Raw genomic sequence first — 57,671 nt, 5'->3', positions numbered from 1 at the left:
ACGAAATCAAACTCAGTAGCCTATGACACACTTCTACAAGAGCTATACCCTACGACCAACTACTACAATGCGTCAAGTTTAGCAGTGGGCATGGCAAGTGGGTACCTATCTAGGTCGCAGATTTTCTTCGATTTTGGTGCTATCCCAAATGATGTAGTAATTAACAGTGCATTTCTCAATTTATACCAAGCTGCTAGTTCTAGCGGGACACGGATTTACGACGTACATCCCTTGACATCAGCCTGGCAAGAGTCTATTCCTACATGGAACGCTCCAACACCATTTAACCCGTTCAAAAAAACGTCATTAACTGTGGGGTCTGCTGCTGGTACTATCTCGTTTGATGTCAAGCAGCTTGTGCAGGAGATGGTAAATGGCACTTACGCCAACTTCGGATTTTTAATTAAAGACTCCGACGAAACGACAAACAGTACCAGCAAAGGCTTTAACTCACTTGACTACACGAGCAACCAACCCACACTCACCATCGACTACTCCATCCCGACAACAGGCAAAAAACAGGTGGAGTATGTGGGTAATAACTGGAGTCATAATGGAGGAGGTACGGGTGTTTCGTTAGTATTACCCGCGGGCACAACTGCTGGAGATTTGTTGATAGCATCCGTCAACCTTGCTTCTAGTGCGACCATTACTCCACCAAGCGGTTGGGTTACGGCGGTTGATACCGTGGTCGTCGGTCGCAGGTATGCTGTTTATTACAAGAATATGCAGCCGGGTGAAACTTCTTATTCGTTCACTTCAACTGCTAATACAGAATGGAACGCTCGCATTCTTGCTTACCGAAACGTTAAGGGAGTCCAAACAGTCAAAACAAACTCTTATTCATCCGAGGCTGCTTCCTTTAGCCCGGGAAACACTTACGCTACAACAGACAACACTATGTTCGTACTAGTGACACAAGTTAGCGGGAATTATTCTTTTAATACGCCGCTAAATTACAACGCAGCTTTTAATTACATTAGCGTGTCTGATCCTATAGCTATTTCCAATGGGTATATGCACAAAAAAAGATCGCAAGCCACGGAAGATATGTACACTAGGTTAGTCGCTCAAAACGCATATGGAATCAGTAGTGCTCTTGTACTTGATCCATTCAGCAACAACCCACCTACGCTGACGCTCACGTCACCTGCCAATAATCAGACATTATCGGAAGGCAGCACTTGCAAGTTGGAAGGCACCGTCTCCGATGTAGACGCTGGTCAGTCATTGTCTGTCAAATACTCCATAGCTGGAGGACCGACGCAGAGCATAACTGTTGGAACATCTGACGGGTCAAATCCGAAGCCATTTTCGAAGACGCTCACCTACTCGCAAGGTCGTTTCTGGGATGGCTCGACAGACGTCTCAGGACTTCTACCAGCCGAGGCGTCATCGATTCAGATTTGGGCCAATGATGGAACGGATGATTCTGCAAAGCAGACACGGAACTTCACAGTAGTGCAAGAGGATGGCAAAATTTATGTTCCGGTCAACGTAGTCAGCCAGTCTTATCTCGTGTCCAAGATGGCGAGTCCTGTCCGGTTGAGTAATGGGTGGTTGGTGGGTGTTGTACGTGGCAACTCAGACAATCTGCTCTACGTCTATGTTTCCAAGGATAACGGTAAAGCTTGGGTCTTTCTAACCAAAAGCAGCATTCCCTCAAACAACTCGTTTTCTGTTGTTTCTAAGGGTACTTTTATCTACATCTTTGGAACAGACTCATCTTACTCTGTTATTTCAGTATCTTGGTTCAATGTTGCTATATACTCAAATGCCACCTATAGTAACAATTTGAACCTCGACAGCGGAAATATTTCGTGGGGTAGTGGACTCACCGCTAGCATTTCACCGGATGGAACAAAGTTGTGGTGGGGTGTCAGTTCTAAAAACAGCGCCTACCAGAACAGCTTTAACATCCGTGCTGGTTCCATACCGATCAATGCGGATGGTACTTTAGGTACGCCAAACGCAGCCCAACAGCTTACTTCATCAAACACCTCGGGTCAGGATTACCTAGACCCTAGCATTTTCATTCGTAGTGGTAGTGTACACATTCTATCAAGTTACCAAAGTGCTATTTTTGAAAGATATTGGAATGGGGTCAATTGGTTTACTTCTACTGTTTTTACAAGTGGAAACAACCTCTATCCTCAAAGTAAACCACAAATTATCGGAGATGCTAATAATAAGCTGTACGCGGTTTGGCATGGAACTGATGTAGCTGACTCATCAAACAATTATGTGCGATTTAATGTCGCTACTGGTTCAATCTGGGGCACAGCAAAAAAGCTCGCTAAAGGTACAAACGCCAGCATTACCAGCGATAAAAACGGAAAGGTTATCATCACCTACGAAGACGGCGGATACATCAAGCGGATCGAGTCTAGTAACGAGTTTAGTTCCTTCGCAGGCCCGTTTGTGGACGGTGTAGGCACCAATCCAGCAACGTTCTATGACCCAACATTCCAGAGGGACTTTTCGATTCCGCCGACGATCTACCAGGCAGCAGGCAAGGTCAAGTACCGCGGCGTACTCAACCTCAACAAACGCCCTGTCGTCACACTGGACACACCGGATAATCAGGCCTTGACCGAAAACTCGACACTCAAGGTATCCGGTCAGGCTGTAGACGAGGACACGGGAAACATCGTCTCTATTTTTTACAAAATCAATAGCGGACCTACGCAGGCGTCTGCATCCGACATATCGGATGGTAGCACGCCTATTTTGTTTGACAAGAGGCTAACCTATCGAAACAAACGTATTTACCTTGATGCTACTGACATTGTAGGTGTCGATCTTCCGGAGAACACTGACCACATCCTCACTGTCTGGGTAGAGGACAACAAGCAGGGTAAGAGCTTGGAGGTCGTGCGTAAGTTTAGAGTCGTATGGAATCGACCACCGGTAATCAATGGCGAAGACAAAGATCTCGGTATCTTCATGAAGCCTCCAAGCGTGAACTATTCAGCCACTGATCCAGAGGCCAACACTTTCACTTTTAGCGAGTATCTGAACGGGAAACAAATCAGGTCGTTTGCGGGTGTAGCCGGGCAGCAATACACAGTTGAAATTAGCCATGACGCTTGGATTCGATTGGATTTGGACGCGCAGCATCAAATCAAGATCGTTGCCACGGACAGCGCAGGAATCTCATCCGAACGGATTTACACATTCACCCGAACAGAGACTCATATCGAATTTATGCTAGAGTACGGAAATCCAGATATTAAAGCAGACTTCACATTGGACGGTATGCCATTACGTGTATTAATGACACTTGAAAGATACTTACCAGAAGGCTCTTCCATTGAAAGTGTGAAAGTCTGCAACAACTACTTAGACAATGTGCCGACATGGGAAGACTGCACTAATGCCGTCAAGGTCAACCGAGGCTATTTGTTCACTAATAAAAACAAAACAGCTCCCGAATGGGCTATTAATCTATGGGTGACCATCAACAAAGGAACAGCTAGGGAACGTGTACTTGTAAATGGTTATGGGGGTGCGTTCGATTAATGAAGATGCAAAATAAAGAGGCTATCTCAGTGATTAGAGAACAGCAACAAACAGATCCAGTTATGACAATGGGACAGGAGCTCTCCTCACTCAAAATTAGCAATATCCAAAAGGATGCGTTAATCCAGACAATGGGCGAGCAGCTAGCCCAAGTTAAGCTTGAGCTCATCCAATTAAAAGGAGGTGCTAAGTGATGGCATTTTGGGAGTTGGCATTTAGCATGAAGTGGGTCACAGTAGAAAAGCTGCGGCTAGCAGTAAAAACAACATCCAATCCTTTCGGAGAAATCTCGCCAAAGGAATTCAAGCAAATTACCAACCAAGATTTTTAAGCTACTACTATTTCATACACAGAGAATTGGAGTCAGCCCCGTACCTAGCGGGGCTATTTTTGTCCCCAAAAGGGGCGAGGAGGTACGAACCTATGAAACCCCTACACAACCTAGACACCATCGCAACCCCAGCAAACGCTTGGGCGACCACAGCAGGTGCCATCGTGTCGCCCGCCTTTTACTATCTATACGGCACCAATCGCCAAGACATCCTAATCGTCCTCTTCTTCATGATCGCCCTCGACTGGATCACAGGCATCTCCGCCGCCAAAAAAGACCAATCCTACTCCTCCGACTACGGCCTGTCCCGAATCCCACGCACCTTATTCCTCATGGCCCTACCAGCCGTAGCCAATCTCCTAGACCGCGTCATGGGTACCCCAGGCTTCTTATTCTACGGCGTCACCTTCGGCCTCATCTACCACACCTGGACAAGCCTGACCGCCAATGCCCACCGCGCAGGCTGGCCGATGCCCAAATCTATCGAGAGATTAGTCAGCGCCGAAATCAAGGCAAAGGCTGAGCGAGCCAAACGAAAGGAGTCCTAGTAAACGATGAAAATCACCGAGATGATTCTGTCCAACGTAAATTCCCGCCCCAAAAAGAAGATCGTCCCAAAAGGAGTCGTCATCCACTGGACGGCCAACGAACGCAGCGGTGCAAATGCCGCCGCAAACCGAAATTACTTCAACAAACCAACGACAGTCGCGAGCGCCCACTACATCGTGGATGACAAACAAATCATTCGCTGCCTGCCTGAGGACGAGATGGGCTACCACGTCGGGGCGCAGACTTATTCACAGGCCGCCTTGACCAGACTGAGCAACTACCCGAACAACTGCACGATTGGGATTGAAATGTGCGTCAACGCAGATGGAAGCTTTGCGAAAATGTACGAGCAAACAGTGGCACTGACCGCGGATATCTTGAAACGGCATGGCTTGGGAGTCGAGCACCTGTGGCGTCATTACGACATTACGGGGAAAAACTGCCCGGCCTTTTTTGTCGTCAATACGACCGCTCAAACCTATACGGGAATGCCAGCCAAGGACGCATGGGCAAAGTTTCAACAGGATGTCCACAGGTTTCTCACAGCTTATCCACAAAAACCACAGCCTGGTGTGGATAAGTGTGCAGTTGAACTGATACTGACTTCCACAGGCAAGCTAATCGATGATGTTTCCTATGTACCCATCCGTCTGATTGCGGAGGCAGTGGGTGGAGCAGTGGAATGGGAGCCTTCCACGCAAAAAGTGACCGTGAACGGACAGGAAGTCTCCTATGTAAACGACCAGGGAACTACTTTTGCGAAAACAAGGGAGCTTGCCGCCTTACTTGGCTTGCAAGTGGAGTGGGACGAGCCGAGAAAAGCAGTCGTATTGAAGAAATAAAAGAAAAGCCGCAGATCCTGTCTGCGACTTTTCCTATATATACTTTTACTCAATCCTAATCTGAATGATATCCGCTGCACTCAAGACAGCACTTGGCTTCGTCTCCTGCTCATTTAGGCGAATTTGCCCGTCCTTGATTTTGCGGACAATCTGGCTGCGACTCCAGCCTTCTATTTGTACTGAAAGCAGCTTGTCGAGTCGGAAGCGAGCCTCTGCACTCTCAATCCGAATCGTCACTTCCTGAACGCCCTTTTCCTGGTATTCATGAAAGGGGAGGGTAGGGAGTGGCGAGATTTCTTCACTGAACTCCGTATCTGGCACCTCTCGATGATCTGTAAAGGCTTTGTAGATGGAGAGCTTTTCATTCCACGTATGATTTTTTTCGCATTTATAAATAGCGAAGCGATAGATGTTTTTGCCGTTAGCGTTGTGGCGGCGGATGTTGGTATCGAAAAAGAGAACGATTCGCCCACAATTGCTGCAATATCGCCGCACTGGCTGATTTTCATGATTTTCACGTAATACCCACGTATGCTCGATGGTATGCATGGTCCTTCACCTCGTGTGAAAAGTGAAAGGAACGCACCTGCTATTTGGATGTCCTGTAGGGCAGGCCTGTTTTTGGACACAAAAAAACGGAGATTCCCCATAGCGAACCTCCGTTAGGATATACACCTACAGATTTCGTTACGTTCCTTTGTAATGGGAAAAAAGGGCAGACTTCACCTGTGCGAAAAACAGTTTGTTTTCCGAAGGCAAGCTATCCAGTTTTTTAGGCCATTACAAAGTAGTTGTTGGCATACGTAGTTACCGTACCTTTCCATCCAAATAGACGTGGCACCAATATACCATATAATGGATTAGTTTCCAAGGGGGATTGTGTTGTTGACCACAGGAGGGCGAGTGGTTTTGACGCGTAAAGGAGCGGAGCCGTAGATTTGCTTCATCCAGGTTCGCGCTTCCGCAAAGTCACTCTCCCGATAGAGATGAAAAGCGGGATGGTGTGTATCCACAAATAGGGACAAACCCAAAGCCTGCGCCCGGATGCAGAAATGACGATCCTCGCCCCAGAAGCTCAGGTTCGAAATTTGCCTAAAGCTGACGCCAGCCTGCAGCGCTTTTCTGCGGATGAGTGTGCAAGCCCCTAAACCACCTACCTCATATACGCCAGGGACACGGAGTTGTCCGTAGAAAGCGTACTTTCGCAAGTATTGTTCTTCTAAGGAAATTTGTTCATGGCGTGCGCATTCGAATTGGGTGTATTCATCTTTGAGCCACACCTGAGGGACGGGGACGGTATCTGGTGTCCAGCTCGTCCAGAAGATTTCAGATATGACCTGTTTGTCAGAGGCGAGCAAAACTTCCAAAGTAGCTGGTTGGAGAAGCAAATCTGAATCGATGAGGAAGAGGGCATCGTAATCATGGTGTTTGGCACGGGCGATCATTTCGTTCTTGAATCCAGCGACCTTCCACACGAGTGCGTCGCTCCAGTAATGGGTCTTATCATCGCATGTGTAAGGATGGAGGCTGCCAGCAGCGGGGATAATGTCGACCTGTCCCAAGTGTTTGCCTGCAAAGTTTTGAAGGATTTTGCTCGAAAGCGGATCGTTATTGTCATCTACGAACAAATAGTGCAACGTCAAGTTTGAGCTCAACAGCTTTTCTAACGAAAACAAAAACATTCGGAGAACATCTGGTTTCTGACAAACTGGACTTCCGATTAGCACCCTCGTTTTCACGCTCATAGCACCACCTCTCGCTTTTGTGCGAAGTGCGAAGCATGTATGGAGCTCGCTGTGTAATCGTAGACAAGGGATTCATGTGCCTTGCCCATGCGCTCCATGCATTGTCCCAAAAAGTGAAAAGCGTAAAAGCTCCCCATTCCTTGCTCACTGAAATGCTCCCACTGATTGTCCCCGATCTCCAAGCAATACTCGAAAACTTTTACCGCCTCGGCATACAGACCGTGCTCCATCAGGAAAACGCCTTTGTAAAAATGAAGGTCTACGTAATTGGGGTAGATTTGAATAGCTCGTGCAATACCCGGCCAGGCTCCGCGCATACTGCCATGCTGGAAAAGAATATCGAATTTCAGCTTGTAGCAAATAGACGGGGGAGGTTGTTTGGTGGTCAAAAAGCCTTTCATTGCTTGATTCACCAGTTTAAATGCATGCTCTAATTGTTTGGCGCGAAAAAATTCGTTTGCGAGATGGTAATCGCACCACGGGTCTTGTTTGGATTGCTTTCTTTCGTGACGTAAGAGCCTCAAGTTGCGCAAAGCTTTTTGTTTTCGTTGAATGGCATCGTCCATGTATCCGAGATGATGAATATGTACAGGTAGCAAAGGGACGGTAACATCCCCTGAAACGGTGGCTGGCCATTGAAGCACTTCGTGTATGTCCCTCAGAAATCTAAACCCTTTTTTGTTGCGAAATAAGCGGATTTGCCCGGATCGGTAAGCGGAGTGGCGTGAAGCGTGCTCCTTTTTAGAACCAGTGTAATGGATCATTTTCATAAAAAAGGCGTCGCCTTTGCTCGCACTTACAGCTTGACGAAGCACCCCTGGTTTTTCTTCCTGTACGATTTCATCCGCATCCAGCCATAAAATCCACTCTCCCTTGGCAACCTGCAATCCGGCGTTTCTCGCTTTCGCAAAGCTGTTTTCCCAAGGAATCTCCAGAACTTTCGCCCCGTATTTCCGACAAATATCCTGTGTACCATCGGTTGATCCTGTATCGACAACAATGATCTCGTCTACCACCATATGCACGCTGGACAGACATGCTTCGATCTGGTCTGGGAACGGCTACCCTTCTGACGGGGGCTGGAGCGACCTTGACGAGTATGCAAAAGGAGCTACGATGACAAGTAGCTCCTTTCCCTTTGCTATTTCTTTTTGTTAAAGTAGTAAAAATATTTAGTTAATTAACGGTAATGATAGTATAATAGGTTGGAAGGGGATTTGCCTATTATTCGGAGTGGGGATAGATGCCGATGGATGACTTGGCAGTATATTTGGACGAGCACGAGGCAACGATCGTGAAAGAATTCAAGCGACGAATTGCCGTTTCGGACAGTGATCAATACAAGGGATTGATCCATCTGAATGGGCAAGCATTGTATCGTATGGTTATTGAATATTTTCGTTCGGAAATCACTCTTGAGGATATTAAAGAATTGGCTTACAAGGTCGCATGTGAACGAAACCGGGCAGAGACCAACATTGGCGATTTTGTTTCCAACGTGTGCATGGGCAGGGAAATGGTTATCGATCTTCTCCAAAAAGGTCCGTTTACGCCTGCCGCTTTAATGCCTGCCTTATTGAAAATAAACGAATGCTTTGATCTCTTTTTGGTACACGCTGTTTTCAAATACACTGACCTCAAAGACAACGATTTGGAAGAGAAGAAGCTGTTTATCGAGCGTTCTCACAAAGACAGGCTCACGATTCTGGGGCAAATGGCCTCCAGCTTCGTCCATGAATTCCGAAACCCGCTTACTTCCATTATGGGATTCTCTCGTTTGTTAAAAGAAGATTATCCGAATCTCCCTTACGTAGAGATTATTGAAAATGAGCTGCGGCAATTGAATTACCGGGTTTCGCAGTTTTTGCTGGTCTCGAAAAAGGGCGCGGTCTATAAGCAAATGGAGGTTTTTAGCGTTTGGGAGTTGTTTGATGAGATTCTGTCCTTCCTCTATCCGAATATCGTTGATGTGAATGTGGATATCAAATGCAGTATCGATCCTACCTTTCAACTAAAAGGCTACAAGGATGAGATGAAGCAGGTGTTTATCAACATCATTTCCAATGCGCTGGATGCGTTACATAAAAAAACAGGCGATAAGGAGATTGGCATTGAGGTGTCCCAAACGCCTGACAGGTCCTTGATTACCGTTTCCAACAATGGATCGCCAATTCCACCTGACCTGCTCTCGGTTATTTTTGAACCGTTTTTCACGACGAAGGAGCTCGGTACTGGAATTGGCTTATACGTCTGCAAAGAAATCATTGAGCGGCATGGGGGAACGATTACGTGCGAGTCTACTGATCGGCAGACGAAATTTTCCATGCAGTTCAAGCCCTGCGACACATGTACAAGTGGTTCGATGTCGATGAGTCATCATATCTAATACCACAAAAAAACGACCTATTCATGAAGGCACGCTCGTTAACAGACGTGCATCATGAATAGGTCATTTTTTTGTGAAAAAGCTGTTTATTTGCTAGCGTGAAGTGGCCTGCGTGTTTGTCGTATGGTTTTGGAGATACGCTCCAGTTTGTTTACCAGCCAGACTAGCATGAGCGCCAACAGACAACTACAACCGATAATCAGGAGCAAATACAGCAGAGAGTACCACGTGTTTTCAAACAGCCAAGCAACCTCGCCGTATTTCGCAAACAGATAATCTTTGAACATGATCAAAAAAGCAGAGTGGAACAAGAAAATAAAATACGTCAGCCCTTTTCGAAACTTGATGTGCAAACGATCAACGCGTTCTAGAAAGAAGACCATGAGCACGAGAAACGACAGAAGCGTGGCGAAGACAAAAGTCAAATGCACAGCCACATACAGCTTGTTTGAGACAACAAAAAACAGCGCAGCCGCAGTAGAAACACCCGTCATCAGCGTCAGGATGGAGCGGTTGTTTCGCAAAAAGGATAGAATCGATTCACGGTACCAATACAACACGTGCCCCATGTACAGGGTAAAAATCCAGCTCGGGAGCATATGACGCGTGGTAAGCCCGAACCAGCCCTGATGGATAAAGTTGATGTACACGTACTGAATACCGAGCAGAATCCAAATGACATACAAAATGTTACGCTTGGTGATCGCACGGTGAAACAGATAGGCAAAAACGTAATACTGGCAAATCATAAACACAAAGTACAGATGGTCACCCGTTTTGCCTAAAACAATGTTCGTAAAGTCCTGGGCAGTTTGAGGCATCCCTTTTTTCAACAAGTAATGGTACAGGACACCAGATACTAAATAGGGGACAAAAATATACAGAAGCTTCCCTGAAAAAAACTCGCGAGCAGTAGGGCTCTTGGCTTCAAAAGAATAAGCAGTCAAATAACCAGTGGCGATCGTCAACAGGACAGTGCCGTAACGACTGATCTGATTGAGGGCCACGATCCAAAAAGGATCTGTAAAAGAAAGTACAGAAGCCGTGAAATGACCGACTACAACGAGAAAACTTGAGAAGAGCTGGATGTAAAACAGAGATTTCAAGATTTTTGAATCTGTATACATTTCGATATTCTCCATTTCATCGTTTTTCGGCTGACGTTGTCGCTCAAACAATTAACTGTGAATGGTTTTTATGATAATAAAGTTTTCTTTGAATCGTATTTGGACAGGGGAGGGGAGTTCTGGAAAGGGAAAAAGAAAGAAAGCCACACCCGCGCGTGTAGCTTTCGCACGAGTATGACTTTCATACATTATTTCGGATTCTTTTTCATTTCATCGATGGTCTCACTGACCACAAACGCCAAATCGTCATTGCCAAACAGTGACAATACACCGAGGAGAGTCGCATCAGGAATGTCCTCTGCTTCTTCTTTGGGAACGGTATTGTCCAGCATTTGAGCGAGTAACGAATTTTCGCTTTGAGCGGGATAAGCGCGGCGGTATAATTCGCGTGCATCGAGACCGTGATTCACACACCATTGGGCAAAAACGAGAATCATCATACCCTCATCGCGCTGGTAGGCTTGAATCACTTGATCTTCCATCTCTTTTCGGTTCATGGTCATACTCCTCTAACATTCGTACGTCATGAGCTTATTGTAGAGAAGAGGAAGAATACCCGCAAGAAAAAAGAAAAGAAGGGCTCAAGAGTTCCGTTTGCTACTGTGATTGGTTATGACCGGTAGCATGCGCGTGTCTTTTACCATACGGGCATGGCAAAAAGGGCAGCTCGGGCTCTTATCAAAGGAAAAGTTATCTCTCATCCAGCACGTACAGCCCTCGTTACTGCACGTCCATACATCTGTTTCCTCTTCTTCGATTGGAACGACTGCTTTTTTTGAGAAATACACATGAACTCCTCCTTTGCAGGGCAAAAGTGCACAAAGTAACCTCTATTAATGTGTGATGGAAAGCGCATGAATATACCAAGATTTTCTTTGGTAGAAGGTAAAAAAAGAGGCCGCGCTTGCAGAGCCTCAGCCTCTTTTGTCCATTAATATCCTTACTGTTCATCGGGAATGAAGATTTGTCCCGTTGCTTCTTGATTCGTGATGGCCAGCAAAATCGCTTTAGACAAGGTATCTGGATGATAAGGCTTGATCAGATAGCCGGCTGCTCCCAGATCAAATGCCTTTTTCTTTTCCTCAAAAGCACTGGAGATCACGATCGGGATGGTCCGTAAATCCGGGTTGTTGCGTATCTCCTCAATGACCTTCCAACCACTCTCGCCGTCCTTCAAGTTAAGGTCAAGCACGACAGCATCCGGTCGCAGCTCCTCGATTGCCGCTACTGCCTCTGACGCCGTAGAGAAGGAATTGACGCGGAATCCAGAGCATGTTAACTCATGACGCAGCAGCTCGGTTAAGTTCAAATCGTCCTCGACGATCACAACGTTTCCTTTGCATTGACCAGTTGGAGGAACTGCCTCTTCACTTTCCGCTGGATAGTCAGGGGACACAGCGTGCTCAGCCAATGGAAGAGTAACCGTAAATGTACTACCCTTGCCCGATTCGGACGTAACGGCAACTTCTCCATGGTGCATATGGACGATCTCCTGAACAATGGCGAGACCCAATCCTGTACCGCCGATCTCCCGGCGATCCGAGTTATCTACGCGATAAAATTTGGTAAACAAGTGAGGGATGGCTTCGGAAGGAATGCCTAGCCCTTCATCCTGCACCTCCACGAGCAAGCGATTTCCATCTTGTCGACAACCCACCCGGACCTGACCACCATGCGGGGAGTATTTGACGGCATTACTGATCAGATTCAAAAATACTTGACGTAACTTGGTTTGATCTCCATAAACAACGGTTTGCTCCGTTTGCAGATCGAGTTCAAACCGATGGAGAGGGGACTGGACTCGATGAAGTCCGAAAATATCCTGAATCACTTGATCAATCGCAACATTCTCTAGCTCGTACGTCTGTCTGCCGGATTCCATGCGCTGCAAATCCAAGAAATCGTTGATTAGCGCAGTCAGACGAGTAGCTTCTTGATAAATGGTCGCTATGTACCGCTGTTGACGTTCGGGCTTGAGCGCTTTCGTTAACAGCAGCTCCGCAAAGCCAAGCACACTGGCGAGAGGGGTACGCAGCTCATGGCTGACTGTACTGACGAATTCCGATTTCATTTGGTCGATCTCGTATTCCTTGGTGAAGTCACGGTAAACGAGCAAGGTACTCCATTTCTCTTGGTTCCGGTACAGTGGCTCTGCATAGAGCTGAATATAGCGTACTTGCGGTCCGGTCATCTGAAACACAATACTGCCTGAAGGAGTGGCACCTTCGTCTAAAACGACAGATCTGACATACTGAATCAGCCGATCAGGCTCAGAGGTTCGACTCTGTAGATGGGAAAGGAACTGTCCCAAGTCAAATCCTTGCGAAGCGAGCTGATGGTCGTAACACAAGAGCTCACAAAAATTCCAGTTCACTTGGAGTGTTTCTCCACTCAGATCAATAAGCTGAATGCCTTCTTGAACAGAATCGAGCATATCCTGTGTCATTTTACGCTGTCGCTCTGTCTCCTCATACATCGCGAGCTTGTCTAGTGCCAAGGAAATCTGCTTGGCGATTCCGATGATGGCTTGTAGCTCCTGATTCGTGAATTTTCGACCGATACGGGAGAGGATGATACATGCAACGATTGTCTGCTGGGCATCTAGCACTGGGAGGTAAAGCTCAAATGTTTGTGACATTTCCTCTGTGTAGCCGCGTTCAGCGTCAGTACTTTCACGCATCAGGACATATGGCAGGCCCGTTTCCCTGATTCGCACGAACGGACCATCATCCAATCCTTTGCGCAATTGCTCCAGACCATTCTGCGAAACGCCAAAGCTAGCTGCATCCCTGTCAGTATTCAACATGACGATAACACCTTTATCGGCATCCATGACTTCAGTTATATTGCGAATGATACTGGACAGCAGCTCCTCTTTATCCAGCGTATTCGACAAAGAGAGGATGAAACGGTTTTTCTTTTCCAGATACCGTTCGTTTTCCTCCATTTTGCCCAATGCTTCTTGTAACTCTTCTTGCTGCATCATCAGTTCATCCTGCTGGGCTTGCAGCTCTTCGTTTTGCGCCATGAGCACTTCTTCTTTGGCTTGAATTTGCCTGATCAAATAGTCGAGGGAGCGGGAGAGCCTGCCGATTTCGTCAACCCTGTTCAAATCCTGCAAAAGAGGTGTACCGCCATTAGCGAACTGTTCAGCATTTTGGGATAGACGAACCAACGGCCTGCCGATATCCCGTGTAGTTTGAATGGTGACTATTACCATGATCACCAGCACCATCAGCGAGTACACGAGAAACCAGGTACTTATCTGTGACATCTCTTCGAACAGTAGTTGGTTTTTCGTATATAACAGCTGATCGTGCTCTTCCTGATACCGCCCGGCGTATGTAAGCAGGTTGTTCACTTCCTGATTCACGCCACTGGCCGAAGCTTTTCGCAGGGATTCAAAGTCTCCGTTCTTTGCATAACTCGAAAAAGTAGGAAACACATTGGCGAAAAAGTTCGTGAAGAAAGATTCGATCGAAGCGACAAGCGCTTGCTCCTCATCATTGAGCGGAAGCTTCTTAAATTTTTCCAGCGCCTGTTCCAGCTTCTTTTTCTCAAGAAATAGCTCATTGTACTCAGATGGGCTCAAGAAAGCGTAATAACCCCTTGCGCGAAAAAAGATCTGGTTCGTGTGCTCAGCTATGTCTGCGACCAAATTTTGTTTTTCCTTGGTATTGTATATCTCCGTTTGATAATGGTTTAATGCGCTGCTATTCAAATTTTGAACGATGACAGCGCCCGCAATCAGAAGAGACAGAAAAAGAAGCATCATCGCTATGAAGCGACGTGTGATGCTTTTTCTGATAAACGCCCAGAACCCCGTCATGCGAGCATTTCCTCCACTTTCCGGACGAGATCCATCGGGCTAAAGGGCTTCGGCATGAAGTCATCAGCACCAGCTTCACGCATTTTCTCCTGTTCGGCATGTTGACTTTTTGCCGAGAGGATCAGGACCTTGACTGCCTTTTTATCGTCCATCTGTTTGAGCTGCTGCAATACTTCAAAGCCTGTCAGCTTTGGCATCATATAATCTAAAATAATCAAGTCGTACTCATTTTGGCAGATTTTTTGCAGGGCTTCCTCTCCGTCGCAAGCGATATCGAGCTCGTGTCCCTCGTCTTCGAGCGTGTCGCCAATCAACATGCGCAACACGGCTTCGTCTTCGGCCAGCATAATTGTTGCCATCTTGCTTCCTCCTTACAACATTCGCTTAACTAGTCGCGTGATGCGAGCATCCAGTTCGCGTGTACGGAATGGCTTGGTCATATAGTCGTCAGCACCGAGCTGAAGGGCGCGGACTATGTCTTGCTCTTCCGTACGACCTGTTAGCATAATCACCGTATATTTCTTGGCATTCGGCAAATTCCGGATTTTCTGGAGAACTTCGAGGCCATCCATCTGTGGCATCATCCCGTCTAAAATGACCAGATAAGGCTCTTGTCCCTGATGCCAGGTGGAGTCAAAAAAAGCTGCTCCTTCTTCGTAAGTCTGAATGTCGACGTGCATCCAACCGTCAAAACAGGTTTGGATGGAATCGGCAAGCATCACGCGAATCATCGGATCGTCATCAATAATGGCGACCTTCAGTTTTATCTTAGGGGGGTCATGTGTCTCTGTGATTTGAGCGGTTTCAATCCGGCGCCGCCCTGCATTTTTGGCCGCATATAAAGCAGTGTCCGCAGCTTCTACCCAATACGTATGAGGTTTATGAGGATCATCTACTTGTACGATTCCACCGGAAAAGCTCAAAGAAAACGTTCCTTGAGGAGCATCGAACGTAAGCGAACAAAAAGAAGAGAGCATCTGATCCAGGCGCATCTTTCCTGTCTGTACAGTCGTACGCGGCATCAGTAGGATAAATTCCTCTCCGCCGTACCGGAATAATACATCATGTTTTTCCGAGCTCTGCCCGATGAAAGCAGCAAAACGAGTCAGCACCTCGTCGCCGATCAGATGACCGTATGTATCATTGACCCCTTTGAAAAAATCGATATCCAAAAATGCCAGTGAGAAAGGGGTATTTGTCCGCTGGGCATCAGAAAGAAGCCGTTGGTACGTATCAACAAAAGAATTGCGATTGTTGACACCCGTGAGCTCGTCCAAAAACAAGATGCTGTTCATCCAGCGCTTCCGGCGAAGCTGGCGTTCGAGGCGTACGACCAGCTCTTCCATATCAAGCGGTTTACACATGACGTCATCTGCGCCCAAACGATAGGCATGCAGACGGGTCTCCCGTTCGCAATCGATGCTGATGATGGTCGTTGGTACGTATTGCTTTTTTATTTTTTCGCTAATCGTCTGCATCACTTGGAAGCCGCCCGTTTCCGGGATGTTCAAATCCAGAATGAAGCAGTCAGGGTTTATGTCGTGAAAATAGTCGAGAGCCTTATGAGGGTAGACCGTAGCGATGACAGACCAATTGCGTTTTTCTAAATATTCCTTTAGATACATAAGCAGAGTGATGTCATCATCCAGGATGAGGACCAAAGGCTGTTGCTCACAAGGGGATTCCCGTTGAAGAGTGGGGTTCTCAATAAAAACTTCCTGTTCCGGGCGCTGTTCGTAACACAAGATGATCAACTCTTGCAAAAACAATCGCCATTCACCGAGCGACCAATCCTTGGCAGGCATGTCATCCATTTGATCCAGCAGGATCCGAGACAGATCAGACAGGTCGGTCAATCCAATCGTTCCGGCAGTTCCCTTCAACGAATGGAGAAATCGATATAGATCATCATGAGAGATGGGAACCTCCTGGTCGTACCACGTCTCAATCTGTTTGTGAATATTTGCAAGAAGCGTTTCTCTGTACTTGATCATGAAGTATCGCCCCCCTGTGTTGGGATGGCGCAAGCAGTCGGATCGCTTGCGCTCATTTGATCAAAACGTCTACGATTTGGTATGGTACATGTAGCAGGGAGGAGGAAGTTTCTTATTGTTGCAGGGAAAATCCTTCTTCAATCAGATACTGCTCCGCTTCCACGTACGATTCAAAGGAAGCTTCCAGGTTCATCCCGTGGTATACGTTCCACAGCGCGTCTTCCTGTTGCAGCAAGAGCGTGCGGTTTTGCTTGTCGACCCATGTTTGCTCCAGTTGATCTGATGCTGCAGTGTTTTTAGGCGCTTCCTCACGTTTTTGGGAGAGAGAGTGGATCGACGCTTCGATAACCGTGCGCAGTTCATCCGCCGAGAAATCACGGATATTGATGAAGCCCTTATCGTCTTTTTGTTTTTGATAGCTCTTTACAAAGCCGACGAACACAAAGCCGTTGCCGTTCGGATGCAGATGATAGACCACTGTCTTTTTGTCATGAAGGCTTTCCTCATAATGAAAATTAACCCGTTTCAGGGAGACCTCATTCCGAGTCAGTTGTGGAAAAGATTCAATAATCGCTAGTTTTTCTTCAAAAGTAAGCATGGATTCCTCCGGTGAGATGGATTTGTTTGTCGATTATATCATAGGTGGGACACAGAACGAAAAAAGGAGAAGGGAAAATGAACGGAAAAAACCGAAAAGACATCGTAGCAGGACTCGAAGTCGATATTGTATTGAAACAGGACCAACGCACTGGCAAGCGCACGCGTGGGATCGTCAAGGATATCCTGACGAACTCCAGTACACATCCACATGGAATCAAGGTTCGTTTGACGGATGGACAAGTGGGGAGAGTGCAAGAGATTATCCAAAAAGAGAAGTAATCTTCTTCAAACAAAACGGACAGGCCACATGGGTGACTGTCCGTTTTGTTTTTCATGAATGGTTCCGGTTCTGCAAATGCTCGATAGCGGGTACGGCGAAGCAAGCCAGATTCGACGGAAGTGCATCGAGCGAAAACCAGCGCATGTCTCCAATTGCCCCGTCTTCCTCTAAATTACGTGCTTCTCCACTGAGAATCGTGACTTCGTAAATGATCGAAACCCAATGCTCACCATTTTCCGGGAGGATGGTTTCTGCGGTGCATAAGAGGGCCTTTATCTCGACATCGAGATTGACTTCTTCTTTGATTTCACGGATGACACTCGTCTCCAGTTGTTCATAGGGATCAACTTTTCCCCCAGGAATGCTCCACGTATTCTTCTCTGGATCTCTGTTTCGTAAAACCAGCAAAAGCTCATTCTTGTCGTTTAGGATGACAGCTCCTACGCCCAATCTTGGTACAGCTATAGTAGTAGACATGCTTTCTCCTTCAATAGCCAGATTCGTTTCTTCCATTATAGCAAGGTCCAATCGTAAGCAGGACAAAACAAGAAACCGCCTGAGTAGACGGTTTCGAGAAGTTCAGCAAAACGTTAGCGGTAAGTATCATGGGTAGGGGCGAAGACATCCTCCGTTGATTCCCGCACCAATATAAATGGTCCAATATTCCCCAATCCATGCAAGCATGTATTGTGATGGGCGATAATTTGTTCTGCTGACAGTACCTGATTGTCCGATGTAGAGTGCCCGTCTTTGACGAGCGTCACATCATAGCCGAGTGTCGTCGCTTTGCGGCAGGCGCTGTCGATACAATACTCGGTTTTGCACCCCATGATGACGAGGTGATTAATTCCGAGCGCTTGTAGCTTTTCGTGCAGGTCTGTTCCGTGAAAGGAGTCTGTCGCTAGTTTTTGAACCACCGTTTCTGATGGCAGAGGGGCGATCTCAGGGTGGATGGCAAAGTCGTTCGAACCGACTTCTCCGACATCCGCATCCTGAACGTACAGCACAGGAATATCCTTGCTATAGGCATCTTCTCTTACTTTTCCCAATGTTTGGACAAGTGTAGCCGGCTGAAAAACAGGACCAAATTGCCCTTCGATAATACCTACTTGCGCATCAATAATCAGTAGAGCTGTTTTTCGAATCAATCCATTTCCTCCTAGGTGAAAGGGGGTTAGTGTTGGTGTTCCCCTTTTTGGTTGTTTGGTACACGCACAGCTTTATAAGAACGTTGATTCATGTCCTTTTTCATAACTGACCACTCCTTTCATCATAGAAGAGCGTGAATCCGCTCTGGATAATTGTACCACAAAAAAGACTCGTTCCTATAGGAAGGAACGAGTCTTTTTCGATTGCGAACTTCTTATGATTCATTTTCCTTTTTCGGTACAAACTGAAAGATATCATGTGATTCGAAGGAGTCGATCAAACGGGACAGCCACAGATAATACTCCAACCCATTTTCAATGCGTTTGATGCTAAGGTCAACACGTTCCCTGACTTCTTCCGTAAGCTCCTCGGATTTCTGGAGAGCGCGAAGCTCAAGGAGCGACTTTTTCAAGGCGTGTACATTATGTTCACAGGCGTGTCGCCACTTCACGGAAAAGAGGTCGATGAAGTTCTGGTACCAATCCAGGTTGACCTCGTAATGATCCTTCCGTGTCCCTTTTTTCCATATCTTTTCTACCATATTTAAGTCCATCAATGTGCGGACGCCAGTGCTCATGCTGGTTTTGCTCATGCCCAGTGCTTCGCCCATCTCATCGAGTGTCATTGACTTGTCCTGAAAGAGCAATGTGCCATACAGCAGTCCCGTTGACATGGTAATTCCATACAGATCCATGTTGCGAGCTAGCGTTTCAATCACGCGTTCCTGAGCTTTTTCGAGGATTTTTTCCTGATTGGTATCCATTTTGAAAAAAGCAGCTCCTCTAGTCATAGTAACCTGACTAGAATTGTACGTCTCAAAAAGCAAAAAGTAAATGGAGATGTTGTACAGTATATACGTGATAAACTGAGAATACAGGAAGTAAAGTACGTAAAGTTTTTTCTGAACGCTGAAAATGCCCGATTATCATTCCTCATCCAGTTTGAGGTAAAAAAATTGGCTGGTTACAATTGTAAGGGTAAAGAACAGTCCGGATGCCGGGCGTAAAAGTTGGAGGTGACCATATGCCCAAGATCAAAGTAGAGAATTTGACCAAAATCTTTGGACGCCAACCCCAACGCGCATTGTCCCAGGTGAAGCAGGGGAAGACCAAACAAGAAATCTTGAAGGAAACGGGTCTTACCCTTGGGGTGAATCAAGCGAGTTTTGAGGTGCATGCAGGCGAAATTTTCGTCATCATGGGGCTTTCGGGAAGCGGGAAGTCGACCTTGGTTCGATTGTTGAACCGGTTGATTGAACCAACAGAAGGCAGAATCCTGATTGACGGTACGGATATCGTCAGTATGAACACCGAGCAGTTACAGGATGTAAGAAGAAAGAAGCTGGGAATGGTATTTCAAAAGTTCGCCTTGTTCCCGCACAGGACGGTACTTGAAAACGCGGAGTACGGTCTGGAGATTCAAGGGATGCCAAAGGCCGAGCGTGAGGCAAAAGCGAAAAAGTCACTCACACTCGTCGGACTCGGCGGTTGGGAAGCAAGCTACCCGGATCAGCTGAGTGGCGGGATGCAGCAGCGTGTGGGCCTCGCCCGTGCACTCGCGAATGAACCCGATGTGCTGTTGATGGATGAGGCATTCAGTGCCTTGGACCCGTTGATTCGCAAGGACATGCAGGATGAGCTGTTGGAACTGCAGAGCACCATGCAGAAGACCATTATTTTCATTACGCATGATCTGGACGAAGCATTGAAGATCGGGGATCGAATCGCTCTAATGAAAGACGGTGCGATCGTACAGATCGGCTCTCCGGAAGAAATCATGACCAATCCAGCAAACGAATACGTAGAACGCTTCGTAGAGGATGTGGATCGTTCCAAGGTGTTGTCTGCTGAAAAAGTAATGAAGCGGGCAGAGACGATCACACTGGACAGAGGGCCTCGCGTCGCACTACAAATGATGCGTGAGCGCGGTGTCTCCAGTTTGTACGTGGTGGATAAACGAAAAACATTGCTGGGTGTGCTGACGGCAGACGCAGTAAACGGAGCCAAGGAAGCAGGACAATCGTTGGAATCCGTGCTGCGAACTGAGGTCCCGACTGTCGGACCACAGACGCTTCTCAATGAGATGTTTGACCTTGTCGCGTTTTCAGATATTCCCGTGGCGGTTACAGGAGAACAAAATCGTCTGTTGGGCGTGATTGTAAAAGGAGCCGTCTTGGGTGGATTGGCAGGAAAAGTAAATCAACAACAAGTTCCAGAGCCAACGATTGAAGAGGGGCAGGTGAATCCATCATGAGTCAAAACCAATTATTTCCGAAGCTGCCGCTCGACAGTTGGATAGAAACGATTGTAGATGGACTGGAAGAGCATTTGGGCTTCTTGTTCGACTTCATATCAGCTGTAATCGGTGGAACCGTTGACTTGTTTTCATGGATTCTAACAGGAATCCCGTTTTGGGTCCTGATCATTTTGTTTACACTGCTGGCTTATCGCGCTGGCAAAGTGGCAATTGCTCTTTTTACCTTCATTGGACTTCTTCTGATTCAGAATCTGGGTTATTGGGAGCATTCAATGGAAACACTTGCGCTGGTATTGACGGCAGGGTTGATCTCGGTGATTATCGGGATTCCCGTCGGTATCTGGTGCGCGAAGAATGATTCCGTGCAAAAGGTCGTCACACCGCTGCTTGATTTCATGCAGACGATGCCGGCGTTTGTGTACTTGATTCCTGCCATCTTTTTCTTTGGGCTCGGTAAAGTACCGGGGGTTATCGCTTCTGTCATTTTTGCGATGCCACCGACGATCCGTCTGACCAACCTGGGAATTCGTCAAGTTCCTGCCGATCTGATCGAGGCTTCTGAAGCGTTCGGTTCTACCTACTGGCAAAAGCTGACGAAGGTACAGCTACCGCTTGCCAAGACGACAATGATGGCCGGGATTAACCAGAGCATTATGCTCGCGCTGTCCATGGTCGTGATTGCCTCTATGATTGGAGCGAAAGGCTTGGGGGCGGACGTATATCGTGCCGTAACACAGATCAAGATCGGTGAAGGTTTTGAGGCGGGGCTGGCCATCGTTATTTTAGCGATTTTGCTGGATCGTCTCACGCAAAGTGTTGGAAAGAGAAAAAACGCGTAGGAGGGGTTTTCATGAAAAAAGGCGCCTTGAAAGGGCTGGCAGTCGCACTCGGACTCAGTATGGTGATGGCAGGATGTTCAAATGCGGGAACACCGCAGGGAAATCAGCCTGCCGAGGGCAATACCGGTACGTCTGCACCGAATAGCGTTGGAGCACAAGTGGATCATAAAATTATCGGAATTGATCCTGGCGCTGGTCTGATGAAAGCGACGGAAAAAGCAATGAAGGACTACGATCTGAAAGATTGGGAACTGGTGGAGGGCTCCAGTGCAGCTATGACGGCAGCTCTGACACAAGCCTACAAAGACAAAAAGCCGATTATCGTGACAGGCTGGACACCTCACTGGATGTTCTCCAAGTTTGAGATGAAATACCTCGAAGATCCGAAAGGTACTTTCGGTAAGGATGAGCAAATTCATACCATCGTGCGTAAAGGACTGAAGGAGGAGCACCCAAGTGCATATGCGTTCCTCGACAAGTTTTCGTGGACACCTGCGGACATGGAAAAAGTAATGCTCGATATCGAGGGCGGCAAAAAGCCGGAAGAGGCAGCAGCCGAATGGGTGAAAACCAATGAGGCTACCGTCAACAAGTGGGTAGAAGGCATCCAGCCTGCAGAAGGCAAAAAATTGACGCTCGCGTACGTCGCGTGGGATTCTGAAATCGCCAGCACGAATGTGGTGAAGACGGTTCTGGAGCAAAAGCTGAAATACAAGGTGGAGCTTAGCCAAGTAGAAGCCGGCCCAATGTGGGTAGGGGTATCAAACGGCGATGTGGACGGAATGGTAGCAGCATGGCTGCCGACGACGCACGCAGACTACATGGAAAAGCTGGGGAAAGACGTAGAGGACCTCGGTCCGAACCTGCAAGGAACCAAGCTGGGCTTGGCTGTTCCAGCCTATATGGAGATCAACTCCATTGAAGATTTAAAGAAGTAACAGACTCAATACCGAAGGCACCGCTCACGATGGGGCGGTGCCTTTTTCGTTGTGTTACGGTATTGGCTTGCTTTCCGTGACAGCAGGCCAAGCGTGTTGTTTGTCCAGCGTTGCAGGCTCCGGTGCAAATACCCGCAAAACGAGATTGAACTCGCCTTCAGGGAGAGGGAGCCAGTTGCCTTCCTTGCCTTTGGGCGGGTGCTGTTGCAAATACAGATCGAGGGAGCCATCCGGATTGTACGCTAGCGTTCCTGTATTGCTGCGAACCGATGCACGATCGGCCGCTGTTTTGGCTAAAAACAGTTGGTTGTCATAGACGTTGATCGACCAGAATGCAGACGTCCTGGGAAGCTGTTCCTTTGTAAAATGCAGTGTATAGCTTTTGGCTCCCGTCAGTGGTTTTCCTGATCCATCTGTCAATGCACGATAATAGGCTTCCTCACTCGGCACATTGGCTCCAATACCGGAATAGGCGATAAAGGAACGGGCGAGAAACTGATTTCCATATGTGCCGATGGGGGAAAAGGAGCCCCATCCATTACGGAAGGTGGCGTAGCCGGGAAAGCCATTTTGCACGATGGACGGGGCATCCTGTAAGGCATGCTGTAGGCCCGCAAGTTTGGCTGGACCGAGCGCGGAAGGATCAAAGCCTTTTTGGACATCGATCCCAGCTTGAGCGAATTGATCGAGCAAGACGCGATCACATTCGGGCGGAGGATTGCCCTGGATCCATTTCGTCATGACTTGAAAAAAGGAAAGGGATGACAACACATCAAGGGGAAGCGCTTCGGGAACATGTGCCGTTTGCAATTTTGGGTGGACAGGGGCAATCGCGATTTGTTTTTCAAACGAGACAGCCTGCTGCAAATCAGCTTCACCCTTTACCTCGACACGTCCAATGAGCCAGACGGTATTCGTAGGGGCGTAGATCACAGGTATATGGGCAGGGGTAGGCCCTTTCCATTGTGGGCTTGCAATGATATATTGCCCGGCCTGCTGTTTGGTGGAACGATTGGAGACATTTCGAAACGTATTTGTGTACGCATCCAGCATTTGCACGGTATAGTAGCGGTTTTGCGGATTGGCGGGGACAGTCATGCGGACGGGCGTCTCTGACAAATCCAGCCATGCGCTCATATACAATGTATCGGAGTTCGGCGTCACGATATCCCGATAAGCTGGGGAAGCGAGTGTGTCCGCATAATAAAACTGGTTGATTGGCGCCCGATTTTTGACCATGGCTTCCATCGTTTTGGCGGACATCACTAATGGATAGCCATAGATGTATGCTTGAATGCCGAGCGAGTAGGCAAGCCTCTCCTGCGATTGAAGAAACGACTTCGTTTGGGAGAGAGGTGACTGTTGGACAGATGGAGCGTTTGTTGTCTCTTTTGCAAAGGACAGGCCGGACAGGTGAAGCGTCATGCAAAGCGTCATGCAAAGCATAGAAACGATCAGTGTCAGGCGCTTTTTCAATAATGGAAGCATAAAGCCCCTCCTAACTACCAGAAATGGGGTTCGCTCTGGTAGTTTTCTTCATAGGAAAGGGGCTTTATGCAAGTTGGGCTGGAATATTTTATTCTCAATGCGGTTCCACAGAAATTTCAGGCGCCCGCCACTCTGGGCAGGTCTCATACAGTTTCGATGCTCCCTTTAGCAATTCCCTATCACGCCATCGCTTGCCCACACACTGTATGCCAATAGGAAGACCTTGCACATCAAAACCAATCGGCATCGTTACGACCGGACTTCCGGTGACATTAAACAGATTCGTATAAAAAGTCGTAGCAGCCCAGTAGTTTTGCGGGTTCTCGTCTACGTACAAGGGTTTGTTGTAAAGCGGCTTGTAGCCCCACACTTTCGATTTTGCCATATGTGGGAAAGCTGTCGTGCAGCTAACCGGACACAAGAACAAGTCACAGTCGGCCATGAATTGCTCGAAGCTGCGAATGAGCTGCTCCCGAATGGTTAAGACACGCATGTAGTTTTTGAACGTCAGCGGGATGAGCATGGTAGCCGTGGGAATCTGCCGATAAATCGGAATCGTTATGAGATGAGCTAAACCACGAATGAGTGGAGGTGTCGTAGAGTTTAACTCCGCGTCGATAATTTTTCCCCATGTTTCCCAAGTTTTGCGTAAATCTAAGGGTGGTGCCGTCACTTGTTCTACGCGCATGCCTTGTTGCTCCAGTATTTTGACAAAGCGACGCAACTGATCGCGAATACCTCGACTCGTCGGGTAGCCGGGCAGCTCCTCCATCCAGCGAATGTGTAGGGGCTGCTCCTTGAGGGGTGGGGCCATGACCTGTGGTCCATGAGGTAGGCCAGCGTTGCCGTTTCCACCACTAATGATGGAAAACGCTACTTCCAGGTCTTCAATCGAACGGGCCAGAGGACCGTAGCAGGCCAAGTGACGAGACGATGTAAAATCAGACATTCCTTCAAAGCCGGGCATGTGTCCTCTTGCCGGAACAGCTCCTTCTGTCGGCTTCAAGCTAAGTACGCCACAGAAATGAGCCGGAACACGCAACGAACCGCCAATGTCACTGCCAATATCCAAATAGGAAAGCCCAGCAGCAACTGCGGCTGCCGATCCTCCGCTGCTACCGCCTGTTGTTCTCTCCAGATTCCATGGATTATTCGTCCGACCGTAAATATCATTGTCTGTTTGCATGTCCATCAGAAGAGGAGGGACATTCGTTTTGCCCAGGATGATGGCTCCTGCCTGCTTCAGTCTGCTAACGACTGCTGCGTCGTGTTGTGGAATGTAGCCTTTTAGAGGTGGGAAACCAGAAGTAGTGGCGAGTCCTGCTGTGGCAAAAGAATCTTTGATTGTGATTGGTACCCCGTGAAGAGGCCCGCGGTAGATACCTTCCCCTATTTCTTTATCTGCTTGTTTGGCGGCTTCGATCGCAGCTTTTTCATCATACGCGACGATGGCGTTCACTTTGCCATTGAGAGAGTCGATTCGTTTAAAGATATGCCGGGTAGCTTCTTCGGCGCTTATTTTCCGCTCGCGAATCCAAGTGCCCATCTCCGTTGCTGTCAAATAGGTCAGTTCTTTCATTCGATTCACTCCTTTTCACACGTCTAGCGTACGACAGGAAAACGAGGAAAACTTGATCGAAAATGCGAACCGCTATCGACTATTCTCGGGCTAGAACGGGTATATAGATGAAGCAAAGCGAATCAGGATGGTCATTTCCGAGAAAGCGGTGATCGTAGTATTCAAAATCGTATCGGGCATTAAGCTGGTCGGATGCGGATGCATGTGTCATCCAGCTCCCGTATATGTATTGATACGTCAGTTTGAGATTTTGCACCGATCCTTTGTGAGGGAAAACAAGATAACCAGATGCAGGCAGCGTGAGTGATTCCAATCCGTCTGTGCCAACCTGCTCCGTAGTGTGTATGCCAGCAAAATAGGCAAAGCTCAACGAAAGCCCGAAAGCATCTGGGTAGCGAATGACCCCATAACACTTCTGGTTCTTCTGTACGTCGATTTTCTGTCCCAATCGGTTCCAGCAATGGACAATATCTGTTGTCGAACGGGTAGTGGAGGAGTAGCCTACCAGGTTCAGTTCTTCGTGGGCAGGGACATAGACGGGCTCAATCGATTGCAGCTGAATATTTTCCAAATAAGGTAGCTCGATACGCTCCAGCATTGTGTACCGCGGCATTTTTCCAGATCGCCTAAGTGCAGAAGGAGGCAGGCCAAAGCGTTTGGTAAAGGCGCGAGTAAAGGCTTCGTGAGAATCAAAGCCGTATGTAAAGGCGACCTCCGTCACGCTCTTTTGCTCTAGCAACAGCGCTTTGGCGGCCTCGGTCAAGCGTCTCTTCGAAATGTATTGGCCGACAGTTTCTCCTGTCACGTGAAAAAACAACCGTTGAAAATGGTACTTGGAATATCCGGCGGCTGAGGCCACTTCATCGAGTGTGACTTTTTCCGTTAACTGCTTTTCGATAAAAGAGAGGGCATATGTTATTTGCTCCATATAGTTCATAGCGTCACCTGAAAAAGGAAATAAGATTTTTTTTAGGATACCATATGCCCTGACCTGATTTTTTGTAAAAAAGCCAGAATGTCAAAGAATAGGGAGAGAATACAATGAAGTAGGACAACATTATTGGAGGTAGCCGTGGAGCAGCATCTGGATCTTTTTTTGATGAAATATGGATATGTCGGCATCTTTTTTTCGCTCACACTTGGTGTTGTAGGGCTCCCCATACCCGATGAGGTACTGATGACATACGCTGGCTATGCGGTTTCCCGTGGTGTTTTGCACATGCCTTTTACAGTGCTGAGCGCCTTTTTGGGAGCGGCAGTAGGGATTACGATCAGCTATTCCATCGCGTGGAAGTGGGGGCTGCCGTTGCTTATGAAGGTTGGACCGTACTTGCATATTTCGCCGAAAAAAATAGAGTCAACCCAAAAGCTGTTTGCCAAGTACGGTCCATACCTATTGCTGATCGGCTATTTTTTGCCTGGCGTCCGTCATATTACCGCCTATTTGGCAGGGGTCTCCACGATGGGGTTTCGACGATTTGCTTTTTTTGCTTACGCAGGCGCATTTCTTTGGAGTGTCACTTTTTTACTGTTGGGACAGGCGCTTGAGAAAGAGTGGCTCAAGGTTGTCGTTTATATACGTCATTACGGCATCACATTTTTGCTAATCAGTTCGGCGATTGGAATGATGGTTTATATTTGGATGAGGTACAGGCGTGACACCAGAGCCTAGGAACAAGCATTAGTTCCTGCTGATCGCCATGCTATCTTTTACCAAGCGGACAAATTCGAGCTGTTCCTCTCCAGTGGCTGTGGCTTCCGCCAGTTTGAGTACATCGCTAAGGGAGCTTCTTTCGGAATACGGACTCTCTCGCAATATTTCTCCGTACTCTGCTACAGCAGCAAGGAACGTCACATCGGGAGACAAGGCATTTTGCACCTTCACGGGCTCGGAGATTTCCTCTACTTTTTGGGAAGTGGCATGATGATAGCGCACGCGAACCGTCCCGAGATCTGCATGGGCAGGGGAAGCGAGCTTCACTTCATAAAGAGCGGTCACACTATGGCCAGCGCCGACCTCACCCGCATCTGTCTTGTCGTTGCGAAAATCTTTGTCGCGGACATCGCGGTTCTCATAACCGATCAAGCGATACGAGTCTACCTTCTTAGGGTCGAATTCTACCTGAATTTTTACGTCACGAGCGATCGTTTGGAGGGTGCCTGTCAATGATTCCGTAAAAATGCGGCGCGCCTCGGAAAACGTATCGATGTAGGCGTAGTTGCCTTCTCCTTTGTTCGCCAGCTGCTCCATCAGGACATCATTATAATTTCCCATGCCAAAGCCAAAGGTGCTCAAGTAAATGTCTTTTCGCGCATAGTCCTCGATCGAACGCAAAATGCCCTCGGACCCTGTTTCTCCTACATTGGCTACCCCGTCGGAGCATAAAATCACCCTGTTAATGGCAGTAGGCTTGAAGGAACGGGCCGCCATTTCATAACCGAGCACCAGTCCTTCTTCCGCATTGGTGGAGCCTTCGGGTTGCAGTTCATCGATGGCTGATAAAATCGTCTGTTTGTCTTCGGCAGAGGTTGGGGGCAAAAGAACGCGTCCCTCTGATCCATAGACGACGATCCCTACTGAATCTGTAGGTTGGAGTTGATCAACAAGAACATGTAAGCTTTTTTTCACCAGCTCTAATCGGTTTTCCCGATTCATCGAGCCAGATATGTCAATGACAAAAACGAGAGTAGCGGGCTTCCGTTCTTCTACGCGTAATTCCTTTCCTTTGATCCCGATTCGCACTACTTGAAGATTTTTTTGAAAGGGAGAGGGGCCACTATCGGCCTGAATTGCAAATGTCTGATTGGTTGGCGCGGGATACGAAGTGGGGAAGAAGTTGATGAATTCCTCCACCCGTATTGCTTCTGCTGGCGGGAGATTCCCGTCTTTTATAAAATTGCGCATCATGGTGTAAGAGGCAGTGTCCACATCAGCGGCAAAAGTAGACAGGCGGTCCTTCGCTGTCGAGACAAATTGGTTGGTGCCGTAATCTTTGAAGTACATGTCATTGGGGAGGGGATCGACCGATTTTTTCAGGGCGTAATCAGCTAGTTGGCTGGGAGGACTTGGACTGGAGGCTACCTGATTGTTTTGACTTTGCGCAACAGATGCTGCTGGTTTGTTTCCGCTTTCGCTTCTTGTTGCGATCTGCTCGCTCGAGCTGCATCCGATCAGGGATGCGACCAATATGGTGATACCACTGGCTTTCACGATTTTTCTCATCTTTTTTTATTCCCCCTTTGCCTATGTGACGTGGTAAAAAAAGGAATGTTACATAAGGAGGAGAAGTAGGCTTGTACGCAGCAAGAGCTTCACTCGCAACGACAGCCAGGATCGAGTCGTAGCTGCGGCTCCGAGTGGTGAAATGATTTATGTTTGGGTTAGTCGGCAATCTTCACTAAAGTGAGGAAGCCGGTCACCGTTGTCGTTCCGTCTGCGAAGCTTTGCAAAAACTGGTCTGCGATACCTCCCGTACGGAATATGTCTACGATGTCTCCTGATGCTAACCGGGTGAAAGAGGTAACCATGCCGAATGCATTTCCATCCTCTGCACTATCCGCACTGCTTGAAGTTCCGGCAGAGCCCGTAATATTGGCGCCATTCCTTCTGATAATGAAAGACACTTCACTTGCTTGTGCAGTAGTAACACGATAGCTGATGAGATAGATGCCGCTTGCAGGTACGGTCACTTGCCCGCCAGCGAGTAAAAAGCCAAGTGTATTGTCTGCATTCGACACATGAAGCGGGACGATCGTATTTGGCGAAATATCGATAGCGGAGGATAGCCAGAAGTTACCGAAAACACTGGAAACAGTACCCGTCGCGCCTGTTGCACCGGTTGCACCCGTTACACCCGTGGCTCCTGTAACGCCAGTTTCCCCCGTGATACCAGTACTTCCAGTGACCCCAGCTCCGGTCGCCCCTGTAGCCCCGGTCACGCCGACTCCTGTCGCACCCGTTTCTCCTAGCCCAGTAGCACCAGTAGCGCCAGTAGCGCCAGTAGCACCGGTTGCCCCAGTTGTTCCTGTTCCATCTGCTCCAGTGGCTCCTGTTGGTCCTGTGAGACTAGCGATAGACGATGCGGTTAATACGGAATTCAGCTTGTTGTTCAGCAAAATCTCTTTCTTTGTTATCTCTCTGAGCGTATTGACTACACTAGAATTCACATTCAGCAAATCACTAATGGTTGCAGGGGGACCTGTTAATCCTGGAAGTGTACCAAGGACATATTGAAGCTTTTCCGCCTCTGCGTTAATGATATGGCTTAACCCTAGCTCTTCCAATGCGATGGATGCGAGTAGCAAGTTTGCGACTTGGCTTTGTGTGATGGTAATGAGCGGGGTAATGTTGGGGATATTTGCTTGTGACAAATGAAACGTCCTCCTTTTTTCATATCTTTTCATCCTATTCCGATACTGTGTATAAGGGGATTGGTCGGTTTCGTTGTTTTTATTCAGGTACGGTTTACCATGTGATGCCTTTCTTTCTTGCTCCTTATTCAATCTTCTTGTAATATTAGGAAATATTTGTGGTGTGACGGTCGCTCTAGTCAATGGAAATCAATCATGGAAAGAGGTAGATTACTGCAAAAATCAATCAAACAAGAGAGGTTATGAAATGAATCTAGGAATTCAAGTAACGCAAAATCAACTGATGGATGTGCTGCTAAACGTTGCAGTAGCTCGTCCAGTATTTATTTGGGGCGCACCAGGAATCGGCAAGTCGTCTCTCGTCGAGGCGTTTGCCGAGCAGGTGGGCCTGCCTTGCGTATCGTTATTGGGTAGTCAGCTGGCACCTGAGGATATTATTGGTGTCCCACAGATCGTAGACGGGAAAAGCAGATTTTGCCCACCTGCGCAAATTGCGCGAGAAGAACCGTACTGCTTGTTTCTTGACGAATTGAATGCATGCTCGCAAGAAGTGCAAAAGGCGTTTTACAGTCTGATTCATGAGCGGAGAATTGGGGATTACCATCTGCCAGAAGGGTCCATTGTGATTGGGGCCGGAAACCGCGCGCAGGATAGCGCGATTGTCAAACCGATGTCGTCTGCTCTGATCAACCGGATGTTCCATGTCCAATTGCTAGTCTCGTATGAACAATGGATGAATTGGGCGTACAGCAACGGCATTCATTCCTACGTGCTGCAATTTTTGGAGGTGCGCCCGGACTATTTGTGGTCGCAGCCACCGAAGAGCGAGGAACCGTTTTCTACTCCGCGTTCCTGGCACATGCTCTCTGATGCCCTGAACGAATTCGGTGAGAACTTGACGACAGAGATGGTGGGGGTACTGGCCTTCGGATGCTTGACGCCCCAGCATGCGGCTCAATTTCGGGCTTTTCACAAGAATATTCAAGGCAAATACCAGCTCAACCGTATTTTGGAGGGAGAGGCTTCTTTCCCAACGGCTCCAGAGGATCGGGACGTACTGTATTTTCTGGCCGATTCATTCCGTTCGCAGATCAAAAAAGAACTGCCAGCGGATAAAGCCTCCGTGGGGGAGCAGCATAAACGGTTTGCACACCGAGCGAAAGCTCTCTTAAAGGAGCTCGCTTCCATCTCTCTGGAAATGGCGCAGATGGTAGTGGCGCGGCACGAGGATGGCGACGGATTGCCAGACTGGTTCGTTGTAGAGGTAATTCGTGATTTACCGCGATTGGCCATGGACAGGAAGGGAAAATAGCCAATGGCCAGAGGAGTTCAAAACGATCCGGCGACGCAAAACTACGAGCAGGCTGTACATTTTTTGAGTCATCACCCGATGTTTGGTCCGCTGTCCTCGCGAGCACACTTTACTCGTTCCGAGCGAAGTATTTGTCCGGATAACGGTTGGGTAGTCGTGACCCGGGAAGGCAGCTTGTACGCGCATCCGAAGCGCAGAGGGGAAGTCGGGGAATGGATTTATGTTCTCGCACATGCACTTCTGCATTTGGGCTTCGGACATTTTGTGGAAAAAGAGCAGCCGATATTGTGGAACATCGCATGCGATTGTTATATTACGCGTTTTTTGAGAGACATGAAGCTGGGGAAGCCTCCTGCTGAAATGGCCTTTGAGCTGGATAAATCGGGAAAGAGCGAAGAGGAGCTGTATGACTGGTTCGTGGAGCATGGGGTGCCGGAGCATTTGAAGTTGTTTGGAACGGGCGGGGAAAAACAGGCAGATATGCTTTTCTCGGATAAATACGTACGGTACACCTACAATCGAGATGTGAAGTGGGAGCGGCTCTTGGGGATCGGGCTGGCACAGGCGGTGCAAAGTGCTGTCAGCGTAGCGGGCGGCTATTCCGATGCTCTCGGGAATGAAGAGAACCAGCTGTCTGAGGCACAAAAGGCCAAGCGCTGGTTCATCAATCATTATCCATTGCTGGCTTCCTTAGCGAGCCATTTCACGATTATCGAGGATTCGCAGATCTGTCAACGGCTGCAAATCTCGGTGGCAGCCATTGATGTAACATCCAACGAAATTTTCATCAATCCTGCGGCGGGCTTGGATGAAGAGGAATGCAAATTCGTGATGGCACACGAGCTATTGCACGCTGGGCTGCGCCACCATGAGCGCTGCCAAGGCCGCGACCCGTATTACTGGAATGTCAGCTGCGATTACGTGATTAATCAATGGCTGATGGAGCTCGGTGTGGGACGTTTTCCGCAAATTGGCGGACTGTACGATCCAGACTTGAAGGGACTCTCGGCAGAAACGATTTACGACCGAATCGTGACGGACATGCGCACGTATCGCAAGCTCTACACCTTACGTGGAATCGGCATGGGCGATATTCTGGATGGCGACGATCCGCGTTTTTGGGAAAAGGGTCCGGGAACGACGCTGGATGACTTTTATCGCAATGCGATGTCGCAAGGCTTGATCTACCACCAGGAGAAAGGGCGAGGGCTTTTGCCTGCGGGTTTGGTAGAAGAGATTCGCGCCTTGGGGCAACCGCCGATCCCGTGGGATGTTCAGCTTGCCCGTTGGTTTGACGAGCATTTTCCACCGTTGGAAAAGAGCCGCACGTATGCAAGGGCAAGCCGCAGACAGTCTTCTACACCTGACATTGCCCGTCCTGCCTGGAGCTTTCGGGAAACGGACCAGCTGGCACGCACGTTTGGCGTCGTGATTGATACATCCGGCTCGATGGATACCAAGCTGCTCGGCAAAGCATTGGGGGCGATCGCGAGTTACAGTGTAGCGCGAGATGTTCCGTATGCGCGCGTGGTCTTTTGTGATGCGCAGGCGCATGATGCGGGCTACCTTTCTCCCGAGGACATTGCAGGGCGCGTCAAAGTAAAAGGACGCGGGGGAACGATCCTGCAGCCGGGCATTGACATGCTTGAGAAAGCATCCGATTTTCCAAAGGACGGTCCGATTTTGATCATTACTGATGGGGAATGTGATCGGATTAAAGTAATCCGTAGTCATGCCATCATGCTGCCGAAGGGGAGTAATCTGCCGTTCGTGGCGAGAGGACCGGTATTTCGGATGGAATAGTAGGGTTTAGGCTCCGTATCGATGCGGAGCCTTCTTCACGATCTTTTTACAATGAAAGGGTAGGAAAAGCGATAAAATAGCTTGTATGATGTAGCGGAAAGCGGAGAGGTGTACAGCTAAGTGAAGAATAATCTCCTAGAAGAAACTGGGCACCAAATAAGTAGATGGGAAGCTGTGCGTGAAGTTTTTCTCGTTTCGACCAAGCTGGGATTGACCTCATTCGGTGGTCCCATCGCGCATCTCGGTTATTTTCACAACGAATACATTCGACGAAGAAAATGGATGGATGAGCAAAGCTACGCGGATTTGGTTGCGCTTTGTCAGTTCCTCCCTGGTCCCGCAAGCAGTCAGGTAGGGATCGGAATCGGAATCATGCGAGCCGGATTGTGGGGAGGGGTTGCTGCATGGATCGGCTTTACTCTGCCTTCGGTATTGGCTCTCCTGATATTTGCGTTCACTTTACAAGGAGTGGACAGTGGCAGTGTTTCTTGGATTCACGGTCTAAAATTAGTAGCTGTCGCGATTGTTGCTCATGCCGTATGGGGGATGGGACAAAAGCTGGCCCCGGATCGAACACGGGTGACGATTGCGATCATCGCTGCTACCATCACGCTGTTGTGGCATTCTGCATGGAGTCAGGTCACTGTCATGATTCTAGCAGGAATAGCAGGGTTGCTTATCTTCCGGCAGCAAAAAGTTTCGGAGAACCCTGAATTTCGTGTGCCGATCAGTCGTGCACTAGCCATTGCGTGCTGGATCGTTTTCTTCGGACTTTTGCTTGTGCTGCCCATCCTCCGAGAGAGCACAGGATTTTCCTTGCTAGCGCTGTTTGAGAGCTTTTACCGTGCGGGCTCACTTGTTTTTGGCGGAGGTCATGTTGTATTACCTTTGCTGGAGAGGGAGGTAATCCCGACAGGTTGGATAACGGAAGAAGCATTTCTTACCGGCTACGGGGCTACACAAGCAGTACCAGGGCCATTGTTTACCTTTGCCGCTTATTTGGGAGCAATGATTGCAGGAGGAGTCGGTGCAGTAGTGGCTACGACTGCCATTTTTCTACCGGCCTTTTTACTCGTCATCGGCGCATTGCCGTTTTGGAATTCCTTGAGGAGAAATTCGAAAATCCAAGGAATGCTGGTAGGGGTGAATGCAGCAGTCGTCGGTATTTTACTGGCAGCCCTGTACGATCCGATTTGGACGAGTACCATTCTTGCTCCGCTGGATTTTGCGGTAGCAGCTATTTTGTTTATCATGCTGGAGCACTGGAAACTGCCGCCATGGCTGGTTGTGGTAACTGGGGCATTGTACGGTCTGTTGCTGTCTTAGACTGACGTCAGCTTTTTTATCATATTGGAAAGTAAAAATTCCGTGGGTCTATACTTTAGATAGGCAGTCATTATCATCCTAAGTTTTAAAAGGTCTCAAATGAACCAATAAAGCTGGTGAGAAGAAAAAGCACAGAGCTCGTAGACCTTGACAACGCCTGCCCAGTCAGAACTTCAAAAAGGGGACCCGCTTGTCGAACACTGCTTCCTTGAGAAACTTCCGCCCGTAGGGTGGCTTTGGCTCGACGGTCCCCTTTTTGAAGTGGAGACGGCCAGTGAATCCCCCCTGCTGGCGTGTCAGAGTCGAAGAGAACTGTGCTTTTTCTTCTCCTCCACTATGTTGACTCAAACCAAAGAAGGTTTGCCAACTATGTTTGTAACGCTTATAATACTGAATGAAAGTTCAGTATTGTTGGCTGGGAAGTTGGTGAAAGATCGTTGAATAAAAAGAAGCAGCAAACAGAGCAGACCAAGAAGAAAATAGCGGATGCGTCCAGAATTTTATTTATGCAAAAAGGCTACAAGGCCACATCAATAGAAGATATCGTGAAAGCTACTGGATACAGCGGCGGTAACATTTATTATCATTTCAAAAGCAAGGAAGGGCTGTTTTTACATCTGATTGAAGTTTGGAACAGCGAATGGGAAGAGAAGTGGCTGGTCAAGGAACAGCTCTACACGACCTCGATCGATAAATTGTATGGAATGGCTGAACATTTTGCGACCGATTTTATGAACCATCCGCTGACCAAGGCTGCTGATGAATTTTTCGACATGTCGGAGAAGCCTTCGGATGTGGAGGATCGTATCAACGAAATGATCCAAGGCTATATCGACTTTAATCAACAGTTGCTCCAGAAGGGGATCGATAACGGCGAATTTGAAATGACGAATGTAACCGGAGTCGCCATTATCCTGGACAGCCTGATGTTTGGTTTAAATCAACACTCGCGACGAATGGAACGAGAGGAAGCGCTGGCGACTTTTCGGTTAGCGATGGATGTGTTTTTATTTGGCATTGTCAAACCGTCCCGCTAGCTTTTTTCACGTGTTTATCTAGAATAGATATTCAGTGTTTTGTGATGGATTGGAGGAATAGTAAATGGCTTTATTATTAAAAAATCAGGGAGCCCTATTGATTCTGATGTTCAATATTTTCCTTGTCTTTACGGGGATCGGGCTTGTTATACCGATTATGCCAAAGTACATGGAGAGTTTGGGGATTACCGGGGGGACTATCGGCCTGTTAGTGGCAGCCTTTTCGCTGACGCAGCTTCTTTTTTCCCCAATTGCCGGGCGATGGGCCGATTCATTCGGAAGAAAAAAGATCATTGTGATCGGCTTGGTCGTATTCGCTATCTCAGAAGGGATGTTCGGTATAGCGAATTCTCCAGTCCTGCTGTTTGTTTCTAGGTTGCTAGGCGGCATCAGTGCCGCACTGATTATGCCAGCCGTAATGGCTTACGCAGCAGATATTACAACGAATGAAGAACGAGCGGCCGGGATGGGGTATATTACGGCAGCCATTACGACTGGTTTTATTATCGGTCCAGGCATTGGAGGATACATTGCTGAATTTGGTATTCGCGTACCTTTTTATTCGGCAGGAATTGCGGGACTGATTGCTGCATGCATCACGTTGTTAATCCTCAAGGAATCGAAACCTACGGAAGAAGCATTATCGGACTTTCATTCTAATGAAAAACAACGAAGCAGTCTTCTTTCTCAGTTAATGTACTCCTATCGAGAGCCTTATTTTTTCAGTTTGATCATTGTGTTTGTCATGTCTTTCGGACTTGCTAATTTTGAAACGGTCTTTTCATTGTTTGTCGACCATAAGTTTGGATTTGAGCCGAAAGATATCGCGTTTATCATTACATTCGGGTCAATAGCAGGTGCAGTGGTTCAGCTTACTGCCTTTAGCTGGATAATGAATCGCTTTGGCGAGAAAAGGGTCATTTCAGTCTGTCTGCTCTTTGCTGGTTTGTTTATTGTTCTGACGCTTTTTGTTCACGGATTTTGGATGATTTTTGCCGTTACCTTTATCGTATTTCTGGCAATCGATATTTTGCGACCAGCCATCAGTACCCAAATGTCGATGCTTGCAAAGGATCAACAGGGCTATGTTGCTGGCCTTAACTCAGCCTTTACCAGTCTTGGCAATATTGCAGGTCCTATCGTAGCTGGATTTTTATTCGATGTGGATATCAACTATCCGTATGCACTAGCGTGTCTGATTTTGCTTATCTGTTTCGTCTTATCACTAGGAGTGAAAAACCGCAACCTGAAAGATGCCAATGCGGCTTCCAGTCAAGCGTCCATTCAGGGATGATGAAGTGAATGAGATAAGATAGCTGAATAAAACAGCGGCGAATCTAAGACTTTATGTTCAGGTCTTAGTTCGCCGCTGTTCCATTATTCGGGTAAATAAATCTTTCATGATTACTTAATAGAGATAGAAATGGAAATTTACATCATTCTTTTATAGTGGGAAGGGTAATACATACTATAAGGAGTGAAGCAAATGATGATGAAAAAAGTGATGGTAGCAACTGCCGCCCTTATGATGTGTGTAGCACCAGTCGCCTCTGCCGCCGGGAATTCGCACTGGTCAAAAACTTCTCCCAAAGAGTTCGATCTTCAAGCTCATCGCGGCGGACTCGGACTCACAGTAGAATCCACATTGGCGTCGTTCTCCCACGCTCTTGAATTAGGTGTGAGCACGCTCGAGCTCGACGTGCAAATCACGGAGGACAAGCAGGCCGTTATTACGCATGACCGCAAGATTTCGGGTGCCAAGTGCAGAGATACAGGCCCACTTTTCGCTGGTGATCCTGAGTATCCGTATGTTGGCAAGTACATAAAGGACCTGACTCTCGACCAAATACGCATGCTGGATTGTGGCACACAGACATTGCCGCAATACCCAGAGCAACGTCCAAGCCCAGGTGCTGGGATGCCGCTGTTGAGCGATGTATTTGATCTCGTCAAGGACTACAAGGCCAATCATGTTTGGATGAATATCGAGACGAAGGTAGAGGCGGGAGCACCTGAGCAAACCGCTCCGCGTGAAGATTTCGTGCAAATCGTCGCTCGCGAAGTCCGCGATGCCGGGATGCTTGATCGGGTATCGATCCAAAGCTTTGACTGGGGGGCGCTCATGCGCATGAGAGAGGTTGAGCCGCGCTTGCCGATTGTGGCACTGACGAACGGTGCGCAATTCTTGCAGCCAGGTCAACCGGGAGCTTCACCGTGGTTGGGCGGAATCGACATTGACGACTTTGGAGGAGACCTCGTGGCGGCGGCCCACTCATTTGGTGCAGACGCTATCTCTCCCGTGCATGGCTCTCCACAAAACGGCAAAGTCACCGACGAGAATTATGTGCCCTATGTCACGAAGAAAATGGTAGAAGACGCGCACAAGGTCGGGATGAAGGTGACTCCGTGGACGATCAATGACGCCCCTACGATGAACAAGCTGATCGACGATGGCGTAGACGGGATCATTACGGATTACCCGGACCGTCTGCGTGAGGTTATGGAGCAGCGTGGTCTGAAGCAACCGAAGAGCTACAAGACTCCCAAAAAAGAGAAGTAAAAAGAAGACCAGTCCATTCGGGCTGGTCTTTTCTTGCATTCACGGGACATAGCCATATCCAGGATATTTGACAACGGGCCATTTATCCTTGCGCAAGGCGTCTAATAGTTCAGGACCTACACACAGGTTGGACTCGACGAGTTCATGCGGGGTGAGCGCCATCCATTGATTTAGCGACACATCGACAAAGCGGTCGCTCTTGAACATTTCCAAAAACCACACCGTTTCCGTCCCGGTATTTTGGATATAATGCCCTGTCGCAAAAGGAACGTAGCCAACATCACCTGCTTGGTAGTCAAAAGTTCGGGCGTTCCCGTTTCCGATAAAAACAGTCATCCGCGCTTGGCCTGAAATGTAATATTGCCACTCGTCGTTATTGGGATGCCAATGCAGCTCTCTCATGGCACCGGGACGTAGCTCTACGAGTGCTGCTGCGATTGTTTTGGAGATCGGAAAGTTGCGGGAATCGACGATGCGCACACTGCCTCCAGGTGTAATGAGGGGACGTTGGGCGAGTAAGCGATGGGAAAAAGGGAGGGGGACGGTTCCGTACGGAGATTCCACTTCATCTGCTTCGATGGAACCCGGAACCTCGTCCTGATAAATGTACACTTGCTTGCAAGGAATGTCGGCAAAGGCTGGTTCAGGCACACCAAAATTCGCGGAAAGCACATCTGTTGGCGTATGAGCAAACCAATCGGAGATCGATAGCGTATTCAGATCGGAAAATTGCCCATCGTCGAAAACGAGCAAAAACTCGCAGCCTTCCTCTAATCCCTGAATCGAGTGGGGGATGCCGGGAGGGAAATACCATAGATCGCCTTTGCCGATATCTGCGATAAAATTCCGTCCGCGTTGGTCAACAGATGTAATTCGTGCACGACCAAGCAGCATGTAAGCCCATTCCGCCTGCTGATGCCAGTGCAGCTCGCGCACACCACCTGGCGTCAGGCTCATGTTTACACCCGCAAGTGTAGTGGCGATTGGCAGCTCGCGTATGGTGATTTCACGGGACCAACCGCCATGATTTAATGTCATCGAGGCATCTGAGAAGGAAAATTTCAGATTAGGCAGCAAGCCCGCATCTGTGACGGGAGGAACTAGCATATTCGGATTTTGCCGATCACGCATGACGTTTCGTGGGCCGAGATCGACCCATCCGGTCCCGTCACTCCTCATCGGCTGAGGAATTGGATTCCCTTTGTCTGGCGGATTCATTCGGGGCAACCTCCTTCATCCTTGGACATGCATATTTTTGTCGTACTTCATCCACTAACCATGCCTATGCATCGGCTTGCCTGTTATGCAAACATCCAAGCTGGTCTACCGTTTCGATGGGCGATTTTGTATAATTTTAGGAGTGATTTACAAATTGACAATAGTAGGATGGGTATAAAGATGACTAAGATTCCAAACGAGCAATGGTTAGCACGATATGAACAAAAAAAGCAGACGTTAGAGCCCCTTGTTGATTTACACACCTATTTCACATCAAGTGAGATCAGTGGGAAACCAATCAACTTGCTTTCTTTGGGGGAAATCACGATTCCCACTGGGGACATCATGGTTCGTGATCCACTTGTGTATCTGGAGAGAAATAGTGCCCCATATTTTCGAAAAGTCCCTACAGGAACCTTCCCTTTAACCGTTTGTGTGGTAACTGTTGAGGAAGATCACTACAGGTATGCAGCTGCTAAGGTGGAGTTCACAGATAAAACTCCCCAAAAATTTACGGAAGCCCTCATTGGAAACGAGGACCTCGAAAATCTAGGGGAAGGTGAATATTTTGGCTTTAATGTGGATGCAGGCCTTGCTACTGTGGTAGATGTCAAAACGAGGGATGCTTATCTGGACTTTTATGATAGCTGGAAAAAAGAGAATCCAGAGGGCAATATTTATGATGATTATTTCGCTAGTGTTTTTGCGCAAAGTTACAAAGACCATCCAAAATACCAGAGAAGCGCTGGAGATTATATAAATTGGACGATACCAGGCACTGATTTATCGATTCCGATGATTCAGACGGGATTTGGGGATGGTGCCTATCCTGTCTATTTTGGGTTGGATGAAAACGATCAAATATGCCAGCTGGTGATTCAATTTATTTACATTGAACTCGCATTTGGTGAGGATGACAGCGAAGACGAAAGCTAGTAGGAAGCCTCTCATTAATCATTTTTGGAAACGGTGTTTCGACTATCTTTCTTTGGAAAAAGAAAATAGCTGGCTGTAATCAACAGATCAATCCCCAGAACAACGGTCCATAGCCGGAGAATATGCCATAAAGAAGCAGTTCGCTCCGCATCATCGATGAAGTAGATGGTCCCCGCTAAGAGAGCCGCCCCAATTACATAGGAGTAGAGATGGCTAAACCAGCTTTTGGCGTAATGCTTGGCATACTCCATGCCGTATAACTTGGGCTTCGCCGTACCTTGCTTGGTGACGTACTGCTGAAATTTTTCATCCGCCCATTGAATCATGCTTTTCCCAAACGCAAGCGATACCCCGATATAAACGGCAGCCAGCGCATGAGGAATCGTAGCGGTAGCACCATGATACAAATCCACGCTCGTAACGAGGAGCAAAACCACATCAACAACAGGCGTCAGGGCGAGAAGAAAAAGCCCGGCCTTTTTTTGTTTGAGCACGTACCTTGTGAAAAGGCCAAGTACAATGACCACCCAAAATGCAATTTCGCATGCGACAATCATCCATGCAACAAAATTCACTATAATAGGTCCCCTTTTCGGAAGTTTCTTCTCCTGTATGAGAAGTTTTTATAATACAACTGTACTAACAGAGAGAATTTTAACATCGTTTTTAAAATAATACAATCGTATTATTAAAGTTGCTTGTCCCTTGCCAATCTTGTTAAAATACAACTATGCCAAAAATAATCGATCATGAGAAAAGAAGAGAACAAATAGCAGAAGCAACGTGGCGTGTCATTGTCGAGCAAGGAATGGAGGGAGCGACGGTAAGGGGCATAGCAAAAGAAGCAGGACTTTCATTAGGTGCTCTGCGACATTACTTCGCAACACAGGATGAACTGCTGATGTATGCCATGCAGCTCGTAAAAGAGAGGGCGACAGCTCGAATTGCTGAAATTGCCGCCAATGAAGAATGGGCACCAAAAGAGAGAATCACCAAAATCTTTCTGGAGCTACTCCCTACGAATCAAGAAAAGATGGTCGAAATGGAAGTGTGGTTTGCTTTTACCGTGTACTTCCGACACAAGAAAGAAGGCTTTGATGCACAGCACGACGGGATCTATGCCGGCGTTCGCAAGCTGTTGGACTCTGCCGATCAACTGAATCTATTACGCAAAGAGCTGGACAAAGAGATGGAAGCAGAGAAGCTCTATGCCGTCATCGATGGTCTGGCGCTGCATGCCTATCTAGAGCCACAACGTGTCAATGGGGAACGGATTACGAAAGTGCTGGAGCATCATCTTGCATCCTTATTTCTTTAACTGACTTTTACACTTCTTTTACGAAAAAGATGGTCCATTCTTCATACAGGATAAGAAACACATACAAATACTCTCATAAAGAAAAGCAATCGGATCAAGGAAAGGTTGATCTGATTGCTTTTTTTCGTCGTGTGCGTTGGTTTACAAAGAACACAATGGGCTTTGATACGCAGTTAACAATGGTGGATTACGATGAATGTACAAACATTTTTGAACAAAAAATAGATTGTTGGTGTGAATATGAAAAAAATAACAATTGTCCAATAAAGATTGAATGATGAAGGGGTTTTCAACATGTCGAGTATTATGCTGAAGTCATTGTCCAAGCAATATACGAACGATAAATACACCCTGGACGATATCAGTCTGGAAATCAAAGACAAAGAGTTCCTGGTGTTATTGGGACCGTCCGGATGTGGAAAATCTACGCTGCTCAGAATGATTGCCGGGATTGAAGAGATCACCCAAGGCGATGTGTACATTGGTGATGTTTGTGTCAATGAAGTGGAGCCAAAGGATCGGGGAGTTGCGATGGTTTTTCAAAACTATGCCCTTTATCCGCATATGACCGTATACGAAAACATGGCATACGGCCTGAAAATAAAAAAGATCAAAAAAGCAGAGCGAGAACAGCGCATCAAGGCAGCAGCGGATATTTTGCAAATTGATCATTTGTTGAAACGGTTCCCCAGCCAATTGTCCGGCGGGCAAAAACAGCGGGTAGCCATCGGGCGAGCGATCGTGAAGGAGCCAAAGGTCTTTTTGATGGACGAGCCGTTGTCCAATCTGGATGCCAAGCTGCGAAATGAAATGAGAATTGAGATCAAAAAGCTGCACGAGCGCTTGGATTCAACGTTCATTTACGTGACGCATGATCAGGTGGAGGCGGTTACCTTAGGGGATCGAATCGCGATTATGGCGGAAGGCAAGTTCCGACAAATCGGAACGCCGCTGGAAATCATCGATTGCCCAGTAGATATGTTCGTTGCCAATTTCATAAGCTCACCGCCCATCAATTATATGGAAGCGAGTCTGATTCAGCGAGATGGCCGGGTCTACGTGGAGGTAGACGGGGTGATGCTGGTAACCAATCTCCCGCTCGACGTGATGGAACAAGCTCCTGAGATTGTCGCGGGAGTCAGACCAGAGCATTGCTTTCTCACCGAAAGCAGTGACGATACACTTGCCATGGAGGTGCTGTTCACGGAAATTATCGGAACGGATGTGTTGATCCATCTGAAGTATAAAGAGAGCAATTTCATCTTGAAAAAAAGCTTTACCCAGACGTATGCAAAGGGTCAAAAGGTGAACGTAGGGATTAATGCCGCCCATGTCCATGTATTTGACAAGCACACGCAAAAGAATCTGAGGTGCCGCCCATGAATGTACTCATCTCGTTAGACGGCATCAGCTATCAAAGCTTTGAACCTTACGCGCAGCACTGGATAGAAAATGATTACTCCTTCTGCAAAAAACTGATCACGACGTTTCCCTCGGTCACATTTACCGCACATGCGGCAGCGATGACTGGGAGCCAACCGGGTAAGCATGGTGTCTTTGATAATATCGTAGCTCGCACGGAAACGATGGAAAGAGTGGCGTTGTATGGCGACCACGAGATTCTTTGCAACGAAGCACTTCATAAGCAGACGATTTTTCATTCGTTGGCGAGACAGGCAGGGACGAGCTGTTGCATTCATTGGCCCATGACGTCCGGAAATCCGTATATTCACCATTTGATTACGGAATCGGGCAGCAAAAAAAAGCTGAAGTCAAAGGTTTCAGTAGAGGAAATCGATCATGTCGCACTGCGTGAAACGATGCGGGCGATCAAAACGGAAACCTATGATTTTATCGCAGCAAGGTTTATCGGTTATGATGCGCTGTCTCACCAATATGGGAAAGACTCGCCTGAGGCAATGCGGTGCCTAAAGGAACTCCTTACGTATCTCGATCAAATCGAGCAAACGTTGAAAAAGACACAAAAACCATTCAACCTGATTATTTTCTCGGATCATGGTCAAAGCGATATTCACTCGTTTTTTTACCCGAATGAGATTTTGGCTAAAAGCCAGTGGAAGCAGCATTTTCGTAACAAACAAATCAGATTCGTCGGGGACGGCAGCGGGGCATTGTTGTTTTATAGCTCGTTAGATCATCAGCAAAACAAAGAAATCATGGCGTTTTTTGAACAGATGCCAGAAGTGCATCACTTTTATGAGTTGGCAGAGGACACTCCTTCAGCGTGCAGGCCATTCGGTATCCTCGATTTGAAGCATACGGTATGCGGCGAAGATATCGCGTTTCCCGAACAGCCGAAATACAAGGAGATGAAAAGCTTGCACGGGTATCATCCCGCGAATGTCGATGAGATGAATGGATTTCTCTTGTGCGTAGGGGATGCGTTTACGAAAAGCAAAGTGATTGAAGAAACAAACATCGAAAACATTGCACCCACACTGGCGCAGTTGTTCCGAATCGCCCATCCATGTGACGGGCAACTGATCAAAGACATCTTCAAGGAGTACGAGTAAATGGGCAGACCAATCAGCAAAACGATCAAGGATAACGCATGGTCGCTTGGGTTACTTTTGCCGACACTGATTCCGTTAGTTATTTTTTGGATCTACCCCATGATCAAAACGTTCCAAATCAGTTTTACCGACTGGAACTATATTTCACCTGACTACGACTACGTAGGGCTGGAAAACTACCAAAACTTGATGAGCGATGCTTTCTTCGGGAAGGTGCTGCTGAACACCTTGGTGTTTACCTTTTTTACAGTCGTTCCGCCGATTCTTTTCGGGCTATTCGTAGCGATCCGGTTAAACAAAATACAGAAGCTTCGCCATTTCTTTGTGGCGAGTGCATTTTCTTCGTGGATCACGCCGACTGTGGTCGTGTCCATGGTATGGGTCAGCATATTCGATACCGATTCGGGGATTGTCAATTATGTCCTGAAAGGGATCGGTATGGAGCCAGTGAAGTGGCTGGGTGGACAAACGACAGCGATGATTGTCGTCATTATCGTCACCATCTGGCAGTACATGGGGCTGGGGATCTTGCTGCTTTCCTCTGCTCTCGCGAAATTGGACCCTGAAGTAGAGAAAGCGAATGATTTGGATGGAGGGAGAGGATTACGAAAATTATTCAGAATCACCTTGCCTGCGATCTCACCGATTCTTGTTTTTCTGTTCGTCTTTTTTACGCTGAATTCTCTCAAAGCCTATGATCAGATTTATATTTTGACGCAGGGCGGACCTTCAGGAGCGACTTCGACCATCTTGTACTACTTCTACGTGCTCGCTTTTGAATATTTTGAAACCGGACCAGCTTCAGCGTTGGCAATGATTTTCTTAGGTATGTGTCTCTTGATTAGCGCATTGAATTTCTTCTTGTCCAAACTACTGTTTACCAAATGAGGTGGGAGCTTTGTCCTTGGCAAAATTAAAAACAGGCATAAATTATGCAATGTTAATTTTGTTAAGCGTACTGATGGTGTTTCCGTTTCTCTGGATGTTCTTGATTTCGATCAAGCCCAAAAGCGAGGTGTACAGCGGGAGCCTGCTGCCTTCCACCTTTCATTTTGAGAATTACATCCGCGTATTCACGGAAACGAAGATGCTGCTTTATTTGTGGAACAGCATTTCTGTCAGCCTGATCATCATCGTTTTTCAAATTTTCACCGCGATTTTTGCGGCGTATGTTTTCGCGACGGCGCAGAAAAGATGGGTTCGGTACTGCTTCGTGCTTATTTTGGCGACGTACATGCTTCCATCTGCAGTAACGTACATTCCATCTTTTATTTTGCTGTCCAAAGCAAATTTGCTGGATACGCATATTGGTTACATTCTCAGCGAGCTCATCAGCATCTTCGCCATCTTTTTCCTGCGGCAGTCGTTTGCCCAGGTGCCAAAGGATGTGGTGCATGCTGCCAAGCTGGATGGGGCGGGGCATCTACGACTCATTTTCACCGTGTATATCCCGTATTGCAAAAACGCGATTGCTTCGCTGGTGTTGATCACTTTTATTTACAGCTACAACAACTATATGTGGCCCTCGCTCTTGATCAAGTCGGAGGAAAACATGTTCGTTACGATTGGATTGCGGCGGTTGTTTATGAGTCAGGCGGGCTACGGGATGGACTTCCCACTGGCGATGGCAGCGTGTGCGATTTCACTAGCACCTATGCTGATCCTGCTCGCAATCGCAAGCAAAAGAATTATTCATTCCATGGCTAATCTGTATGTCAACAAATAGACCAAGACAGCTATTTACTGGGAGGAGTCATTGTGAAAAATCGGAAGCGAAACACCAAGAGCGTCATTCTTTCCATCCTGAGTTCTGCGCTTATTTTTACCGGAGCCGTCGGTTGTTCGAACAATGCTGCGTCTGACAGCAACGCAAATGCAGCATCCAGCCCGAACGAGAAAATCAAGCTGGAGTTTTACTACGGCCTCGGCGGCAAGCTCGGGGAAACGATGCAAAAAATCGTGCAGGACTTCAACAGCAGCAATGAAAAATACGAAGTCGTTCCGATTGTTCAAGGTGACTACAGCGAGACGTTGCAGGTACTCCAGGCCTCGCTGGCAGCAGGCAAGCCCCCAGCCTTGGCGATCAATGCGTATCCGGAATTTATGAAGCTGGCGAAAAGCGAAGCATTGCTGCCGTTGGATGAGCATATCAATCAGCCGGAGTATAAAAAGGACGATGTTCTGCTGCTAGAGCAAGGGAAGTACAACGATACGATGCTGGGTGTTCCTGCCTATGTCAGTACACAAATGATGTACTACCGCAAAGATATTTTTGACAAATACAAGATTGACTACAATGCGCTCACGAGCTTCGAGCAATTGGCGGATGCAGCTAAGCTCATCAAAGAAAAAGAGGGAATTAACGGCTGGTCCATCATGTGGTACACGGAGCATATGATCGACTACGCTCGTTCTGCTGGCGGCGATATCGTGAGCGAAGACGGCAAGACTATCACGATCGACTCGGAGGAATGGGTGTATGCGTGGGACAGCATTCGCAAGTACATTCATGAGGACAAAATCATGGATACCGTCTATGGCGGCAATGGCTGGGAATGGTGGTACAAAACCATCGACAACGTGATGAACGGAAAGTCCGCAGGTTACACAGGCTCTTCCGGTGACGGGGGCGATCTGGATTTCACCAAGGTAGCAACTGGCATGCAAAAAGGCTTCAATGGACAACCACCTAGACCCGTCGCAATTTCTGTCATGTTCAACCTGTTCAAAGCATCCTCGAAAGAACAGCAAGAGGGCGCGTGGGAATTCGTGAAGTACTTCTCAGAAGCAGAAAAAACAGCTTACTGGGCCGTACAGACAGGCTATATTCCAATTCGGGACAGCGCCGTGAACACAGAAATTTACCAGAACAAATTGAAAGAAAATCCGTACTTCTCGGTGCCTTTGGAACAGGCGAAGACAAATGGAATTGCTCCTTTTGTAGACCCAACAGGCGGCAAAATTTATGCAGAAATTGAGTTGGCGAAGGACAAGGTGCTGATCGAAAACATTCCTGCCGCAGAAGCGCTCAAAGTGGCGAAGGAAAAGGCACAAAAAGAACTCGACAAAGCACTGAAGCAATAAATCATAAAACATAAAACATAGCGAACAGGAGAGATGGAAAAATGAAAAACGGTATCGCATTGGCTGTATTTGATCTGGCAGGAACGCTGGTAGAGGACGATAACGCAGTGAGAGATTGTCTGCATAAAGCGGCTGTGGAATACGGATTAAACGTGACACCAGATGAAATCAGCACGCATATGGGAACGAACAAGATTCATCTCTATCAATATTTGATTGCGAGAACACAAGGAAATATGATCGACTTCAAAAACTTTGAAATCGATATCGACAACTCGACACACGAGGAAGCAGTTAAGCTGTATGAGCGATACACGGAATACATGATTGCGTTCTATCAAGAAAATTGCCGCGAAATCGCGGGTGCAACCGAAACTCTGAAATGGTGCCAGGAGAATGGCATCAAGGTAGCGACTGGGACAGGGTTCCATAAAGAGATCAACAGCGTCATCATGGAGTCGCTCGGTTGGGTGAAGGACGGCTTGATCGATTACGCAGTAGACCTGGATATGGTACCAGAAGGCAAAGGACGCCCAGCTCCGTTCATGATTTTCAAGGCAATGGAATATTTGAACGTGCAAAACGTCAGACAAGTCATTAAGCTCGGCGATACGCCAGCGGATATGCTTGAAGGCTACAACGCAGGCTGCAAAGCGGTCATCGGCGTGATGCAAGGCTCGACCCCAATCGAGGTATGGGGCAAGTACTATCATACGCATGTGCTCGACACCGTAAAAGAACTGCCAGAGCTGATTTTGTCCGGTAAAATCGTATGATTTACCCTGTGGAGAAGATGGCGAGTATCGGCATAGTCTTGCCTAAGCTGTTTCCTTTTTCACAGAGCCGGCCTGAACAAATGCTTTCGAGTCTCCTTGCGATCCTGGAAGACCCATTCTTTACGGCAGTGGAAGTGTCCTATATCGCGGACAAAGAGACGAGGCAGCTCGCCGCAAAGTATATGGCGTACAGTGGTGTAGAGGTTATTTTCAACGGCGGAGATGCAGCCCGTGAATTGCAGATTGATCTCAGCTCCTTGGACCCGGTCGTTCGCAACAAGTCTATCCAATCAGGCAAAATGCTGATCGACCACTGCTATGAAATGAACGCAAAAATCATGCATATCGTAACGGGTAAATTTCAAGGCGAGGAAAACAAGCCAAAAAACATCCAGGCGTTTATTGCCTCAGCTATGGAGCTGTGCAAGTACGCAAAAGAAAAAGCAGATACGTACGAGCTATGCATTTCTTTGGAGATCGGGGATCGGTATGTCGACCGCAACTATTTGCTCGGACCTACTCATGAGGCGGTGCATGTAGCAAACGTGATCCGCAGCGAGTACGACAATTTTGGCCTCTTGCTGGATCAAAGCCATTTGCCGATTATGGGCGAAGACCCGCACAAATCCTTGTGGCTGGCCAAAGATTATTTGACGCACATTCATCTCGGAAACTGTTACTTGAAAGACAGGCAAGCCAGCTATTTCGGGGATAAGCACCTCCCTTTTCACGTAAAGGATTCAGAGGTTGGCGTGAATGAGCTGACGACGTTCATCACGACGCTCAATGACATTGATTTTTTCAATAGCCCAAAACCGACTAGGAAGCCAGTTATGACCTTTGAGGTGGGGCGCTTTGAGAATGAATCGCCTATGCTGGTAATCGCCAATGTAAAACGTGCTTTTTACGAAGCATGGGCCAATGCATAAACGAAAAGACTGGGGCTGTGGCAGAAGTGAATGTATTGATTACGGGATACTTTACCGATTATTCCAAGCAACGCGTGACACAAGCGTTTCCGCAGGATTGGCGCATCCAAATCGTGGAGCCTGAGCAGATCGAGTTATTTATCAGCGAAGCAAATGTGTTGATTCCCGAGCATATCCAAGTAAACGAAGAGTTACTGAACAAAGCGCACAACTTGAAGTTTGTCCAGACGGGTGCGGGCTTTGACAACGTGGATATTGAGGCATGCACGAAGAAAAATATTTGGGTGAGCAACGCGGCTGGCGTGAATGCAAACGCAGTAGCTGAGCATATTATGGCGCTCATTCTGGGGTATTACAAAAACATCGCTTATCTCGATCAAGCGATGAAAAATCGTGAGGATGAGACCAAGCTCGTCTACGTCGGTGGCGAGCTCGCAGGAAAAACCATCGGTACCATCGGCTTTGGCGCCATCGGCTCTCGCGTAGCGGAGCTGGCAAAAGCCTTCCGGATGAAGGTGCTTGCGTACGACACCAACCCGAACAGGCAAAGCGATGATGCCGAAATGGTTGATCTGGACACGCTGATTGCCAAATCTGACGTGATCACCCTGAACATTTTTCTGAACGAATCCACAAGACATCTAGTGGACAAGCAGTTTTTAGCTAAAATGAAAAACGATGCACTTCTCGTCAATACAGCGAGAGGGCCGATCATTTGTGAAGAGGACTTGATCGAAGCACTGAAAAACAATGTGATTGGCGGAGCTTGCCTCGATGTGTTCACAGTAGAACCTCTCAGCGTGGACAGTGAGCTGCGTGCCTTGAAAAATGTCGTGCTGACGCCGCATACAGCAGGCATGCCTGACGGAACCAAATTCCACGAGAAAAGGTACCAATTTTTTGTGGAAAACATACAGCGAATCCAACGAAATGAAACGCCGCATAGTCATTTAAATCAGCTTTCCTAAACAAAAAAAGCCGGGATCAGTCATCAGAGACTGGTCCCGGTTCGTTTTAATGCTCCCGGATCTTGGACAAATTTCCCCCGAAAAGCTCCAGCTTTACATCCACGAGTGAAATCGTATCGGGACGTAAGGGGAGCTCAGCATTTTTCGTTCACTTGTGCCATGCCTTGGGACGTTGTCGATAAAGTTGGTGCAATACATAGCAATTTTAGAAATAGCTTTTAACGCTTTTTCAATTCTTCTAGGAGTTCAATTATTTTATCATTTTGCATTGTAATTTTTTTTACACCGAATGCGATTGGTAATAGCAAAGCAACTATCAAAGGGAGAATTACTAATTCTAACATCAAGGGTAATCACCTCCAATTAATATTATATATATTCCCGCGACTTTAGCTCGTCCACAACTTGAGTTCAAAGTGTGGATCATTATTCCATGTTTACATACCGAACGTCCATTCGTAAAATGGAAGCAAGAAGGTGACGAAAATGAATGTGAAAAAAAATATCGCAGCCATATTGGATCACATAAAAACAGACGAACGATTTCGCGATAACATTGCGCATTGGAGGGTCATTCCTGCCCGTGAAGCAAAGTCCGTTCCATTTCCAAGTGAACTGGACGGACGAATTCGAGATGCCCTGACGAATAGAGGCATTCCCTCCTTATACACGCATCAAGAAACGTCTTTTCGCCATGTACGCGAAGGCAAACACATCGTCGCGGTAACGCCAACGGCTTCAGGAAAAAGCATGTGCTATCATTTGCCGATCCTCCAGACGTTATCGGAGGACACGCAAGCACGTGCTCTTTACTTGTTCCCAACCAAGGCTTTAGCGCAGGATCAAAAGGCGGAGCTCCACGAGCTGATTACGGAAATGGGCCTTTCGATCAAATCCGAAACATATGATGGTGATACGCCTGCAAATATTCGGCAGATGGTACGCAAAGCAGGAAATATCGTCATCACCAACCCAGACATGCTGCACTCCGCCATTTTGCCCCATCACACCAAGTGGGTGTCCTTTTTCGAGCATCTCAAATACATCGTGATTGACGAGTTGCATACATATCGCGGCGTTTTTGGCAGTCATGTCGCCAATGTCATTCGGCGGTTGAAGCGCATCTGCGCCTTTTATGGGAGCCACCCGCAATTTATTTGCACATCGGCTACCATCGCCAACCCGAAGCAATTGGCAGAAGCTCTGACAGAAGAAGAGGTAGAGCTGGTCAACAACAATGGTGCTCCGTCTGGCATCAAGCATTTCCTTTTCTACAATCCGCCTGTGGTCAACAAGCAGCTCAATATTAGACGCAGTGCCACATTGGAGGCGCGAGACATTACCGAGCAATTTCTGATCAATGGCATACAAACGATTTTGTTTGCGAGAAGCCGTGTACGTGTAGAGATTTTGCTGACGTATTTGCAGGAGTTGATTCGCCGCAAGCTTGGTCCGAAAACGATCCAAGGGTATCGTGGCGGCTATTTGCCGAGCCAGCGCAGAGAGATCGAACGCGGCTTGCGCAATGGCGACATTATGGGCGTGGTCAGCACCAACGCGCTGGAGCTCGGAGTAGATATCGGGCAGCTTCAGGCATGTGTCATTACTGGCTATCCGGGCTCGGTCGCAAGCACATGGCAGCAGGCAGGACGGGCAGGAAGACGGCAGGGGGAATCCGTCGTCGTTATGGTCGGCAGCTCCACGCCATTGGATCAGTATGTGATCGCCAATCCAGAGTACTTTTTCGATCGCAGTCCTGAGACAGCGCGGATCAATCCCGATAACCTGATCATTTTGGTGGATCATCTCAAATGTGCGGCATATGAGCTGCCGTTTCGTGAGGGAGATACATTCGGGCGCGCGGAAATCGTGGAGATTTTGGAGTTTTTGACCGAGGAGCAGGTGCTTCATTACTCGCGGGGCAAGTGGTTCTGGATGAATGATTCATTCCCGGCCCACAACATCAGTCTGCGGTCAGCTTCGCAGGAAAATGTCGTGATCATCGACATCAGTGAACGGGGAAATGAGCGTGTCATCGGGGAAATGGACCGTTTCAGCTCCATGACGCTCTTGCATGACGAGGCCATCTACCTGCATCAAGGTACGCAATTCCAGGTGGAAAAGCTGGACTACGAGGAAAAGAAGGCGTATGTCCGGGAAGTCCAAGTCGATTATTACACGGACGCCAATTTGGCCGTCTCGCTCAAAGTATTGGAGCAGGATCAGTCCCGTCGTCATGCACAGAGCACGTTGGCTTATGGCGAAGTGGCTGTGAATGCGATGGCGACGATCTTTAAGAAAATCAAGTTCGAAACGCATGAAAATATCGGCTCTGGACCGATTCATTTGCCGGAAGAGGAGCTGCATACAAATGCAGCGTGGATCGGCTTTTCCGAAGCGCTGCTTGGTGAGATCGGGACAGAGGATGTGGAACGTGGCTTGGTCGGTTTGGCGCATGTGTTGCAGCACGTAGCTCCGCTGTTTGTCATGTGCGACCCGATGGACCTGCACGTGATACCGCAACGAAAGGCCGTTCATTCGCAGGAGCCGACTATTTTTCTGTACGACCGTTATCCGGGCGGCATCGGCTTAAGCGAGCAAGTGTATAAGGAAATGGAGACGATTTTGACCCAGGCAGAGCGGATGATTGTCTCTTGCCCGTGTGAGTCAGGCTGTCCGTCTTGTGTGGGAGCGACAGATGACGGCAGCAAGGGGCTCGCCATGACCTTGCTGCGAATCGCTCAAGGGGGAAGTACTTATGTCTCTTAAATCCAAGCTGCAACGGATGAAGGGACATCTCTCGCTGGAAACGGACAAAGCGGTAGCGCCAGCAGTCGAAGCGGTAAGGCCCATTCTCCAGAAAGAACCGGAGGAAGAGTCGAGTTCGGCCGTACCAGCGGATAGCAGCGCTGAGCTACAGATACCTTTTGCCGACAAGTGGAAGGAAATGCAGGCATCACCCTACATCTGGGATGACGAGTACGTCATGATTCGCGAGGTTCGCTATCCGATCGATCAGCAGCATGGCGCTTACGCTTTTTCCGAGCTGCATGAGGCGATCCGTATGTGGGAGGGGGCAGGTCGAGAGCATCCGTTGTCCGCTAAGGGCAGGAAGCCAGAAGACTTGCTGTTTTTCGATACGGAGACGACAGGGCTGTCAGGCGGGGCAGGAAATGCGATTTTTCTTTTGGGGTACAGTCGTTTCGAGGGGGAGCACGTCGTGGTGCGCCAGCATTTTCTCCCGGGCCCACATGCAGAGGTGACCTTGTATCAATCGTTTTTGGAGCAAGCACAGAAGTCCTCGCATCTGGTGACCTTTAACGGAAAGTCCTTTGACTGGCCGCAGGTGCGGACGAGGCATACACTGGTGCGCGATCAAGTGCCTGCTTTGCCTACCTTTGGTCATTTTGACCTTTTGCACGGAGCGAGGAGACTGTGGAAGGCGGAGCTGGAATCGTGCCGATTGGGTATCATCGAGCAGGAAAAGCTGGATGTTTTTCGCGAGGATGATTTGCCCGGCTATTTGGCACCGGTGCGGTATTTCGACTTTTTGCACGCCCAAGACCCTGATGTTATCGAAGGCGTGCTGCGGCATAACGAGACGGACGTCCTGTCTCTGATCACGATGTACATTCATATGACGCGGCTATTGGTAGGGCAAGGGAGTGTAACGGTCTCTCTCGAGGAAAGCTACGAAATTGCCAGATGGTACGACGCACTTGGGGATCAGGATGCCGCTATGGCAGGCTATCGTCTCGTCGCAGACAGTGAGCATGCGTGGAGTAACCGGGCCAAGCTCGCTATCGGTCATCTGTATAAAAAGCAAAAGGATTGGCATCAAGCCCTAATCGTTTGGGAGTCGTGCATCCAGTCCACCGGATATGTCCCAGAAGAGGTATATATTGAGGCTGCCAAGCTGTACGAGCACCAGATGAAGGATTGGGAGAAGGCTTTGCACTATACGAAGCAAGCGTATGAGCAGTGGAAGAAGCGCGGGAGTCTGTTGCGAAACAGGTCCAAGGCCGACGCAGAGGAGTATCACAAGCGGATGGATCGGTTAGAAGCAAAGCTTCGCGGAAATGCAGCGGAAGAAGAGAGCCTGTTGTCCGGATTTTTGGATTGGGCGGATGAGCAAGAGTGATGAGGGAAGTGGTCCGAAGACCTGACGAATCAGAGGGGGAGTAGGATGAGAAGGATTGTCTACTTTCTGTTTGCGGTGTTGTTACTGGGCGTTGGCGGTTGCTCTGCGAATGACGACTGGGTTCACACCTTTACGGGGGAGAGCGACAATTGGAGCGTGGTCATGGAGATCAGGCCGACTGAGAGTGAACACACACATGTTGTTTATCCATTTTACTTGACGAAGAAAATGGAGAATGACGTCACGAAGCTCCATTTCGAGGCTCATCTAGTTAACGGTAATCCGAGCGGTAATTTCGACCACGAATCTATAAAAAAGCTCAATGATAAGCAACCGTTTCTGCTTTTTAGGGAGTACCCGAACCTTCTCTCGACTGATTTTCCTGCAAAAGATACGCCGAAAGAACAGCTCGAATATTACTTCTCTGAGTTGAAGATGGATATAAAATGGACAGATGATCGGGGAGAGCATCAAGAACAAATCCCCCTGAAACTGCAAAAAGCCCCCTGACGAAAAAGGGGGTTTTTACTGCGTTTTCCGAGCAAACGGTCTATAGTGTTCATTCACATCTACTAACGATTGCTTTTGCCAGGACATCTGGAGCCATCACGACTGCCGAATGATCTTGCCCTGCTAGCGTTTGATGTTTAGCCAGAGGCAGCAGTTCGGCGAGTGCTTTGGCTGCGTCATCGAAAAACGGCCCGCTGTTTTCCCCTGTCATGATGAATGTTGGGGCGTTCACTTTCCATCGATCGGTTGGGAGCTTGCTTGCGCTGCGCGAAGAAGTAGCATGTGCGAACCTTATACTTGTCGCCAAAAAAAGGTATCACCTATTCATTGTGAGTAAGAAAACCCGTGAGTAACGGAAGCAAAACAGTAGGGTTAGGCATGTGGTCTTGATCTGCAAGTTGACTGCACTGTGCATGAGGAATGGCTTGGCTCAATTGGCTTGCAACATCGTGCAAGGAGGCAGGGCTTTTTTCACCAACAATAATGAGAGTAGGGACACGAAGTTGATGGGCCTTTTCAAGAGGCGGGAGATCGCTGGCCAACGATATGTCGTAAGCAAGAGTAGGGGCAAGTGCCACCATGGTTTCCCACTGCGGGGATTGCTGCATATAGAAAATCACTTCTTTAGGAATACCGATCCCTTCCAAAAAGAGGCTTATCGCTTCACTATGGTTGCCAGTATCAAGCAAATTGTTCACGCGTTGCCCGAGCTCATTAAATTCTTTTTGGTCCACCTCGTTGCTTGAATAGGAAGCGTCGTACAGAACTAGCTTGCTCACTTTGTTGCCCAGCTTCATGGCAGCTTCAAGTGCCAGTATAGCACCCGAAGAATGACCGTATAGATAAGCCGAGCCTCCAGCTGTATCGATCATAGCTTCAATGTCTTCAATTTCACGTTCAAAAGCGTACGGCAGCGTGTTGCCACTGTCGCCTCGCCCGCGCCGATCATAATGATAGACGGTAAATTGTTCTGCAAATACGTGAGCATCATGCAAGACTGGTTCAAATGAACGAAAACAAGTTGCGCCTGTTATGAAGAGTAATGCAGGCCCGCTGCCATACACATCATAAGCTAACGTAGTGCCGTCTTTTGATTGGATCGTCTTCATTTTCTTCATTCCTTTCGTTAACGTTTTACAATGGCAATTTTATCTAATTTGACCGAAGTTCGTTTCTTTTGGATTGCTATCTCTAGTGCTTTATACAAAAGAAGTTTACAGATGTTGACAAAAACAAAACCAACATAATAATATAACCTTACGTAAAAATTAAGTTTTACGGAGGGCTGATTGATGGAAATTTCAAAGGGAGTAGAAATGCTTCATCTAGATTTTCATGGGAATATCATTCACCCCGTTCTTTTGTGGGATCGAGACATGGCTGTTTTAATTGACACCGGATTCCCAGGACAAATGGATGATTTACGCGTGGCAATGGAAAAGGTAGACGTATCGTTCGACAAGCTAAAAGCTGTGATTTTGACGCATCAGGATGTGGATCATATCGGCAGTCTTCCTGAGATTTTGCGGGAGTGCGGAGAGCATGTTCACGTTTATGCACATGAACTGGATAAACCGTATATTCAGGGGGAAATACCGCTTCTAAAAGACGGTCACCTTGAGAATCCTCCGAAAGGCAGAGTGGACTATACCGTGAGTGACGGTCAGGAACTGCCCTTTTGCGGTGGGATTCGCGTCATTCATACTCCTGGGCATACTCCCGGTCATATCAGCCTGTATGTAAAGCAAAGCAAGATCCTCATTGCCGGGGACTCGATGTACAGTGTAAACGGGTTTCTCGAAGGCATTCATGTCCCGACCACACCAGATATGAATGCAGCTAGACTCTCGGTGAAAAAGTATATAGACCTCGACATTGCATCTGTGGTTTGTTACCACGGGGGACTTAGCAATGGAAATGTGAAGGGTAGGATCGTAGAACTTAGTCAAGGGTTACGTTAACAGGCAGTTATCTAGATTCGAATGACAATCATCAAGCTTCGGCATTAGCGCGCCGATGCTTTTTTGCATGTAGTCAGGGGACAAATACACTGACTTCGGGTTTCAAGTAGTGCGAAAGGACGTTATTGACAGGACACTAAAAGGTGTCGTATTATCAAAGTGACACTATTTGGTGTCCAATTAAAGGTTTAGTCATTTGGAAAGTTTGGGACTTGAATAAGTTTCACTTGAAACCATTTTGAGGGGGAAACAAATGGGCCAAATTAACGGTGCAGAAACAATCGCGAAAGCAGAAACCAAGCCCCGAGGAAAAATGATTGCTTATTGGTCAGTTACATTACTACTCGCAGTAGCTGTTTTGTTAAGTGGTATTGGGCAACTGATGCAATTTGGAGGAAACATCGAGTTAGTGACGAATCTTGGTTACCCGCTATACATCTTGATCATTCTCGGGATTTGGAAAGTGCTTGGAGCCATTGCTCTCGTCATCCCAGGTTTTCCTCGGCTTAAAGAATGGGTTCACGCTGGTATCTTCTTTTTAATGACTGGTGCGGCTTTATCTCATGCGCTAGCGAACGATTATGGAGAGTACGGGTTTTATATGATCCTTCCGCTTTCTTATGCTGCGCTAAATATCGCCTCGTGGGCGCTACGTCCGATGAGCCGCAAACTTTAGGGAGGTTGCAGTAATTAACGGTTGTCCCCACCATACTACAGAAAATCAGATTTTGGAGGGAGTGTTGTGAGCGAAAACAACCAGTTGCGGGATGTGTTTGATGCGATTGCGGATCCAACCAGGCGTCGATTGATTCGCCTGTTAGCAGAGGCAGAGGAGATGCCGCTTCATGAATTAACGGCACAGTTTCAAATGGGGCGTACAGCGGTATCCAAGCATTTGACAATCCTTAAAGAGGCCGGACTGGTACTTGACCGAAAAGTAGGCAGAGAAACCCGATTTAGGCTAAACGCCGCTCCACTTAGAGAAATTCAAGATTGGTTGGCTTTCTATACGCAGTTCTGGAGTACGAATATGCTACGCCTGAACCAATTTTTAGAGGAGGAAGAAGAATGAGTTTAACATTATCCCTGGATTTTCAGTATAAGACATCGATGGAGAAGCTCTGGTCCGCTTTAACTGATGCAAACAAGCTTACCAAGTGGATGGTCAACATCCACACTGGACAGGCGATGGAAAATGATTTTAAGCCCGTCATCGGACACCACTTTCAGTTTCGCACTCAGCCGACCGAATATTGGGATGGAATTGTTGACGGCGAAGTGCTTATCGTGGAAGAACCACACAGGCTGTCCTATACTTGGTGCAGTGGAGGAGAGAAGCACACGGTCACCTGGACGTTGCAGGATTTAGAGAACGGAAAGGTTAACCTTCATCTCGAACAAACCGGAATCTCAAATGCTCAAGCACTGGGTGG

The 57,671-nt window shown here is 47.8% G+C and carries 57 protein-coding genes (1 of these 57 running past the window's edge); 34 read left to right on the top strand and 23 right to left on the bottom strand.

Annotation, left to right across the window (positions count from 1 at the left end):
- From PMI05_RS20145 to PMI05_RS20125, 5 genes are all read left to right on the top strand, one after another.
- Positions 1-3,522: the 3' portion of a DNRLRE domain-containing protein gene (locus PMI05_RS20145; RefSeq protein WP_007725685.1), read on the top strand. The gene continues 645 nt to the left of window position 1, outside the view; only the last 3,522 of its 4,167 coding nucleotides appear in the window; its start codon lies beyond the left edge, outside the window; the stop codon is at positions 3,520-3,522.
- A complete protein-coding gene (locus PMI05_RS20140; RefSeq protein ID WP_007725684.1) occupies positions 3,522-3,716 on the top strand; it encodes a hypothetical protein in 195 nt (64 codons plus the stop codon). The genes PMI05_RS20145 and PMI05_RS20140 overlap by 1 nt, the downstream gene beginning before the upstream one ends.
- Positions 3,716-3,853, top strand: coding sequence for a hypothetical protein (locus PMI05_RS20135; RefSeq protein WP_007725683.1), 138 nt, complete (start codon positions 3,716-3,718; stop codon positions 3,851-3,853). The genes PMI05_RS20140 and PMI05_RS20135 overlap by 1 nt, the downstream gene beginning before the upstream one ends.
- 92 nt (positions 3,854-3,945) lie before the next feature.
- Positions 3,946-4,401, top strand: coding sequence for a holin family protein (locus PMI05_RS20130; RefSeq protein WP_007725682.1), 456 nt, complete (start codon positions 3,946-3,948; stop codon positions 4,399-4,401).
- Positions 4,402-4,407: 6 nt separating this feature from the next.
- On the top strand, positions 4,408-5,244 hold the full coding sequence (locus tag PMI05_RS20125) for an N-acetylmuramoyl-L-alanine amidase (protein WP_007725680.1): 837 nt from the start codon (positions 4,408-4,410) through the stop codon (positions 5,242-5,244).
- Positions 5,245-5,289: 45 nt separating this feature from the next.
- Here the strand turns inward: PMI05_RS20125 and PMI05_RS20120 are convergent, their stop codons facing one another.
- From PMI05_RS20120 to PMI05_RS20110, 3 genes are all read right to left on the bottom strand, one after another.
- On the bottom strand, positions 5,290-5,793 hold the full coding sequence (locus PMI05_RS20120) for a hypothetical protein (protein ID WP_007725678.1): 504 nt from the start codon (positions 5,791-5,793) through the stop codon (positions 5,290-5,292).
- 311 nt (positions 5,794-6,104) lie between these two features.
- Entirely contained in the window at positions 6,105-6,989 is an 885-nt protein-coding gene (locus tag PMI05_RS20115; protein ID WP_007725677.1) for a hypothetical protein, read from the bottom strand.
- On the bottom strand, positions 6,986-8,035 hold the full coding sequence (locus PMI05_RS20110) for a glycosyltransferase family 2 protein (RefSeq protein WP_052006444.1): 1,050 nt from the start codon (positions 8,033-8,035) through the stop codon (positions 6,986-6,988). Before PMI05_RS20110 ends, PMI05_RS20115 begins: the two co-directional genes overlap by 4 nt.
- Positions 8,036-8,232: 197 nt before the next feature.
- Between PMI05_RS20110 and PMI05_RS20105 the strand changes: the two genes are divergently transcribed.
- Positions 8,233-9,375: a sensor histidine kinase gene (locus PMI05_RS20105; RefSeq protein WP_007725673.1), complete on the top strand. Its 1,143-nt coding sequence runs from the start codon at positions 8,233-8,235 to the stop codon at positions 9,373-9,375.
- 86 nt (positions 9,376-9,461) lie between these two features.
- Here the strand turns inward: PMI05_RS20105 and PMI05_RS20100 are convergent, their stop codons facing one another.
- From PMI05_RS20100 to PMI05_RS20075, 7 genes are all read right to left on the bottom strand, one after another.
- Positions 9,462-10,502, bottom strand: coding sequence for an acyltransferase (locus PMI05_RS20100; protein ID WP_007725671.1), 1,041 nt, complete (start codon positions 10,500-10,502; stop codon positions 9,462-9,464).
- 188 nt (positions 10,503-10,690) lie between these two features.
- Positions 10,691-10,999: a hypothetical protein gene (locus PMI05_RS20095; RefSeq protein WP_007725666.1), complete on the bottom strand. Its 309-nt coding sequence runs from the start codon at positions 10,997-10,999 to the stop codon at positions 10,691-10,693.
- An 84-nt stretch (positions 11,000-11,083) separates the two neighbouring features.
- Positions 11,084-11,290: a cold-shock protein gene (locus PMI05_RS30170; RefSeq protein ID WP_081496852.1), complete on the bottom strand. Its 207-nt coding sequence runs from the start codon at positions 11,288-11,290 to the stop codon at positions 11,084-11,086.
- A 152-nt stretch (positions 11,291-11,442) separates the two neighbouring features.
- Positions 11,443-14,331 (bottom strand): ATP-binding protein, encoded by a 2,889-nt coding sequence (locus PMI05_RS20090; RefSeq protein ID WP_007725657.1) that lies wholly within the window; start codon positions 14,329-14,331, stop codon positions 11,443-11,445.
- The gene (locus tag PMI05_RS20085) at positions 14,328-14,690 is read right to left on the bottom strand and encodes a response regulator transcription factor (RefSeq protein WP_007725655.1); all 363 of its coding nucleotides are present in this window, start codon (positions 14,688-14,690) and stop codon (positions 14,328-14,330) included. Before PMI05_RS20085 ends, PMI05_RS20090 begins: the two co-directional genes overlap by 4 nt.
- A 12-nt stretch (positions 14,691-14,702) precedes the next feature.
- On the bottom strand, positions 14,703-16,325 hold the full coding sequence (locus PMI05_RS20080) for a response regulator (protein ID WP_007725654.1): 1,623 nt from the start codon (positions 16,323-16,325) through the stop codon (positions 14,703-14,705).
- Between the two features lie 112 nt (positions 16,326-16,437).
- The gene (locus PMI05_RS20075; protein WP_007725652.1) at positions 16,438-16,923 is read right to left on the bottom strand and encodes a hypothetical protein; all 486 of its coding nucleotides are present in this window, start codon (positions 16,921-16,923) and stop codon (positions 16,438-16,440) included.
- 77 nt (positions 16,924-17,000) lie between these two features.
- Here PMI05_RS20075 and PMI05_RS20070 point away from each other — a divergent pair, with 77 nt between their 5' ends.
- A complete protein-coding gene (locus PMI05_RS20070) occupies positions 17,001-17,204 on the top strand; it encodes a YwbE family protein (protein WP_007725650.1) in 204 nt (67 codons plus the stop codon).
- A 52-nt stretch (positions 17,205-17,256) separates the two neighbouring features.
- Here PMI05_RS20070 and PMI05_RS20065 read toward each other — a convergent pair whose 3' ends face one another.
- The 3 genes from PMI05_RS20065 to PMI05_RS20055 form a co-directional block, all read right to left on the bottom strand.
- Complete coding sequence (locus tag PMI05_RS20065; RefSeq protein ID WP_007725648.1) at positions 17,257-17,682, bottom strand: NUDIX domain-containing protein; 426 nt, start codon at positions 17,680-17,682, stop codon at positions 17,257-17,259.
- A 113-nt stretch (positions 17,683-17,795) separates the two neighbouring features.
- The gene (locus PMI05_RS20060; protein WP_007725645.1) at positions 17,796-18,353 is read right to left on the bottom strand and encodes a cysteine hydrolase family protein; all 558 of its coding nucleotides are present in this window, start codon (positions 18,351-18,353) and stop codon (positions 17,796-17,798) included.
- A gap of 215 nt (positions 18,354-18,568) precedes the next feature.
- A complete protein-coding gene (locus PMI05_RS20055; RefSeq protein WP_007725643.1) occupies positions 18,569-19,117 on the bottom strand; it encodes a GbsR/MarR family transcriptional regulator in 549 nt (182 codons plus the stop codon).
- Positions 19,118-19,377: 260 nt separating this feature from the next.
- Between PMI05_RS20055 and PMI05_RS20050 the strand changes: the two genes are divergently transcribed.
- Genes PMI05_RS20050 through PMI05_RS20040 form a run of 3 tightly spaced genes read left to right on the top strand, consistent with a single transcriptional unit; the run spans position 19,378 to position 22,387 of the window.
- Positions 19,378-20,607: a glycine betaine/L-proline ABC transporter ATP-binding protein gene (locus PMI05_RS20050; protein WP_007725641.1), complete on the top strand. Its 1,230-nt coding sequence runs from the start codon at positions 19,378-19,380 to the stop codon at positions 20,605-20,607.
- Complete coding sequence (locus tag PMI05_RS20045; protein WP_007725639.1) at positions 20,604-21,449, top strand: proline/glycine betaine ABC transporter permease; 846 nt, start codon at positions 20,604-20,606, stop codon at positions 21,447-21,449. The genes PMI05_RS20050 and PMI05_RS20045 overlap by 4 nt, the downstream gene beginning before the upstream one ends.
- Positions 21,450-21,460: 11 nt before the next feature.
- On the top strand, positions 21,461-22,387 hold the full coding sequence (locus PMI05_RS20040) for a glycine betaine ABC transporter substrate-binding protein (RefSeq protein WP_007725637.1): 927 nt from the start codon (positions 21,461-21,463) through the stop codon (positions 22,385-22,387).
- 54 nt (positions 22,388-22,441) lie between these two features.
- Here PMI05_RS20040 and PMI05_RS20035 read toward each other — a convergent pair whose 3' ends face one another.
- The 3 genes from PMI05_RS20035 to PMI05_RS20025 form a co-directional block, all read right to left on the bottom strand.
- A complete protein-coding gene (locus PMI05_RS20035) occupies positions 22,442-23,875 on the bottom strand; it encodes a DUF1254 domain-containing protein (protein WP_007725636.1) in 1,434 nt (477 codons plus the stop codon).
- A gap of 94 nt (positions 23,876-23,969) precedes the next feature.
- On the bottom strand, positions 23,970-25,454 hold the full coding sequence (locus PMI05_RS20030; protein WP_007725634.1) for an amidase: 1,485 nt from the start codon (positions 25,452-25,454) through the stop codon (positions 23,970-23,972).
- Between the two features lie 79 nt (positions 25,455-25,533).
- Complete coding sequence (locus tag PMI05_RS20025; RefSeq protein WP_238543333.1) at positions 25,534-26,382, bottom strand: helix-turn-helix domain-containing protein; 849 nt, start codon at positions 26,380-26,382, stop codon at positions 25,534-25,536.
- A gap of 132 nt (positions 26,383-26,514) precedes the next feature.
- Here PMI05_RS20025 and PMI05_RS20020 point away from each other — a divergent pair, with 132 nt between their 5' ends.
- Positions 26,515-27,126: a DedA family protein gene (locus PMI05_RS20020; protein WP_039961065.1), complete on the top strand. Its 612-nt coding sequence runs from the start codon at positions 26,515-26,517 to the stop codon at positions 27,124-27,126.
- A 9-nt stretch (positions 27,127-27,135) separates the two neighbouring features.
- Here PMI05_RS20020 and PMI05_RS20015 read toward each other — a convergent pair whose 3' ends face one another.
- Together PMI05_RS20015 and PMI05_RS30555 are read right to left on the bottom strand one after the other, a co-directional pair.
- Positions 27,136-28,677, bottom strand: a complete 1,542-nt coding sequence (locus tag PMI05_RS20015; protein WP_007725629.1) for a VWA domain-containing protein — start codon at positions 28,675-28,677, stop codon at positions 27,136-27,138.
- A 158-nt stretch (positions 28,678-28,835) separates the two neighbouring features.
- Positions 28,836-29,825: a hypothetical protein gene (locus PMI05_RS30555; RefSeq protein WP_007725628.1), complete on the bottom strand. Its 990-nt coding sequence runs from the start codon at positions 29,823-29,825 to the stop codon at positions 28,836-28,838.
- Between the two features lie 247 nt (positions 29,826-30,072).
- Between PMI05_RS30555 and PMI05_RS20005 the strand changes: the two genes are divergently transcribed.
- From PMI05_RS20005 to PMI05_RS19975, 6 genes are all read left to right on the top strand, one after another.
- A complete protein-coding gene (locus PMI05_RS20005) occupies positions 30,073-31,137 on the top strand; it encodes an AAA family ATPase (RefSeq protein ID WP_007725626.1) in 1,065 nt (354 codons plus the stop codon).
- A gap of 3 nt (positions 31,138-31,140) precedes the next feature.
- Positions 31,141-32,940 carry a peptidase gene (locus PMI05_RS20000; RefSeq protein ID WP_007725624.1) on the top strand — a complete coding sequence of 600 codons (1,800 nt, stop codon included), beginning with the start codon at positions 31,141-31,143 and terminating at the stop codon, positions 32,938-32,940.
- Positions 32,941-33,060: 120 nt separating this feature from the next.
- Positions 33,061-34,266 carry a chromate transporter gene (locus PMI05_RS19995; protein ID WP_007725622.1) on the top strand — a complete coding sequence of 402 codons (1,206 nt, stop codon included), beginning with the start codon at positions 33,061-33,063 and terminating at the stop codon, positions 34,264-34,266.
- A gap of 437 nt (positions 34,267-34,703) precedes the next feature.
- Positions 34,704-35,303: a TetR/AcrR family transcriptional regulator gene (locus PMI05_RS19985; protein WP_007725620.1), complete on the top strand. Its 600-nt coding sequence runs from the start codon at positions 34,704-34,706 to the stop codon at positions 35,301-35,303.
- A gap of 64 nt (positions 35,304-35,367) precedes the next feature.
- Complete coding sequence (locus PMI05_RS19980; RefSeq protein ID WP_007725619.1) at positions 35,368-36,597, top strand: MFS transporter; 1,230 nt, start codon at positions 35,368-35,370, stop codon at positions 36,595-36,597.
- A gap of 192 nt (positions 36,598-36,789) precedes the next feature.
- Positions 36,790-37,863, top strand: a complete 1,074-nt coding sequence (locus PMI05_RS19975; RefSeq protein ID WP_007725618.1) for a glycerophosphodiester phosphodiesterase — start codon at positions 36,790-36,792, stop codon at positions 37,861-37,863.
- Positions 37,864-37,902: 39 nt separating this feature from the next.
- On the opposite strand, the gene PMI05_RS19970 is transcribed toward PMI05_RS19975, so the two are convergent.
- Positions 37,903-39,081: an oxalate decarboxylase family bicupin gene (locus PMI05_RS19970; RefSeq protein ID WP_007725617.1), complete on the bottom strand. Its 1,179-nt coding sequence runs from the start codon at positions 39,079-39,081 to the stop codon at positions 37,903-37,905.
- Between the two features lie 180 nt (positions 39,082-39,261).
- Between PMI05_RS19970 and PMI05_RS19965 the strand changes: the two genes are divergently transcribed.
- Positions 39,262-40,017: a DUF4241 domain-containing protein gene (locus PMI05_RS19965; protein ID WP_007725614.1), complete on the top strand. Its 756-nt coding sequence runs from the start codon at positions 39,262-39,264 to the stop codon at positions 40,015-40,017.
- 14 nt (positions 40,018-40,031) lie between these two features.
- On the opposite strand, the gene PMI05_RS19960 is transcribed toward PMI05_RS19965, so the two are convergent.
- Complete coding sequence (locus tag PMI05_RS19960) at positions 40,032-40,592, bottom strand: hypothetical protein (protein ID WP_007725612.1); 561 nt, start codon at positions 40,590-40,592, stop codon at positions 40,032-40,034.
- A 155-nt stretch (positions 40,593-40,747) separates the two neighbouring features.
- Here PMI05_RS19960 and PMI05_RS19955 point away from each other — a divergent pair, with 155 nt between their 5' ends.
- From PMI05_RS19955 to PMI05_RS19915, 9 genes are all read left to right on the top strand, one after another.
- The gene (locus tag PMI05_RS19955) at positions 40,748-41,335 is read left to right on the top strand and encodes a TetR/AcrR family transcriptional regulator (protein ID WP_007725610.1); all 588 of its coding nucleotides are present in this window, start codon (positions 40,748-40,750) and stop codon (positions 41,333-41,335) included.
- 294 nt (positions 41,336-41,629) lie between these two features.
- Positions 41,630-42,718, top strand: coding sequence for an ABC transporter ATP-binding protein (locus tag PMI05_RS19950; RefSeq protein ID WP_007725608.1), 1,089 nt, complete (start codon positions 41,630-41,632; stop codon positions 42,716-42,718).
- On the top strand, positions 42,715-43,869 hold the full coding sequence (locus tag PMI05_RS19945) for an alkaline phosphatase family protein (protein ID WP_007725606.1): 1,155 nt from the start codon (positions 42,715-42,717) through the stop codon (positions 43,867-43,869). Before PMI05_RS19950 ends, PMI05_RS19945 begins: the two co-directional genes overlap by 4 nt.
- Positions 43,870-44,757 carry a carbohydrate ABC transporter permease gene (locus tag PMI05_RS19940; RefSeq protein WP_007725605.1) on the top strand — a complete coding sequence of 296 codons (888 nt, stop codon included), beginning with the start codon at positions 43,870-43,872 and terminating at the stop codon, positions 44,755-44,757. It abuts the gene before it with no gap.
- Positions 44,758-44,773: 16 nt separating this feature from the next.
- Positions 44,774-45,595, top strand: a complete 822-nt coding sequence (locus tag PMI05_RS19935; protein ID WP_238543332.1) for a carbohydrate ABC transporter permease — start codon at positions 44,774-44,776, stop codon at positions 45,593-45,595.
- Between the two features lie 32 nt (positions 45,596-45,627).
- Positions 45,628-46,953: an ABC transporter substrate-binding protein gene (locus PMI05_RS19930; RefSeq protein ID WP_007725602.1), complete on the top strand. Its 1,326-nt coding sequence runs from the start codon at positions 45,628-45,630 to the stop codon at positions 46,951-46,953.
- Positions 46,954-46,994: 41 nt separating this feature from the next.
- On the top strand, positions 46,995-47,729 hold the full coding sequence (locus PMI05_RS19925; RefSeq protein WP_007725601.1) for an HAD hydrolase-like protein: 735 nt from the start codon (positions 46,995-46,997) through the stop codon (positions 47,727-47,729).
- An 80-nt stretch (positions 47,730-47,809) separates the two neighbouring features.
- Positions 47,810-48,658 carry a sugar phosphate isomerase/epimerase gene (locus PMI05_RS19920; protein ID WP_238543331.1) on the top strand — a complete coding sequence of 283 codons (849 nt, stop codon included), beginning with the start codon at positions 47,810-47,812 and terminating at the stop codon, positions 48,656-48,658.
- A 17-nt stretch (positions 48,659-48,675) separates the two neighbouring features.
- Positions 48,676-49,626 (top strand): D-isomer specific 2-hydroxyacid dehydrogenase family protein, encoded by a 951-nt coding sequence (locus PMI05_RS19915; protein WP_202949268.1) that lies wholly within the window; start codon positions 48,676-48,678, stop codon positions 49,624-49,626.
- 218 nt (positions 49,627-49,844) lie between these two features.
- Here the strand turns inward: PMI05_RS19915 and PMI05_RS31655 are convergent, their stop codons facing one another.
- Positions 49,845-49,970, bottom strand: a complete 126-nt coding sequence (locus PMI05_RS31655; RefSeq protein WP_007725598.1) for a hypothetical protein — start codon at positions 49,968-49,970, stop codon at positions 49,845-49,847.
- A gap of 142 nt (positions 49,971-50,112) precedes the next feature.
- On the opposite strand from PMI05_RS31655, the gene PMI05_RS19910 reads away from it, so the two are divergent.
- Genes PMI05_RS19910 through PMI05_RS19900 form a run of 3 tightly spaced genes read left to right on the top strand, consistent with a single transcriptional unit; the run spans position 50,113 to position 54,277 of the window.
- Positions 50,113-52,395, top strand: a complete 2,283-nt coding sequence (locus PMI05_RS19910; RefSeq protein WP_007725597.1) for a DEAD/DEAH box helicase — start codon at positions 50,113-50,115, stop codon at positions 52,393-52,395.
- A complete protein-coding gene (locus PMI05_RS19905) occupies positions 52,385-53,767 on the top strand; it encodes a ribonuclease H-like domain-containing protein (protein WP_007725596.1) in 1,383 nt (460 codons plus the stop codon). Before PMI05_RS19910 ends, PMI05_RS19905 begins: the two co-directional genes overlap by 11 nt.
- Positions 53,768-53,812: 45 nt before the next feature.
- Positions 53,813-54,277 (top strand): hypothetical protein, encoded by a 465-nt coding sequence (locus tag PMI05_RS19900; protein ID WP_007725595.1) that lies wholly within the window; start codon positions 53,813-53,815, stop codon positions 54,275-54,277.
- Positions 54,278-54,326: 49 nt separating this feature from the next.
- Here PMI05_RS19900 and PMI05_RS19895 read toward each other — a convergent pair whose 3' ends face one another.
- The gene (locus tag PMI05_RS19895; RefSeq protein ID WP_039961059.1) at positions 54,327-54,584 is read right to left on the bottom strand and encodes an alpha/beta fold hydrolase; all 258 of its coding nucleotides are present in this window, start codon (positions 54,582-54,584) and stop codon (positions 54,327-54,329) included.
- 13 nt (positions 54,585-54,597) lie between these two features.
- Positions 54,598-55,386, bottom strand: a complete 789-nt coding sequence (locus tag PMI05_RS19890) for an alpha/beta fold hydrolase (protein ID WP_007725594.1) — start codon at positions 55,384-55,386, stop codon at positions 54,598-54,600.
- Between the two features lie 183 nt (positions 55,387-55,569).
- On the opposite strand from PMI05_RS19890, the gene PMI05_RS19885 reads away from it, so the two are divergent.
- From PMI05_RS19885 to PMI05_RS19870, 4 genes are all read left to right on the top strand, one after another.
- Positions 55,570-56,238, top strand: a complete 669-nt coding sequence (locus PMI05_RS19885; RefSeq protein ID WP_007725593.1) for an MBL fold metallo-hydrolase — start codon at positions 55,570-55,572, stop codon at positions 56,236-56,238.
- A 253-nt stretch (positions 56,239-56,491) separates the two neighbouring features.
- Positions 56,492-56,914, top strand: coding sequence for a DoxX family protein (locus PMI05_RS19880; RefSeq protein ID WP_007725588.1), 423 nt, complete (start codon positions 56,492-56,494; stop codon positions 56,912-56,914).
- 66 nt (positions 56,915-56,980) lie between these two features.
- Positions 56,981-57,310, top strand: coding sequence for a helix-turn-helix transcriptional regulator (locus tag PMI05_RS19875; RefSeq protein WP_007725586.1), 330 nt, complete (start codon positions 56,981-56,983; stop codon positions 57,308-57,310).
- The coding region (locus PMI05_RS19870) for an SRPBCC domain-containing protein (RefSeq protein WP_007725584.1) at positions 57,307-57,671 on the top strand (365 nt) is incomplete at its 3' end. The genes PMI05_RS19875 and PMI05_RS19870, both read left to right, overlap by 4 nt.

This window comes from Brevibacillus sp. BC25 (assembly GCF_000282075.1).
GTDB lineage: Bacteria > Bacillota > Bacilli > Brevibacillales > Brevibacillaceae > Brevibacillus.
Note: the sequence above shows the minus strand (reverse complement) of the source record. Positions and strands in the feature narration are given on the sequence as shown.

What these genes read in the sequence shown, in the direction of transcription:
- PMI05_RS20140 (WP_007725684.1), top strand. Translation starts at nt 3,522, where the DNA reads ATGAAGATGCAAAATAAAGAGGCTATCTCAGTGATTAGAGAACAGCAA.
- PMI05_RS20135 (WP_007725683.1), top strand. Translation starts at nt 3,716, where the DNA reads ATGGCATTTTGGGAGTTGGCATTTAGCATGAAGTGGGTCACAGTAGAA.
- PMI05_RS20130 (WP_007725682.1), top strand. Translation starts at nt 3,946, where the DNA reads ATGAAACCCCTACACAACCTAGACACCATCGCAACCCCAGCAAACGCT.
- PMI05_RS20125 (WP_007725680.1), top strand. Translation starts at nt 4,408, where the DNA reads ATGAAAATCACCGAGATGATTCTGTCCAACGTAAATTCCCGCCCCAAA.
- PMI05_RS20120 (WP_007725678.1), bottom strand. Translation starts at nt 5,793, where the DNA reads ATGCATACCATCGAGCATACGTGGGTATTACGTGAAAATCATGAAAAT.
- PMI05_RS20115 (WP_007725677.1), bottom strand. Translation starts at nt 6,989, where the DNA reads ATGAGCGTGAAAACGAGGGTGCTAATCGGAAGTCCAGTTTGTCAGAAA.
- PMI05_RS20105 (WP_007725673.1), top strand. Translation starts at nt 8,233, where the DNA reads ATGCCGATGGATGACTTGGCAGTATATTTGGACGAGCACGAGGCAACG.
- PMI05_RS20100 (WP_007725671.1), bottom strand. Translation starts at nt 10,502, where the DNA reads ATGTATACAGATTCAAAAATCTTGAAATCTCTGTTTTACATCCAGCTC.
- PMI05_RS20095 (WP_007725666.1), bottom strand. Translation starts at nt 10,999, where the DNA reads ATGAACCGAAAAGAGATGGAAGATCAAGTGATTCAAGCCTACCAGCGC.
- PMI05_RS20090 (WP_007725657.1), bottom strand. Translation starts at nt 14,331, where the DNA reads ATGACGGGGTTCTGGGCGTTTATCAGAAAAAGCATCACACGTCGCTTC.
- PMI05_RS20085 (WP_007725655.1), bottom strand. Translation starts at nt 14,690, where the DNA reads ATGGCAACAATTATGCTGGCCGAAGACGAAGCCGTGTTGCGCATGTTG.
- PMI05_RS20080 (WP_007725654.1), bottom strand. Translation starts at nt 16,325, where the DNA reads ATGATCAAGTACAGAGAAACGCTTCTTGCAAATATTCACAAACAGATT.
- PMI05_RS20075 (WP_007725652.1), bottom strand. Translation starts at nt 16,923, where the DNA reads ATGCTTACTTTTGAAGAAAAACTAGCGATTATTGAATCTTTTCCACAA.
- PMI05_RS20070 (WP_007725650.1), top strand. Translation starts at nt 17,001, where the DNA reads ATGAACGGAAAAAACCGAAAAGACATCGTAGCAGGACTCGAAGTCGAT.
- PMI05_RS20065 (WP_007725648.1), bottom strand. Translation starts at nt 17,682, where the DNA reads ATGTCTACTACTATAGCTGTACCAAGATTGGGCGTAGGAGCTGTCATC.
- PMI05_RS20055 (WP_007725643.1), bottom strand. Translation starts at nt 19,117, where the DNA reads ATGGATACCAATCAGGAAAAAATCCTCGAAAAAGCTCAGGAACGCGTG.
- PMI05_RS20050 (WP_007725641.1), top strand. Translation starts at nt 19,378, where the DNA reads ATGCCCAAGATCAAAGTAGAGAATTTGACCAAAATCTTTGGACGCCAA.
- PMI05_RS20045 (WP_007725639.1), top strand. Translation starts at nt 20,604, where the DNA reads ATGAGTCAAAACCAATTATTTCCGAAGCTGCCGCTCGACAGTTGGATA.
- PMI05_RS20040 (WP_007725637.1), top strand. Translation starts at nt 21,461, where the DNA reads ATGAAAAAAGGCGCCTTGAAAGGGCTGGCAGTCGCACTCGGACTCAGT.
- PMI05_RS20035 (WP_007725636.1), bottom strand. Translation starts at nt 23,875, where the DNA reads ATGCTTCCATTATTGAAAAAGCGCCTGACACTGATCGTTTCTATGCTT.
- PMI05_RS20030 (WP_007725634.1), bottom strand. Translation starts at nt 25,454, where the DNA reads ATGAAAGAACTGACCTATTTGACAGCAACGGAGATGGGCACTTGGATT.
- PMI05_RS20025 (WP_238543333.1), bottom strand. Translation starts at nt 26,382, where the DNA reads ATGGAGCAAATAACATATGCCCTCTCTTTTATCGAAAAGCAGTTAACG.
- PMI05_RS20015 (WP_007725629.1), bottom strand. Translation starts at nt 28,677, where the DNA reads ATGAGAAAAATCGTGAAAGCCAGTGGTATCACCATATTGGTCGCATCC.
- PMI05_RS20005 (WP_007725626.1), top strand. Translation starts at nt 30,073, where the DNA reads ATGAATCTAGGAATTCAAGTAACGCAAAATCAACTGATGGATGTGCTG.
- PMI05_RS20000 (WP_007725624.1), top strand. Translation starts at nt 31,141, where the DNA reads ATGGCCAGAGGAGTTCAAAACGATCCGGCGACGCAAAACTACGAGCAG.
- PMI05_RS19980 (WP_007725619.1), top strand. Translation starts at nt 35,368, where the DNA reads ATGGCTTTATTATTAAAAAATCAGGGAGCCCTATTGATTCTGATGTTC.
- PMI05_RS19975 (WP_007725618.1), top strand. Translation starts at nt 36,790, where the DNA reads ATGATGATGAAAAAAGTGATGGTAGCAACTGCCGCCCTTATGATGTGT.
- PMI05_RS19970 (WP_007725617.1), bottom strand. Translation starts at nt 39,081, where the DNA reads ATGAATCCGCCAGACAAAGGGAATCCAATTCCTCAGCCGATGAGGAGT.
- PMI05_RS19965 (WP_007725614.1), top strand. Translation starts at nt 39,262, where the DNA reads ATGACTAAGATTCCAAACGAGCAATGGTTAGCACGATATGAACAAAAA.
- PMI05_RS19955 (WP_007725610.1), top strand. Translation starts at nt 40,748, where the DNA reads ATGCCAAAAATAATCGATCATGAGAAAAGAAGAGAACAAATAGCAGAA.
- PMI05_RS19950 (WP_007725608.1), top strand. Translation starts at nt 41,630, where the DNA reads ATGTCGAGTATTATGCTGAAGTCATTGTCCAAGCAATATACGAACGAT.
- PMI05_RS19945 (WP_007725606.1), top strand. Translation starts at nt 42,715, where the DNA reads ATGAATGTACTCATCTCGTTAGACGGCATCAGCTATCAAAGCTTTGAA.
- PMI05_RS19940 (WP_007725605.1), top strand. Translation starts at nt 43,870, where the DNA reads ATGGGCAGACCAATCAGCAAAACGATCAAGGATAACGCATGGTCGCTT.
- PMI05_RS19925 (WP_007725601.1), top strand. Translation starts at nt 46,995, where the DNA reads ATGAAAAACGGTATCGCATTGGCTGTATTTGATCTGGCAGGAACGCTG.
- PMI05_RS19920 (WP_238543331.1), top strand. Translation starts at nt 47,810, where the DNA reads ATGCTTTCGAGTCTCCTTGCGATCCTGGAAGACCCATTCTTTACGGCA.
- PMI05_RS31655 (WP_007725598.1), bottom strand. Translation starts at nt 49,970, where the DNA reads ATGTTAGAATTAGTAATTCTCCCTTTGATAGTTGCTTTGCTATTACCA.
- PMI05_RS19910 (WP_007725597.1), top strand. Translation starts at nt 50,113, where the DNA reads ATGAATGTGAAAAAAAATATCGCAGCCATATTGGATCACATAAAAACA.
- PMI05_RS19905 (WP_007725596.1), top strand. Translation starts at nt 52,385, where the DNA reads ATGTCTCTTAAATCCAAGCTGCAACGGATGAAGGGACATCTCTCGCTG.
- PMI05_RS19900 (WP_007725595.1), top strand. Translation starts at nt 53,813, where the DNA reads ATGAGAAGGATTGTCTACTTTCTGTTTGCGGTGTTGTTACTGGGCGTT.
- PMI05_RS19890 (WP_007725594.1), bottom strand. Translation starts at nt 55,386, where the DNA reads ATGAAGACGATCCAATCAAAAGACGGCACTACGTTAGCTTATGATGTG.
- PMI05_RS19885 (WP_007725593.1), top strand. Translation starts at nt 55,570, where the DNA reads ATGGAAATTTCAAAGGGAGTAGAAATGCTTCATCTAGATTTTCATGGG.
- PMI05_RS19880 (WP_007725588.1), top strand. Translation starts at nt 56,492, where the DNA reads ATGGGCCAAATTAACGGTGCAGAAACAATCGCGAAAGCAGAAACCAAG.